Here is a 57,671-nt window from a genome sequence, read left to right on the forward strand (position 1 = left end):
AAGTCGGGTGAAGTTCTCGAAGGGAAATTGGCCGGTCACGTCGAAATGGGCGGCGCCTTCGGCAAAATCCTTGCCAAGTCTTCGTGCCCTGTCGAACGGATCGATTGCTTCCTGCAGCATGATGGAACCTCCTGTCAGGCGACGGCGCGGGCAGGAAAGGCGTCGATATGGCGGCGGTCGACCCAATCGTCGATGTCGAAATCGGCGGCCAAGAAACCGAAATCACGCAGAAAGTTCTTGTAGTGGCCGACCGCTTCCACGAGCTCCGGCTCCAGGCCAAGGCCGAGATGACGGTGGATATCAGGGCCGTTCGCTGCCAGCACCTGTTCCTCAGTGGCCCCGGCCTCGCGCGCGACGAAGCGGCGGGTTTCGTCGGGATGGGCTTCTGCCCAGGCGCTTGCCTTATAGATTGCCTCCAAAAGCCGCTGAACGAGGTCGGGGCGCTCGTCTGCCAGGAGTTCATCGACCGTCAGAACGCGCGGCGATCCGGAATTGATGCGGATCTTCGGGTCGGGGTGGAAGCCGAATTCGACGACCTGAACGGCACCGATCAGATTGGCGACATTGATGCCCGCCGTTCCCTTGACGTAGATCGCATCCACCTCGCCGCGCAGAAGGGCGGCAATTTCTTCGCCATAGGCCTGACGACGCTTCAGACCGAAGAGCGACGGCCCTTCCTGCGTGGCGAGCACGGAATCGGCCAATGCGATGTCGATAATCTCGACATCGCCAAGGGCGAGACCTTCCAGCGACAGGGCCGACTGGAGACCCTTCAGGGCCGTGGCGCGCATGAAGTCGACGATGCCTTCCGGGCGTCGTGCGATGCCGAAACGGCGCCCCTTCAAATCCGCGGTGGATTTGATCCCGGTCCCTGGCAGGGCGATGATTGCCTGAAACTCGTCCGTCCAGGTGATGCCGACGAGCCTCGTCTTGCGGCCTTCCGAGCGGGCGCGGATCGGCGGAACATTGCCGCCGTGGCGGAAGGACCAGTCGAGCGTGTGGTTGAAATGGCTCTGGCGGATGGTGCGGTCGGGCGAGTCGATGATCGACTTCAGTCTCACACCCTCCCTGCCGAAGCCTTCTTCCAGAAAGCCGAGTTGTGCCGCAAGGCCAACGGGGGTCGGCACCGGGCAGCGCGTATACCAGATTTCAGAAATGCCATTGCTGGTCATGATCGTCCCTTTCAGTGGCGCAGCCCGGCCTGTTTCATCAGCGGCAGAACGTTACTGCCGAAGAATTCGAGGTCGTCACGGAAATCAAAGAAGCTCAGTTGAAGCCCGTCGACGCCGGAAGCCTTCAGCTTCACGAACTGCTCGACCACGCTTTCGGGAGAGCCGATGACGCGGATATTGCCGCCGACGAAGCGGTAGGGATCCTGCGGATCGCGGCCTTTCCAGGCCTGGGCGTCCGAATTGAGCGAGGAAAAGCCCTGCGGCGAGCGCTGGTCGGCATGGGCAACGATCCGGTCGGCAAGCTCCCAGGCCTCTTTTTCCGTTGGCCGGCAGATGACCATTGGATTGAGTAAGGTGCGCACGGTGCGCCCGACATCCTTGGCCGCATCCTTGACCCTTTTTGTATGCGCCGGAAGCGACTGTAGGGCGCTGTCGATATCGGCGCCCGTGGGGCTGGTGATGAAGACGATGTCCGAATAGCGGGCCGCAAAGGCGATGCCGGCATCCGAACCCGTTGCATTGACGAGGATGGGCCGGCCGAAATTCGGTTTGGGGGTCACAAAGCCGCCGCCGAGCTTCCAGCTGCTCTGCCCCTCGAAGGAATAGTTCTCCGTGTCGCTCCACAGGCGTTGCACGACTTCGAGGAATTCTGCTGCTAGCTCGTAGCGCCTGTCGTGCTCGATGCGCGGCCAGCCGAACATTTCATGCTCCACCGCACGGTGGCCGGTCACGACGTTGATACCCCAGCGGCCGCCGGTAATGTGGTCGAGCGTGGCGCCGAACTTGGCGAGATGGAGCGGGTGCCATGGACCGTAAAGCACATGCATGGTGGAGATCAGCATGATTTTCCTGGTCAGCCCGGCAAGGGCGGCGGTGGCGACGAAACTGTCGAGCGCCTGGCCGTTGAAGACGCCGCCATAACCGCCCTTCGGCAGCCATTGCGACAGGGCAAAGACGAGATCGAAGCCGAGCTCCTCAGCCCGCAATGTCAGCGCCTTGTTGTAGTCGAAGCGCCAGTCGGTCGATCGTTCGAGGGTCGATTGCGTCCAGCCTCCGGCCTGAATCGGCAGAAAGAGGCCGAGTAGCACCGGCTGCTTAAGCGCCTGCGACAGCGGGCTGTCGGCAAAATCGGTGGGCGCTGCAAACTTCGGCAGGCCCACGATGGAGCCGGGAGGATGTTGAATGGACATGACGGTTCCGTCTTCCTCTTCGGCTCGGCTCAGGCAGTCGCGACATAGGCGTAGGCCAGGCCGCCCGAGACGCCCTCGCCTCCCACCGTGTGATCGACGATGCGCTTGTTGTAGATGGTCAGCTCCGGCTGACTGACGATGTCGATCGCCGGTAGGTCCTCGACGAGGATCTTTTGGATCTCGCGCCATTGCTCGACACGTTTGTTGGGATCGACCTCGATCGCGGCGGCTTCCAGCAGCGCATCAACCTTCGGATTGCTGTATGCCGAACCGTTGGAGAAGGGCACGCCCGGCTTGAAGTTCTTGCTCCAGTAGAGACGCTGGACCCCGACGGTCGGATCGAAGAGATTGCTCATGCCCTCGAAGGCGAAATCGAAATCGCGGTCCGTATAGATGCGTTTGGTATAGGTGGCGAAGTCCTGACTGCGGACGGTCGCGTCGACGCCGACCTTGGCGAGCGCTTGGCGGATATATTCGGAGCCGCGGGGATAGGTGTCGCCGCTTGGCACGTAATCGAGATTGATGCGGATGCGCACACCGTCCTTGCCACGCGGGTAGCCCGCCTCGTCGAGAAGCTTCTCGGCGGCGGCGAGATCAATCGGGTAGGTCTTCAGATTGCCGTCATACCATCTCGACAGATTGGGATTGATCGGTCCTGTAATGGCAGCGCCATAGCCGTAGTTGATGGTGTTGAGGATCACCTTGCGATCGATCACGTGAGCGAAGGCCTGGCGAACGCGGATGTCCTTGAAGAAGGGACGTTCGAGGTTGAACTCGATGCGGCTGATGCCGTTCGCATACTGGTAGCCGCGCGGCTCGAAGGCGATGCCGGGGAGCTCCTTCAGACGTTCAAGGTCGCTCAGGGGAACCGGCGTCGAGGGCGCAAGATCGATTTCGCCGGTCTCGATCGCTATCGAGCGCGCCGCTGCGTCGGGAATGAAGCGGACGATGAGCTGATCGAGATAGGGACGCGGCTGGTCCCAGTAATCGGGGTTGCGCTCATAAACAAGGTGGCTGCCGCGAACCCATTCCTTGAACTTGAAGGGACCGGTGCCGATCGGGGCGAGGTTGGCCGGATTTTCGGCAACCTTCGTCCCCTCATAGATATGGCGCGGCACGATCGGGGTTTCGGAGGAGGCAAGCGCGGTGATAAGGTAAGGCGCCGGCTTCGACAGTTTGAGGATCGCTGTCAACGGATCGGGCGTTTCGACCTCGACGAGGTTGAGGAATGTGTTGCGGCCGCGCGGGTGAACGTCCCTTAACGTCTTGATCGAGAAGGCGACATCTGCCGATGTGAATTCCTGGCCGTCATGCCATTTGACACCGTCGCGCAACCGGAACGTATAGGTCAGTCCATCCGGGCTCACCGACCATTCTTTGGCCAGGAGCGGCTGCGGGTTCAAGTCGAAGTCATAGGTCAGCAGGCCTTCGATGACCTTCGGCGACACATAGACGGAGTTGAAGGCGGTGTTGGCAATTGTCGTCAGCACGGGTGGCTCGGCCGACAAGAGCAGTGTGGCCGTGCCGCCGCGTACCGGGGCCGCAAAGGCCGGAAGGCGGGCCGCCGACGCCACGGTGAGCGCAACGGATGCAAGAAGGAAATTGCGGCGTGTCGGGGCATGAAATAACGGCATGGTTGGTCCCTCAATGATCATGAGCGCCCGTCGCCGGGCGTCCTGGTTCGCCTTTCCATACTTCAGCGCCGCCGTAGGGTTTTTTACCCAAGTTAGGGGCCGCTATGGTATAAAATGCGCCTATGTACGAAATTATCGATAAATAATTCTATAACAGCGCTGAATTTGCGCTCCCTTTGGAATTATCTACCAATATGGATTTGACAAAACCAACAGATTTAGTCAACTACTATCGCAACGCAGCACCATGAATTCTTCCGGCGAGGCGAGGTGGAAATCCATGTCGGCACTCAGGCGGGTCGCCCGCACGATCAGAAAGACCGTCATTCAGGCTGTGCCGACGATGCTCGGCATCGTCATATTGAGTTTCTTCCTGTTAAAACTCGCACCGGGTGACGCAGCCGATGTCATGGCGGCGGAATCCGGTTCGGCCACCGAGGAGACGATGGCGGCCCTGCGCCAGCGCTTCGGCCTCGACAATCCTCTTCTCGTCCAGCTCGTCAATTATCTCGACAACCTCGCCCATTTCAGCCTTGGGTTTTCGCCCCGCTACGGCATGCCGGTCGCCGATCTCATCGGCCAGCGGTTGCCGGGGACATTGGTCCTGATGCTGGCGGCGCTACTGATCGCGATCGCCATCGGCCTGCTGCTTGGTTCATTAATGGCAAGCTTTTCCGGAAGGATCGCCGATCGCGTAATTTCGGTCGTTTCCCTGCTGTTTTACTCGATCCCCGGCTTCTGGATCGGTCTGATGCTGATCCTGTTTTTCTCCGTCAAGCTCGGCTGGCTGCCCAGCGGCGGCGACAGCACGATCGGATCGCGGCTGACCGGATTGCCGGCCTTTCTTGACCGCGTTCGCTACATGGTGCTGCCGGCAACCTCGCTCTCGCTCTTTTACCTTGCAATCTATGCGCGCCTGACGCGTGCGGCGATGCTGGAAGTCAAGTCGCAGGACTTCGTGCGCACCGCCCGCGCCAAGGGCGTGTCGCCCTTCGTTCTGATCACGCGTCACGTGCTGCGCAATGCCCTCATCCCGATCACGACAATGGCTGGCATGCATTTCGGAGGCATGCTCGGCGGGGCGGTCGTGGTTGAAACCGTCTATAGCTGGCCGGGCCTCGGCCGGCTTGCCTTCGAAGCGGTAATGGCCCGAGATTTCTCAGTACTGCTCGGCATTCTGCTCTTATCCTCTTTCCTTGTGATCATCGCGAATGCGGCCGTCGATCTGCTGCAGGCATGGATTGATCCCAGAATCGGAGCCAGCCGATGACCAGTCAAAAGCTTCACACCTTTGGCGGTAACGCAATCGAGCTGGCAGAACGCGACAGCGAGAGCTGGCGGCCGGCGCCCGAAAAACCAATGGAATCTCGCTGGACGCATATTCATGCGCCTGACGTGCGCGCCGCCTCCGGACCGGGTATTGCCTGGCGTGGTCTGCGGCGTGAGCTGAAGGTCTTTCTGTCCAATCCCACGGCCTTGTTCGGCGTTGCCTTCCTCGTCGCAGCCGCTCTCGCCGCCCTTCTTGCTCCGGTCTTTTATCCGGGCGATCCGATGGAGATGGTTACGAGGCCCTTCCTCTGGCCGGGCCAGAACCCGTCCTATCCGCTCGGGACAGATTCGATGGGACGCGACGTGCTTGCAGGCATCCTGCACGGCGCACGTATTTCGTTGACCGTCGGCATTGCCGCGACGGCCCTCGGGCTTTCAGCCGGTATCACCATCGGCGCGATCGCGGGATATTTTGGAGGCATTGTCGACGATCTGCTGGTGAAGTTCATCGAGATCTTCCAGACTATTCCGAGTTTCGTGCTGCTCGTGGTGCTTGTCGCCATCGCCCAACCGACCACCTCGACCGTCACGATCGCGATTGCGATCGTCAGCTGGCCAACGGTTGCCCGCCTGACACGAGCCGAGTTTCGCGCCATTCGGGAGAAGGACTACGTGCTCGCTGCACGCAGCCTAGGCTTCGGCCACGGGCGCATCATCTTGCGCGAAATCCTGCCGAACGCCCTGCCGCCGCTCATCGTCACCTCCTCGGTGATGGTCGCAAGCGCTATCCTGATGGAATCGGCGCTGTCGTTCATGGGGCTCGGCGATCCCAATCGCGTCTCGTGGGGATCGATGATCGGCGCCGGGCGGGACGTGATCCGCACAGCCTGGTATTTGACGGCTCTGCCGGGTCTTGCCATCGTTTTCACCGTGCTGGCGCTCAATCTTCTGGGCGACGGCCTCAACGATGCGCTCAATCCGCGCTTTTCGGAGGAACGCTGATGCGCCATCTTCTCGAAGTCCGCGATCTTTCCGTCCGGTTTGCGACCGCAGAGCCCGTCAAAGGCGTCAGCTTTAACGCCGATCCGGGCGAGATGCTGGCGATCGTCGGCGAATCCGGCTCCGGAAAATCGCTGACGGCGCTTGCCCTGATGGGGCTCCTGCCGCGGCAGGCGCGGGCTGGGGGAGAGATCCTGTTTGACGGGGCCAGCCTGCTGACGCTGTCGGAACGGCAACTGCGCCAGGTTCGCGGTCGGGATATCGCGATGATCTTCCAGGAGCCGATGACCTCGCTCAATCCCGTTCTGTCGATCGGCGCCCAGATCACAGAGGTGCTGCGGATCCATGAGGGTCTAAGCCGGCGGCAGGCGCGTGCCCGGGCGATCGAGCTTCTCGACCTCGTCAGCATTCCCGAGCCTTCGCGACGCATCGACGAATATCCGCATCATCTGTCCGGGGGCATGCGTCAGCGGGTAATGATCGCGATTGCCGTCGCCTGTAGCCCAAAACTTCTGATTGCCGATGAGGCGACGACCGCGCTCGATGTGACGATACAGGCGCAGGTGCTGCAGCTTCTCGACAATCTGCGCGCCAAGCTGAACATGGCGGTCATTCTCATCACCCACGATCTTGGCATCGTGGCGCAATGGGCTGATCGTGTGGTCGTCATGTATGCCGGCCGCAAGATCGAGGAGGGGCTTCCCGGCCCGGTTTTCGACGCGCCCTACCATCCTTACACACGCGGCTTGCTCGCTGCCTCGCCGCGACTTACGGCGGACTATCACTACCGCGACGGTCCGCTTGCCGAAATTCCAGGCTCGATCGTTTCGGCTGCTGGCGAAAGAGGCTGTTCCTTCCGCCCGCGCTGTCCGGTCGCTCGCCCCGCTTGCGCCCAGGCTGTGCCCGCGTTGCTTCCCGTCTCTGCCGGCCGTGAAGTTGCCTGTCTCTATGTTCCAGCCCATGCGGAGGTCGCTTATGTCGCTCCTGTCGGTTGATAGTCTGTCGACCCATTATCCAGGTGCTGCCGGCACGGTGCGCGCCGTCGACGGGGTGTCGCTGGAAATCGGCGAGGGCGAGACGGTTGCCCTCGTTGGCGAATCCGGGTGCGGCAAGTCGACCCTCGGCAAGTCGCTGACGCGGCTTGTCACACCGTCATCCGGGCGTGTCCGTTTTCGCGGTCGCGACGTTACCGCAATGTCGAACAAAGAACTGCAGTCGATCCGCCGCAGCATCCAGATGATCTTTCAGGATCCCTTCGCCTCCCTTAATCCCCGCCAAACGATCCGCACGATATTGACGGCGCCGCTTGCCGTGCACGGCATCGGCGATCGCAGGAAGCGTGATGCGATCGCAGCTGGAATGGTCGAGCATGTCGGCCTGCCGCGCGATTGTCTCGAGCGCTATCCGCACGAATTTTCAGGCGGTCAGCGCCAGCGCATCGGTATTGCCCGGGCGCTGATCCTGCAGCCCGAGCTCGTCATCTGTGACGAACCCGTTTCGGCACTTGATCTGTCGATCCAGGCCCAGATCCTCAACCTACTGGTCGAGATGAAGACGGAGCTGTCGCTCTCCTATCTCTTTATCTCCCATGATCTGTCCGTCGTTCGCTATTTCGCCGACCGGGTGCTCGTCATGTATCTCGGGCGGATTGTCGAAAGTGCTACGACCTCCGACCTCTGGAGCGGTGCCAAACACCCCTATACGCAGGCCCTGCTTGCCGCCGTCCCCGATCCGTCGCGCCGCAAGCAGGCGGCCCCGATCACCGGCGACCTGCCGAGCCCGCATAACCCACCGTCCGGCTGCCGCTTCAACACGCGTTGTCCGTTTGCCACCGATATTTGCCGGGCCGAGGATCCGGCAGTCCGCCAGTTCGGCGCCGGCCATGCCGTCGCCTGTCATCACGCCCAATGAATGGAGAAGTAAATGGTCGATTACCGCTACCTCGGGCGCAGTGCCCTTAAAGTGTCGCCCCTCAGCCTCGGAACCATGATGTTTGGCGGGCCTACCCCCGACGAGGTCGCCTTCCGCATTATCGACAAGGCCCGCGAGCAGGGGATCAACTTCATTGATACGGCCGACGTCTATCACGACGGCAAGTCGGAGGAGGTCGTCGGCCGCGGTATCAAGTCGAGCCGCGATCACTGGGTACTAGCGACCAAGTTCGTCAACTCACACACCAAGGGTCCGAATCTCGGCGGCCATTCGCGCAAATGGGTGATCGAGACGGTCGAAAATTCGCTGCGCCGGCTGAACACCGATTATATCGATATCCTCTATTTCCACCGGGCCGTCTTCGACGCGCCGCTCGAGGAGCCGGTGCGTGCCATTGCCGACCTTATCCGCGCCGGCAAGCTGCGCTATTTCGGAGTCTCGAATTTCCGCGGCTGGCGCATCGCCGAGATCGCCCATCTCGCCGATCAGCTCGGCATCGACCGGCCGGTGGCAAGCCAGCCGCTCTATAATATCGTCAACCGGACCGCCGAAGCAGAACAGCTGCCGGCTGCAAATTATTACGGCCTTGGTGTCGTGTCCTATTCGCCGCTCGCCCGCGGTGTTCTCACCGGCAAATACGAACCCGGCAAGGAACCAGGTGCCGATACGCGTGCAGGCCGTGGCGACAAGCGTATTCTCGAAACCGAGTGGCGTCCGGAATCGATCGCGATCGCCAAGGAGATTGCCGCCCATGCCGCCCGCAAGGGCATTACGCCGACCGAGTTCGCGCTCGCCTGGGTGCTCAACAACAGTCTGATCTCGGCGGCTATCACCGGTCCGCGCACCGAAGAGCACTGGGACAGCTATATCCGCGCCCTCGACGTCAAGCTGGATGCCGAGGACGAGGCCCTGGTCGACAGGCTGGTGACAACCGGCCACCCTTCGACGCCCGGCTTCAACGACCCAAGTCATCCGGTCGAAGGGCGCGTTCCGCGTGTCAGCAAAGGTGGAAGCGACAATGTCGTGTCGCTGACGCGCGCCGTCGCCTGAGATCGCAACAGGAGGGTCCGCTCTCGCGCGGATCCTCCGATTTGAAAAACCTGCCGGTGAAAGCTTGACCATGGCCACCCCGACCTCTTCCACGTTATTATCCACCGGTGGATCCACACCTGATACCGACCTTGCCGCGCTGCTTGCAAAGGTGCCCGCACTCGCCGCCGAGATCGGCAGGGAAGCGGCACGGCGCGATCTCGATCGCGAGCTTCCCTTCGAAGCCTTCCGCCTGTTCAAGGAAGCCGGACTGGGAGCGCTCCGTATTCCCATTCCGCTCGGTGGTCCGGGCGGCACCGTCCTCGACTATATCGAGACGATCATGGCGATCGGGCAGGCCGATTCCAATGTTGCGCATGCGCTTCGCAGCCATTTCAACTTCACCGAGAGCCTCATCCTCAACCCTAATACAGCGCTCGACCGCACGCAGCTAGGCCGCGTGCTTTCCGGCAGGCTGTTTGGTGGCGCACACACGGAACAGGGCACCAAACGCCCGGGCGAGGTGACGACCAGGCTTTCGAAATCCGGCGACAGCTACCGCCTCAACGGTCGCAAATGGTATGCGACAGGGACTGCCTTTGCCGACTTCGCTTCCTTCAGCGCCAAGGACGAAGAAGACCAGCTTGTCAGCGTTCTCTTGCCGCTCGATCGTAAGGGCATCACCGTACTCGACGATTGGGACGGCATGGGCCAGCGGCTGACGGCAAGCGGCGGCGTGCTGCTCGAGGATGTCGAGGTCCTGCCGCATGAGATTTCCACGCGTGGCCTCAATACCCTTGTCGGGCGTCATACGTCGACGCTGCGTCAACTCCATCTCGCCGCCTCCATGGCGGGCGCGGTGCGCGGTGCGGTGGCCGAAGGCACCGACTATGTGCGCAGGCAGGCGCGTTCGGCCGCTCATAGTGCGGCCGAGACAGCCAATGCCGACCCCTTCGTCCAGAAAATTTTAGGTGAGATCGCCAGCGGCTCGTTTGCTGTCGATACGCTGATCCGGGAGGCGGCCCGCGCACTCGACCGTTCCGTCGCGGCGTTCGGTGCGGGCGATCCGGAGCGCCTGGAGCAGGCCCTTATCGAAAGCGCGCTGACGACAGCGCGCACCCAGATCGTCGCCTCACAGATTGCCCTTTCTGCCGCAACCAATGTCTTCGAGCTCGGCGGTGGTTCGGCAACGTCAAGGCATCTCAATCTTGACCGCCACTGGCGCAATATCCGCACCGTACTCAACCACAATCCCCTGTTGCACAAGGCGCGTGTGGTCGGCGATTTCTATATCAACGGGACGACGACGCATTTGGAGGAAGGCAAGGTCTTTTAGAATCAGACGGTCGCGGCGCTTCCAAGTATTATCCGAGATCATCCTGATTTTCGGCCGTGGTGCCGGTGGGTATCTGCGCGCTTTCTTGCTGTCGTTTCCTGGATCTGCGTGACGGGGAGGAAGGTCTCATGCATTACGATCCAAAGCCAGGTCATTCCGTCATCATCGTCGGCGGCGGCTTTGCCGGCGCGCTCACGGCCCTCAAACTGCTCGATCAGACCACGGTGGGGTTGTCCATCACCATCATCGAGCCGCGCGCCGAGCTCGGGCGTGGTGTTGCCTATAGTACCGAAGACCCGGCCCATCTCGTCAACGGACCGGCGGAAATCTTCTCGCTATATCCCGACGACATGGGCCACCTGAGCCGCTGGCTTGCCAAAAACGGCCCCGCCAATGGCTGGCAGCCCCCCGCAGACGTCGCCGCAAGCAGCCCGCCGCGTCATCTTTACGGGACCTATATGCGCGATGAACTGAAGCGCGCGGCGGCAGAAGCGCGATCCGGATCGAGCCTGCGCCACGTCCGCTCGCAGGCAGCACACCTGTCATCGTCGCCGCACCGGGTCCGTGTTGCGACCACCGACGGCACTGTCCTGGAGGCGGACGAGACTGTGCTGGCGCTCGGCGTGTTCCGGCCTGATCTGCGCCCTGACGAGGCAGCTGTGGCCGGACATCCGCGCTTTGCCGAAAATCCCTGGAATGCGGCCGCGCTCGACCGATTGAGCGACAGTTCCGATATCCTCATCATCGGCGCCAGTCTCTCCATGGTCGATGCGATCGCGAGCATGGAGGCAAGGGGCTTTCGCGGACGCTACCGGGTGATCTCGCGGCGCGGCCAGTTCGTCGAGGGTCGCAGGAACGCCGAGCCGGCCCGTGACTTTCTCGCCGAAGGTCCGCTTCCTTCGACGGCGCGCGGCCTGCTCGCGCGCGTCAAGGCGGAACGCCGCAAACTTGCTGCCGCCGGTGAAGACTGGCAGGGGCTTCCACTCGCCATCCGCCCGCACATCTTGCCGCTCTGGCAGAATGCCGACGATCGGGAAAGACTGCGCTTTGCCCGCCACCTGCGGCCTTTTTGGGACGTGACGGCGCATCGATCCGCTCCGGAAAGCCACCGCAGCGTCGAAGAAGCGCGGTCGCAGGGCCGGCTCGCCCATGGGACGGCTCGCCTGCTGGCGCTGAGGCCAGTTAGAAACGGAATCGCGGCAACCCTGAAGACCGCAGCAGGCATTGAGGAGACGGTGTTCGCCGGAGTGATCGATTGCCGGGGACATCAACTGCACGACTGGCGGCAGATCTCCGATCCGTTTGTTCGCGAGCTCCTTTCAAGCGGGGAGGTCCGCCCGCATTCGACCGGCTTCGGCATCGATGCCACCCCCGAGGGCGATCTCATCAATGAGGAAGGGCGCATTCACCGCAACTTGAGCGCCATCGGCCATCCGCTGCGCGGCGTGGCCTGGGAATCGAGCTCGATCACCGAGCAGCGCACGCAGGCGATCGCGCTTGCCGAGCGCATCCTGGCGAAGTTCACCCCGGCCCGCGCCCCCTCTTGAGCGGACATTCCTGCGACAGATCAGAAAGCGATCGGGGGCGCATCGTCAGATGCGCCCCCGATCCGTGAAGGCTGGTCGTGACCCCCGAACCGTCAGCCTTCGCCGTCCTTGACATAGACCTCGGCGAAATTGGCCTGGACGCCTTCGGCGCCGATCGTGTGGTTCTTCACCCGCTTGTTGAAGACCGTGACATTTTCCAGCGCAATCAGGTTCACCACTGGCACTTCGTCAGCAATGATCCTCTGAAAATCGTTGAATTCCTGTCTGCGCTTATCCTCGTCGATTTCGACCGATGCGGCCTCCAGTAGCCGGTCAACCTCAGGATTGGCGTAGTGTGCCGCATTGGAAAAGGGCAGGCCGAGCTTGAAGTTCTTCGACCAGTAGACGCGCTGGACGCCGAGCGTCGGATCGAACTGGTTGCCGAGATATTCGGCCGTTACGTCGAAGACGCGTTCTGTATAGACCTTCTGGATGTAGGTCGAGAAATCATAGGAATCGATCGTCGCGGCAATGCCGATGCGGGTAAGGTTCTGTTTTAAATACTCGATGACCCGCTTGAACCCTTCATTGTAGGAATTGTGGGTGAGCCTGAGCGTAAAGCGGGTACCATCGGCGCCACGCTTGTAGCCGGCGGCGTCGAGAAGCTGTTCGGCTGCCGCAAGATCATAGGCATAAGGCTTGATCGAGGCATCGTGGTAGCGCGACAGGAAGATGCTGATCGGTGTCGGCGAGATATGGCCGTAACCATACCAGACGGTGTTCAAGATGACGTCGAGATCGATCGCATGCGCAATGGCGCGACGCACTTTGACATTATTCAGATACTCGTTGTCGAGATTGAAGATGAGCTGCGTCTGGTCGCCCTTGGTCTCGTAGCCGCGCGAATCGACGCTGATATTCGGCAGCGCCTTGACGCGCTCGAGATCGCTGAGCGGGATCGGGTTGTCGCCACCGATGTCGAATTCGCCGGTCTCGAAGCCGGCTGCCCTGGCAGCGCCATCGGGCACGAAGCGGACGACGACCCGGTCGAGATATGGCTTGCCCGCATCCCAGTAATCGGCATTGCGTTCCAAGATGATATGTGAGCCGCGCACCCATTCCTTGAAGACGAAGGGGCCGGTGCCGATCGGGGCGCTGCCGTTCTTGTTGAGCGGCACGTCTGCAACTGCGACGTTTTCATAGACATGCTTCGGTACGATCGGCGATTCCGCCGCATAAAGCGCGCTGAGCAGATAGGGTGCGGGCTTCGACAGGCGGATGATCGCCGTTAGCGGGTCAGGTGTCTCGACTTTGACGACATTGGCGAAGGTGCCGCGCCCGCGCGGATGGACCTGCTTTAGGAGACCGATCGAATAGGCGACGTCCTCGGCGGTAAAAGGCTTGCCATCATGCCATTTGACGTTGGGACGCAGCTTGAACGTGTAGCTCAGTCCGTCGTTGGAAATTGACCAATCGGTCGCAAGCTGCGGCTTCGGGGTCAGGTCGAAATCATAGGTCAAAAGCCCCTCGGTGATCTTCGGGCTGACCTTCTGGGTGCCGCCGGCGGTATGCGCCAGCGCCAGGATTGTCGGCGGCTCAGGCTCGACGATGAAGTTCAGCGTTCCGCCGGGCTTCGGCTTGTCTTCTGCAGCCCTGAGGCCGAATGAAGGCGCGAGCGTGCCGGCGGTGGACAAAAGCAGCAACTGGTTGAAGGTGCGACGATTGATGCTCATGATGCTCGTCCCTCTCAGGCGTTCTTGAGGAGATAGGTTGAGGAGAGGCTGCCCGAGAGACCGTCGGCAACAACCGTATGGTCCTGGACTTTTCTGTTGAAGATCGTCAGCTGCCGGAATGAGACGAGCGTGATATCGGGCAGGTCGCGGGCGATGATGACCTGCATGCGGTTGAAGAGTTCGACACGTTTGGCGCGGTCGTTCTCGGTCGCCGCCTGTTCGAAGATCGCGTCGATTTCGGGATTGTTGTAGCCCGAGCCGTTCGAGAAGGGGACGCCTTTCTTGAAATTCTTCGACCAGTAGAGGCGCTGCACGCCGATCGTCGGATCGAACGTATTTCCCATGCCGTTGGTCACAAAGGCGAAATCGCGGTCGGTATAGACGCGCTTCAGCCAGGTCGGAACATCCTGTCCGCGCAGTATCACCTTGACGCCGATTTTCGATAGCGCGTCCCGCAGATAGTTACCGATACGGGTGTAGGTGTCGCCATAGGGCATGACATCGTGCGGAACCTCGAAGCGCACACCCTCCGGCCCGCGCGGGAAGCCGGCTTCGTCGAGAAGCTGTTCGGCTTTTGCCGGATCATGGGCATAGGCCGGGACATCAGGATTGTAGAAAGCCTTGAGGAAGGGGCTGATCGGGCTCGGCGCCGGGACCGCGTAGCCGTAAAAGGCGATATCGGCGACGGTCTGCCGGTCGATCGCATGGGCTACGGCCTGGCGGACCTTATCGTGCTTGAAATACTCGTTTTGCAGGTTGAATTCGATGCGGTAGACGGTCGGCGAATAGTCGTTGCCGCGATCGTCGACGGCAAGTGTGGGCGAGGATTTCAGCCGGTCGATTTCGCTCAGCGACACCGGCGTATCGGGGGCAATATCGACTTCGCCGGTTTCGAGCGCTGCAAGTCTGGCGCTGGCATCGGGAATGAACTTGACAACGATGCGGTCGAGATAGGGCTTGCCCTTGTCCCAGTAGTCGGGATTGCGATCCAGGATCACATGGCTGCCGACGGCCCATTCGCGGAAGATGAAGGGACCGGTGCCGATCGGGGCGCGGCCGTTTGCGTGTCCGGCAAGATCGGTGGCGCCCTCGTAGACATGTTTGGGGACGATCGGGGATTCGCTCGCCTGCAACGCGCCGATCAGATAGGGCGCGGGCTTCGATAGCCGGATGATTGCTGTATGGGCGTCCGGCGTTGCAACGTCCTTGACGCTTGCGAAGGTGGCGCGGCCGCGCGGATGCACCTCCTTGAGCGCCAGGACCGAGAAGGCGACATCCTCCGCGGTAAAGGGTTTTCCGTCGTGCCACTTGACGTCCTGCCTGAGCTCGAAGCGGTATTCCAGCCCGTCGTCGCTGACGTGCCAGGCGGTCGCAAGCTGCGGGATCGGCTTGAAGTCCAGCCCGTAGGCAAGCAATCCTTCCGTCACCTTGCCGGAGATGCGAGTGGTCGGGCCTGCGGTATGGGCAAGGGTGACGAGTGTCGGCGGCTCCGGCTGGACAAGCAGATTGAGCGTACCGCCGGCGACAGGTTCGCCCGCCTCGGCAGCACGACCGTTGGGCACGACGGCACTGATGGCGGCAAGCGCGAAGAGCTGATTGAGCTGACGTCTGCTGATATCCATGACAATCCCCTGTGTCGGCCAGCCCACCGGGCCAAGCTTCGGTGAGCGCGCATGATCGGGCCGGGGAGGGGAAATCGAGAAGAATGTTTTTCTTTCGGGCGGAGACAGAAAAGCTTCTCGCAAATCGTCAGTCGTGCGTCTGGCCGCAATAATCTAGTCGTTTGATAGACAATTTCTCGATTTTAGTTTTTGCTTCTCCGCCAGGGGCGGTCACGCGCAAGGAAATGTTTCGGGTCAGGTAATCGGCGCAAAGCGGGTTCTCGTCTTGGCTGGTCCGTTTGTGGTGCAATCAGCTCATGAACACGCTCGCGCCCCACCGCAGGAAGACGATTAACCCGACGCTTGCCCGTCTGCCGCCGCTGACGTCGTTGCGCGCCTTCGTGGCGACGGCGCGTCATCTGAATTTCATCCGTGCCGCCGAAGAGCTGCATGTCACCTCAGCCGCCGTCGGCCAGCAGATCAGGCTCCTGGAAAATTACCTTGGCCAGCCGCTGTTTAACCGTGTGCGCGGCCAACTGCAGCTGACACCAGCAGGCCACGCCCTGATGCCGGGGCTGACCGATGCCTTCGATGCCGTTCTCTCGGCCATGACCCAGTTCGCGACCAGTGACCACGAGCAGCCGATTAGGGTATCCGTCGCCCCATCGTTCGCCAGCAAATGGTTGATCCCGCGGCTCGACGCGCTCCGGAGCGCGGCACCCGGCCTGCAGGTCCTCGTCGAAGCCTCCACCGATCTGACAGACCTCGATACGGGTGAGGCCGATTGCGTGATCCGCTTCGGCAGCGGCGCCTATCCGGGTCTTGCGGTCGATCATCTGTTTTCCGAGGCGGTCGTGCCAGTCTGCAGCCCGCAATTTGCCGAGCGCCATGACCTCTGGGCACGTCCGGAGGCGATCGAAAACGTGCCGCTCCTGCACGAGGAAGGGGCCGAACATGACCATGCCTGCCCGGACTGGCATGCCTGGCTGCGTGCAGAGGGACTTGCCTATCGCCCGTCGCGGGGCGGCTTCCGGCTGAACCAGTCTTCGTTGGTGCTCGACGCGGCCGTTGCCGGCCAAGGGCTCGGTCTCGGCAAGATAAGGCTCGCTGAGGCCGAGATCCGCAGTGGACGCCTCGTCTGCCCCTTTGGCAGCCCGCAGCCGGTCGGATTTTCCTATTTCTTTGCCACATCGCCCCACAAGGCAAGGCTGATGCGGGTCGATCTCTTTCGCAACTGGCTGCTTGCCGAGGCACGCGCGGCGCACAGGATTGAGGGCACTTCATCTCAAAGCCCCCGAACCGATTTCGATATGATCGCCGCTGAATGAGCTCGTGGACAGGCAGGCTGGATGGCTTACTTCAACCGGAACCCTAACTTGCGCGCCACCTCGCCAAGCAGATGGCGGCCCTTGAGCGCCTCGACAGTGCCGACGCGATTGCGCACCTGATCGGTCCAGTCGATCAGAGGTATGTTCTGTTCGGTCTGAAAGCTTCTGAGAACGTGATTGTAACCGGAAAGATCGTCGGCTGGTGCGCCGTCCTGATAGCGCTCGCGGTATAGGACGCTCGTCTGCGGCAGGCGTGGCTTGACGCCGGCGGGCACGGCCGGGTCGGGATAGCCGACCGTCAGACCGAAAACGGGAAAGACCCCATCGGGTAGAGCGAGTTCGCGGGCAACCGCTTCCGGATCGTTGCGGATCGCGCCGATATAGCAGGTGCCCAGTCCGAGCGATTCCAGGGCGACGACGGCGTTCTGGGCGGCGAGTGCCGCATCGATCACGCCAAGCAGAAAGCTTTCCACGTAGTCGAGCCCTTCGGCCGTCGCGCCAGCCTGCGTTGCGATCTTGCGCGGGCGAGCAAGGTCAGCGAGCCAGACGAGCAGGAGCGGGGCCTGCGCAATCTGCCGCTGATTGCCGGCAACCGCATTCAAACGCCTGCGGCGCTCGCCGTCTTCGACGCAAACCACGCTCCAGGCCTGAAGGTTCGAGGAACTTGGCGCTGACTGGGCGGCGGCAACCGCAAGCTCGATCGCCTCTCCCGGTACCGGGTTCGGCAGATAATGGCGCACGCTTCGGTGCGAGAGGATTGTCTCGATAGTTTCGTTCCAAGGCCCTGAAAGCTGGTGGTCATTGCGGTAACGCTCGCCGGCAAGTGCTCTCAACCTGTCACGATCGGCGATTCTCGATGCTGCTGCTGGCATCATCTCTGTTTTCCCTGCAATGTCTTGATCCTTTTGGCTCACTCTGCCGCAGCCGCGTATGGATTGGCCGGGCGGGAAAGACCGAGATGCTCGCGCAGCGTCCGGCCGCGATAGGCTTGCCGGAACAGTCCGCGTTTGCGCAGGATCGGCACGACCTCGTCGACGAAGACCTCGAGCCCATGCGGCAGCACGTCCGGCATCAGGTTGAAGCCATCCGCTGCACCGGCGACAAACCAGCGTTCGATGTCGTTGGCAACGTCCTGCGGCGTCCCGACAATGGTGCGATGGCCGGTGCCCCCGTTTAGGGCGCGGATCAGGCCACGGACGCTCAATCCCTCCCGTTTGGCGAGCGCCAGCGTGGCGCGAAAGAAAGTATGGCCGCCATCGGGCGGCAGCGGAATGTCGTCCGGCAGCGGTGCGTCAAGGTCAAGGCTCTTGGCGTCAAGCTGCAACACACCCGCAAGTCGTGAGAGACTATATTCGAGCGGGATCAGGTCACGCAGCTCTTCCTGCCGGCGCCTGGCCTCGGTCTCGGTACTGCCGATGATCGTCGCAAGGCCGGCAAGTACGAGGATACTGTCGGCCGGCCTGCCGAAGCGGGCGGCACGCCGGCGCAGGTCGCCGGCATAATGGAGCGCCTCCTCGAACGATTGCGAGGCGGAGAAGACGACTTCGGCATGTTCGCCCGCAAGCTCTCTTCCATCGTCCGAGCCGCCGGCCTGGACGAGAACCGGATGGCCTTGCGGCGGGCGTGGAATATTGTGCGGCCCATGCACCTGGAAATGCTTGCCGCGATGAGCGATCGCATGGACACGGGCCGGATCGACGAAACGGCCTGTCGCGGCATCGCCGATGAAGGCATCTTCCTCCCAGCTGTCCCACAGCGCCTTGACGACTGAGGCAAATTCGCCGGCTCGCTCGTAACGGCTGGAATGGGCGACAGGCTTTTCAAGGCCGAAATTGCGGCTCTGCGACAGGTCCGCGCTCGTGACGATGTTCCAGCCCACTCGGCCGCCACTTGCATGGTCAAGTGTGGCAAAGCGGCGGGCAATGTTATAGGGCTCGTTATAGGTCGTCGACGCCGTGGCGATGAGGCCAATATGTTCAGTGTTGGCAGCGATCACAGCAAGGACGATTGTCGGTTCGAGCGACGTCAGCGGCCGGAAATCCACCCGGTCCGAGATCGCCGCCTGATCGGCGAGGAAGACGGCATCGAACGTGCCACGTTCGGCAATCGTGGCGACATTGATATAGTGATTGATATCGAAGGAAGCGCGCGGATCGCTGCCTTCCATCCGCCAAGCCGCAGGCGAGAAGCCTGAATGCAGGATATTGATGTTGAGATGAAGCTCACGCCCGCTCATTGGAATACCCCCGGTTCGGGATAGTCTCCAGTCAGGAACCACGTCCCGACATTGCGTGTCTTGTATTCGGCCGGATTGTGCAGCGTGTGGATGCGGACATTGCGCCAAAACCGGTCGAAACCATAGGCGCGCACCGCTGAACGCGCGCCCATTACCTCGAAGATCTCACTGGTCACGTCCAGCGCCACCTTGCCGGCAAGCACGTTGGCGCAAGCAACGGCAATCGCCGCCTGGCCGCGTTCTTCCGCCGTCAGCGCTTCGCCTTTGGCGTAGGCGGCGTCGATCGCGTGCGCTGCACGGTCGGCAAGCGCGGTCGCAGCCTGCACTCTGGTCCAGAGCTCGCCATATTGCCGCTTGATCCAAGGATCGTCGACGTGCCGTTCGACGCCGGAATAGATCCAGGGCCGTGATTTCGTGACCGTATAGTCGCGGGCTGCGGCAAGCGCACCCTGGGCGCTGCCGACAAAGACGTTGAGGAGCACGCTCTGCTGCTGCTGGGGTGCCAGAAGCGCGATCGGATCGCGCGGCCGCTCCGCCAGGATCTCGTCGTTGTCGATCCTGACGTCCTTGTAGAAAACCCGACCGCTGCCGGTCTGGCGCTGGCCGATGCCGTCCCAATCGTCGGCGATGGTGATCCCCTCGCGATCGGCAGGGATATAGGCAAAGCTGCGCTGGTTGGTCTCCTCGTCCTCCCACGCGACCATCAGATAGTCTGCCACATGCGAGCCCGAGGCGAAGGGCCGAAAGCCGTTGAGGACGACGCCGCCGGCGGTTTTGCGGCCGAACAGGCTCTTTGAGAAACTGTTGGTGGTATTGCCCCAGAACCAGCGGGCATCTGCCGAGCGGCGCAGAATGTCGTGCGAGCGCTGATCACCTGCCGTTGCAGCGTTCATGAGCGGGCTGAAATGGTAGCCGTAGAGGTGGCCGAGCGAACCGTCGACCTTGGCAAGTTCGCGCACGATCTTCAGCGCCGTTGAATAGGGTTGACCTTCGCCACCGAATGCCTTCGGGATCAAGAGATTGACGAGGCCGCTCTCCTTCAAAAGCCTGATCTGTTCGGACGGCCGGCCGCCGAGCTGGTCGCGTTCGACAGCATCGCGAGCAAAGATCTGCGAGAGTTCGGCTGCCCTGGCGAGATAAGGATTATTGCCGTCCGCCTCGAAAAGCGCAGGCGAGTTTGCCGTCGGCTCCGATTGACCCGTCTTCAACGCTCCAGGCGTTATCGTCATGGCACCTTTCCTTCAGTTGTGAAGCCGCGGGAAGCCATGGCGCTCGGCAAGCAGTTCGAGGATGCGATCGGTTTTGTTGACAAAACGCACGCCATTCCAGTGCTCGGCATCGTCAGGTGCGTCCTTGCCGAGCACAAGCACCGGCAATGACTGGTGCTCTTCGCCGACGGCTGTGATCACGCTTGTTCGCGGTCGCGGAAAGGCAACCCTCTCAACCTCGATTTTGCGCGCAAGATTCGGGAAGGAGGCCAGGAGCCCTTCGATGGCATTGCAATAGGGGCAGACGAAGCTGGCGCCCGGTTTCTTGGGATCGGAAAAACCCGGTTGGATAAGGTAAAGCTTGTCGTGGCTCATCTGTTTTTCCTTATTCTGCCGCCGCGGCGTTGCCGGGATCTGTAAAGCGGTTTGCCGGGCGCGTGAGGCCTAGGTTTTCGCGGAGCGTCGCGCCTTCGTATTCCGTTCGGAAGAGGCCACGGCGGCGCAGTTCCGGAACGACGTGCTCGATGAAGTCGGCAAGCCCGCCGGGCATCAAGGGCGCCATGACGTTGAAGCCGTCGGCACCGTAATTTTCGAAACGCTCCTCGAGCACATCGGCGATCTGAGCCGGCGTGCCGACTACCTGCCAATGGCCGCGCGCACCGGCGATACGAAGATAGAGCTGGCGGATCGAGAGGTTCTCGCGTCGCGCAAGTTCGAGGACCAAAGCCTGGCGGCTCTTGCCGGCATTAGTCGCCGGCGGGTTGTCAGGCACCGGCCCGTCGAGTGGGTAGGCTGAAAGGTCGACGCCGGAGAGCTGGGAGATCAGGTTCAAGCCGACCTCGGGCTGGATGAGCGCCTGCAGAGATTCGAATTTTTCCTGTGCTTCGGATTCGGTTTTCCCGACAACCGGGAAGATGCCGGGGAGGATCTTCAGATCGTCATGCGAGCGGCCGAACTTGGCGAGCCGGCCTTTGACGCGTCGGCATAAAAGGCAACCGCCTCCTCAAGGGTGATCTGGGCGGCGAATATGGCGTCTGCAGTGCGCGCCGCAAGCTCCTTTCCGGGCTCGGACGCACCCGCCTGCACCACAACGGGCCGGCCTTGCGGTGAGCGCGGGATGTTAAGAGGACCACGCACCTTGAAGTGCTTGCCGCTGTGATCGAGCCGGTGAAGCTTGCGAGGATCGAAATAGCGCCCCCGACTGCCTGTCACGGATAAAGGTATCGTCCTCAAAGCTGTCCCAGAGGCCGAGCACGACATCTGCGAATTCTTCGGCACGCTCGTAGCGGTCGGCATGTAGGATCTGTTCATCATGGCCGAAATTATAGGCGGCGTCGGGATCGGAAGAGGTAACGAGGTTCCAGCCCGCCCGCCCCCCGCTCAACCGGTCGAGCGAGGCGAACTGCCGGGCAAGGTTAAAAGGATCGGAAAAGCTCGTCGAGGCGGTGGCGATCAGGCCGATATTGCGCGTGACTGACGAAAGTGCGGAAAGCAAAGTGATCGGCTCGAAGGGGTAGATGCCGCTATGGGCCTTGCGGCTTGCCGCTTCCACGTCCTTCAACCGGGCCGCCACGCCATCGGCAAAGAAGATCGCATCGAACTTCGCAGCTTCCGCAAGACGGGCGAGTTCAAGATAGTTTTCGAAATCGACCCCCACCGAAGCCTGGGGATGGCGCCAGGCGGCAACATGGTGGCCGGTGAAGAGCAGGAAGGCGCCGAGCTTGATCTGGTCCTTGCGTCTTGCCATCGGATGTCCTTTCAGCGGTACATGGCCGGTACAGGGAATTCGCCGGTCAATACAAAGGCGCCGACCGTGCGCTTCTTGTATTCGGCGGGATTGTGGAGCGTGTGGGTGCGGACATTGCGCCAGAAGCGGTCGAAGCCGTAGGCCTGCGTGGCGGAACGCGCGCCCATGACCTCGAAGACTTCACTTGAAACTGCAAGGCCAACCCTCGCCGGCATAAAGATTGGCCGTGGCGATATCGATGGCGGCGGCGCCGCGATCTGCGTGGCTTAAGGACGGCCCGTGCGCATAGGCGACGTCGAGGCTTTGGGCAGCCTTATCGGCAAGCTCCGCTGCGGCAAGAGTGCGGATATAAAGCTCGCCATATTGGCGTTTGATCCAGGGATCATCGATATGACGTTCCACACCCGAATAGATCCACGGTCGTGACGAGCTCACCGTATAGTCGCGGCCTTCTTCCAGAATGCCCTGGGCACTGCCAACGAACACGTTGAGAAGGACGCTCTGCTGAAGAAGCGAGATAAGGGAGGCATAAGGCGTCAGAGGCACCGAAGGCGCGCTAATCACCTCGTCGTCGTCGATCTGGAGGTCGCGGAAATGGACCGTCCCGCTGCCGGTCTGCCGCTGCCCAATCCCATCCCAGTCGTCGGCGATCTCGATCCCTTGGCGATCGGCAGGGACTGCCGCAGTCTGGCGTTCACCAGCTGAGTTTTCCCACGATATTTGGATATAATCGGCGATATGCGAGCCCGACGAAAAGGGCCGGCTTCCGTTGATCGTCCAGCCGCCCCTGGTCTTTTCACCCGTCGAGGTCTTCGACATGGCATTGCCGGAATTGCTCCACATCCAATTGCCCGCCGCCGACCCGCTCAGCCACCTGTCCTTTTGAGCGTTCGAACCGCGAAAGACGATGAGGTTGAGCGGCAGGTGGTGATAACCGAAGAGATGCGCAAGCGACCCGTCCGTTTTGGCGAACTCTCGCACGATGCGAAGGATCGTCACCCAGGAAGCTCCCTGTCCTCCGTAGGTTTTGGCGATCTGAGCCGCGGGCAGGCCACTCTCCTTTAAAAGCCTGATCTGTTCGAGCGGCCTTCCTCCCTGCTTGTCCCGTTCGACCGCGTCCTGTTGGAATGCCTTTGCGAGCGCGGCGGCTTTTGCTAAGAGCGGATCACCACCGTCAAATTTGAACGACATATCGCCTCCGCGCAGCATCCGCCAGGGATCCTGGCAACCATCTATGACGCCAAGGGTCGGTCGATGGTCAGGGTAAGTCCAGGCATATGAATTTCAGTCTCCGAAAAGAATTTCTTTCAGGTGATATGGGCGCCGGGGCCGAGATCCTGGTTCAAGTCCGGTCGAGATGCCTGGTCATGCTGCAACGGGGCGCTGATACCGACCGGTCTGGCGGTGTTAGGACAACGCCAAGGATATTGTCGTTACGCTATAAAGGCGCACACTCGCTTCAGGGCCCGCCGATTAGCGACGCCGGGACATGCAGGCGGTTTTCCACGTATGACGATTGCCGCTTCGTTCCGCCAGAACGACGGGGCTGAAGGCGGTAGCGACATGGGTAAGCCTGACCAGGCGCTTTCAGCGGATTGTCGATTGCTGCCAGACTGCGGACGCCATTGAGATGAGCGATCGAGCGGAGGGATCCGACCCCGGTCTTCGATGTTTCCGTGATCGGATGTCGATTGAAAAGAGCTGCCTCAACGCGATGGGGCCGACAGCACCTGGCGAAGCTGGAGATGTCAGCAGGCTGGAACTTTGACGCCGTATGAAAGTTCGGACCGCTGCCATCGTAGGGAGCGGCGGGTGAGCAGCCATCACTGCAGAAGATAAGGACAGGAGGGCGGTTACGACCATGCAGCATCTCGATCATGCAATCCAGATCGCTCTCGAGGCGCATGAGGGTCAGACAGACAAGGTCGGTCGGCCTTACTTTGAGCACTGTCAGAGGGTCGCACTTCTCGTTTCCGGTGACGAGGCGAGAACGATCGCCTATCTCCATGATATCGTAGAGAAGGGGAAGGGATGGACGCTCGACCGGCTGAAGGAAGAAGGGTTTCCGCCGTCGGTCGTCTCTGCCGTGGACGCTTTGACCCGCCGGTCGGCGGAGTCGGATGAAGAGCTTGTCAGGCGCGCGGCGTCCAATGCCATGGCCTTTCTCGTTAAACAAGCCGACCTGGAGGACAATCTGTGGCAGGCTGATCAAACCGGGGGCAACACGGAAAAGTATCGGCGTAGCCTTGACGCGTTGCGCGAGCGCAAGAACGAACGCTGAGTGCTTGGCCCTGCAAAAGCCACTGCCTTGATCGATGTTTTTTTGGATATCCGAGGAAGAGCTACGACCATTGAGGCGCCAACGGTGCGCGATCACAGACGGATTGCCGGTAAGTCCGGCCGCTCTTCGACGCGCGATCAACGCGCATCCATTAAGGAGCGAACGTCGCCGAAGGTTGCTTCGAAGTCTCCGATCATCGCAATGGCGAGGACGACCTCGATGCGCTTGAGGACGCGTCGGCGACAGCGACGGTGGCGACATGCTTCTTATTCTTCCGGGCCTCCGCGACAGGCGTCACCCGAGTATTTCGGTCTTTCCGTGTCCAGTCGGCCTAGCTCAAGCGCCGACTGGAAAAGTTAGGCGCCTAGATGAACGGATAGGGTCTGTAGTCGGTGTCATAGCCGAAATATCTGGGCCCGACGAGCGCGATCCCGGCTGGTGTCTGCCATTGCGGATTGCATGGAAAGGCAAGCGCGACAAGCCGCAGGCCGTAGCGCAGGGAATCCGCGGTGACCGGGGCGCCGGATTCAGCTTCGAGCAACGTGATGAGGTCCGGAGTCGTGCAGATAATGTCGCCGTCCCGCTCGGCCATCAAAAACTCGTTCTGGAAATCCACGCCAAGATAAGCTGCGATTTCGATGAGGGCCGCAGTTTTCCCCATGCCGGCAGGCGCATCGAGAACGACGATTGGTTCTTTGCGCGCCAGAAGGTTATCAAGAATTCGAGGTCGGTGGACCAACTAACTTCACTCGATTTGTGTGCTAGAAATCACTCCATATCGCGGCCTCGCTTCTCGGGATAGCGGGAATAAGCGCGAATTCGATTATGTCTCCCCATGCCCACCGCGTTGCGCGAGAAATAGACGCCGTGCCTTCATCGGCTCTTTGAACAGAAGGTCACGATCAAAGACGTCGCATTTTCTGCCCGAACGCGACGATATCCAGCCGCGGCGCGAAATGCTCGACAGCTGCCAAGCCATATCGCCAGCCGATTTCTCCGCGCCGCAATGGAATTCTGCAAGAGTGACACTGGGTAGGTAGTCTGCTCAGCGAGCGCATTCAATTTTTCTCGAGGTTCAAGCCTTGACTTGTTCACGCTCATTTACCCGTGACCATGCCTTTTCGCTGGTGACGCTGGTGATGCTGGTCCCGGCCGGTCTTGGCATGATTTGCGTAATTTGTGCTCTCCACGGCAGGCGATGATGTTCCGGCAGAATTTGTCCAATGCGGCGGCCAGTCGCACCGTGGCAATTTGAAGGCACCGCTCTAGATCTTCGTCATCGTTGAAGGGAAATTCCATGACCAATCAAAATGCTGAGCTAGAGCATGATCAATACGCGAGCATCGATGAAAGCGAGCTTCACGCAAGTGGTATCGAGGCTCGCCAAGCAGGTGTGTTACTAGAGATCCTCTCGGCAGTTAGGCGCGGCGATTTTTCTGTTCGAATGCGATCGGACTTGACAGGGGTGACCGGAAAGGTCGCCGATGCGCTCAACGACATCATCGCAGCCAATCAGCGAATGGCGCAGCAACTGGAACATGTCGGCCAGGTCGTCGGCCGGGATGGTCAGACAAGCACGCGGGTTCGATTCGGTCTTTCGGATGGATCTTGGTCGGATATGGAGGGATCAATCAATCAGTTGATCGCAGATCTTCTCTGGCCGACGACCGCCGTTACCCGCACGATTACTGCCGTCGCTAAAGGCGATCTTCTGCAAACCGTGCCGCTCGATGTCGACGGCCGGCCGTTGAAAGGGGAATTTCTGCGCTCAGCCGACATCGTCAACACGATGATCAAACAGCTCAGTGTGTTCACCTCCGAAGTCACCCGCGTCGCTCGTGAGGTCGGCACTGATGGAAAGCTCGGCGGACAAGCGCAGGTGCGCGAGGTGACCGGCGTATGGAAGGATTTGACGGAGAGTGTCAATTCCATGGCCTCGAACCTGACCGCCCAGGTCCGGAACATCGCCGACGTCACGATTGCCGTGGCGAATGGGGACCTTTCCAAAAAGATCACGGTCGACGTTCGCGGCGAAATCCTGCAGCTCAAGGAGGCCATTAACACGATGGTGGACCAGCTCCGCTCTTTCGCGTCCGAAGTCACCCGCGTCGCCCGCGAGGTCGGAACGGAAGGTAAACTCGGCGGTCAAGCGCTGGTACCGGGCGTCGCTGGCACCTGGAAGGATTTGACCGACTCGGTCAACGCGATGTGCGGAAACTTGACGGCCCAGGTGCGAAACATCGCCCAGGTCACGACCGCTGTGGCGCGCGGTGACCTTTCTCGCAAGATTACCGTGAACGTCTCGGGCGAAATACTGGAATTGAAGGAGACCATCAATACGATGGTCGACCAATTGAACGGCTTTGCCGGGGAAGTGACACGCGTCGCCCGTGAAGTCGGAACGGAAGGTAGGCTCGGCGGCCAGGCCCAGGTTCCGGGTGTGGCGGGCACATGGAAGGATCTGACCGATAACGTCAATTCGATGGCATCGAACCTGACCGCACAGGTTCGCAATATTGCCGAGGTGTCGACTGCGATCGCCAATGGCGACTTGTCGAAGAAGATCACTGTGACCGTTTCGGGCGAGATCCTTGAGCTCAAGGAAACAATCAACACGATGGTCGACCAGCTGAACGCCTTTGCGTCGGAAGTGACGCGCGTCGCCCGCGAGGTTGGTACGGAAGGCCGGCTCGGCGGGCAAGCCAACGTCACAGGCGTTGCAGGCACCTGGAAGGATCTGACCGAAAACGTCAACTCGATGGCGGGTAATCTCACCTCGCAGGTGCGCAATATTGCCGAGGTTTCGACCGCAATCGCCAACGGCGACCTATCCAAGAAGATCACCGTCGACGTGAAGGGCGAAATCCTTGAGCTCAAGGAGACGATCAATACGATGGTCGACCAGCTGAACGCCTTTGCCTCCGAGGTCACGCGTGTCGCGCGAGAGGTCGGAACGGAGGGACAGCTCGGCGGACAGGCAAATGTTCGCGGCGTCGCCGGCACGTGGAAAGATCTGACGGATTCGGTCAACTCGATGGCATCCAACCTCACTGCGCAGGTCCGCAATATCGCCGAGGTCGCCACAGCGGTTGCCCAGGGAGACTTGTCGAAGAAGATCACTGTGACGGTTTCGGGAGAGATTCTCGGTCTGAAGGAGACCATCAACACGATGGTTGATCAGTTGAACGGCTTTGCCGGTGAAGTAACGCGCGTCGCACGCGAGGTCGGCACCGAAGGTCGGCTTGGCGGCCAGGCGAACGTCCTAGGTGTGGCAGGAACCTGGAAGGATCTGACCGACAGCGTGAATTTCATGGCCGGTAATTTGACCGCGCAGGTGCGCAACATCGCTGAAGTTTCGACGGCGATCGCGAATGGCGACCTGTCGAAGAAAATCACCGTGACCGTGTCCGGCGAAATCCTGGAACTTAAGGAAACCTTGAATACGATGGTAGACCAGCTCAATCGGTTTGCCTCGGAAGTGACACGCGTGGCGCGCGAGGTTGGCACGGAAGGCAAGCTCGGCGGCCAGGCTCAGGTGCCAGGTGTTGCCGGCACCTGGAAGGACTTGACCGAGAACGTCAATTCGATGGCCTCGAACCTGACCGGCCAGGTGCGCAACATTGCCGAAGTGACGACGGCGGTGGCGCGAGGTGACCTGTCGCGCAAAATCACCGTCGACGTGAAAGGCGAAATCCTCGAGCTCAAGAATACCATCAACACGATGGTCGACCAATTGAATGCCTTTGCCGGTGAAGTGACGCGCGTTGCCCGCGAAGTCGGAACCGAGGGCAAACTCGGGGGCCAGGCGCAGGTGCCCGGTGTGGCCGGGACTTGGAAGGACCTGACCGACAGCGTCAACTCCATGGCCGGCAACCTCACCGCGCAGGTGCGCAATATCGCCGAGGTCGCAACGGCCATCGCCAATGGCGACCTGTCGCGCAAGATCACCGTGGACGTCCGTGGAGAAATCCTGCTTTTGAAGGACACACTCAACACGATGGTCGACCAGCTCCGGTCCTTCGCAGGCGAAGTGACACGCGTGGCGCGCGAAGTCGGCACCGACGGCCGGCTCGGAGGACAGGCCGTCGTTCCAGGCGTGGCCGGCACATGGAAGGACCTTACTGACAACGTCAACCTGCTTGCTGCCAATTTAACGACCCAGGTGCGCAATATCGCGGAAGTAACGACTGCCGTTGCGCGAGGCGATCTGTCGCGCAAGATCACGGTCGACGTCAAAGGAGAGATCCTCGAGCTCAAGAACACCATTAACACCATGGTGGATCAGTTAAACGCCTTCGCCGGTGAAGTGACCCGTGTGGCGCGTGAAGTCGGTACCGAAGGCAAACTTGGTGGCCAGGCGCAGGTGCCTGGCGTCGCCGGCACTTGGAAGGACCTGACAGATACCGTCAACGTCATGGCCGCAAACCTTACAGAACAGGTGCGCGGCATCGTCAAGGTGGTGACGGCCGTTGCGAATGGCGATCTTAAGCAGAATCTCACCGTCGCCTCAAAGGGCGAAGTAGCCGCGCTTGCCGAAACCATCAACAACATGACCAATACGCTCGCCACCTTCGCCGACCAGGTGACGACCGTGGCGCGCGAGGTGGGTGTTGAGGGTCGCCTGGGCGGCCAGGCGAACGTGCCGGGCACCGCCGGCACCTGGAAAGACCTCACGGGCAACGTCAATCTTCTGGCTGCAAATCTCACCACGCAGGTTCGCGCGATCGCCGAGGTCGCCACCGCGGTCACCAAGGGCGACCTGACCCGCTCGATCCAGGTCGAGGCACGCGGTGAGGTGGCGGAGCTGAAGGACAACATTAATACGATGATCGACAACCTGCGCCTGACAACGGAGCGCAACACGGAGCAGGACTGGCTGAAGACCAATCTTGCTCGTTTCACCAACATGCTGCAGGGCCAGCGCGACCTCACGCGGGTCGGAAAAATGCTGCTTTCAGAACTTGCTCCGTTGGTCGGCGCCCATCAAGGCGTCATCTACCAGGTCGACGACATTGACGCGACCCGGCCGATGCTCTCGTTGCTGTCGGTCTACGCCCAAGGCATCGAGGCCGCCCATCCGGACCGCCTCGAATTTGGTCAGGGGCTGGTCGGGCAATGCGCAAGCGACGCTCGCCGAATCCTGATCACGAACCTTCCCGACAACGTCGTTCCGATCAATTCGGGCGTGTTTTCGACCCTGCCGCGGAGCGCCATCGTCCTTCCCGTCCACTTCGAGGGGCAGGTCAAGGCGGTCATCGAACTTGCGTCGGCAGGCAGTTTCACCGAGCTGCAGGTATCGTTCCTCGACCAGTTGACGACCTCCATCGGCATCGTCCTCAATTCAATCGAGGCGACGATGCAGACCGAAGGGCTCCTCAAGCAATCGCAGCAACTCGCCGCCGAACTGCAGGCCCAGCAGCGTGAACTTCAGCAGACGAACGAACAGCTCGAGCAGAAAGCCCAGCAGCTCGAAGAACGCAATGTCGAGGTCGAAGCGAAGAACCAGGAAATCGAGCGGGCCCGCCGGGCCCTCGAGGAGAAAGCAGCCGAGCTTGCACTGACTTCAAAATACAAGTCCGAATTCCTCGCCAACATGTCACACGAGCTTCGCACACCGCTCAACTCGATCCTGATCCTCGGGCAACAGCTGGGCGACAATCCAGAGGGGAATCTGTCGAGCAAACAGGTGGAGTTCGCAAAGACCATCCATGGGGCGGGCACCGATCTGCTCAATCTCATCAGCGATATCCTCGACCTGTCGAAGATCGAATCCGGCACGGTCTCGGTCGATGCGGAGGAAATCTTCATTCAAAACCTGCTCGAGGTGATGGGGCGGCCATTCCGTCACGAGGCGGACAACCGCGGCCTGACATTTGGGGTAGAGGTCGGAGACGACGTCGCCAAGAGCATCATCACCGATTCCAAAAGACTTCAGCAGATACTGAAGAACCTGTTATCGAACGCGTTCAAGTTTACTGCCGAGGGAGGGGTAACACTGCGCGTGAATGTTGTGAAAGACGGATGGTCTGCCGATCATCCGTCGTTGAAGCACGCGCCCTCGGTTATCGCCTTTGAGGTCGCAGACACAGGCATCGGTATCCCGCCCGAAAAGCAGCGCATCATTTTTGAGGCCTTCCAGCAAGCCGATGCTTCGACGAGCCGCAAGTATGGCGGCACGGGACTTGGTCTTGCCATCAGTCGAGAGCTTGCGAACCTCCTCGGAGGCGAGATCCAACTGCGCAGCGCACCAGGCGTGGGAAGTACGTTCGTCCTCTACCTTCCTTTGACCTATGTCGGCAGCGGGATCGCCCGGACAGAACTTTCGACCTCGAACAATGTCGTGCAGCTTGCAGAAGCCGCTGCCACTCGGCGCGCCGAAAAATCGGGCGAGCACGTCGACGACGACCGGGCCCAGATTACGTCGAACGACATCGTTCTTCTGATTGTGGAGGACGATCCTCATTATGCGCGGGTTCTGGTGGACCTGGCTCACGACAGCGGCTTTAAGGTCCTGGTCGCATCGCGTGGCGCCGACGCCCTTGCTCTGGCGCAGCAATACAAACCGGCCGCCGTCTCGCTCGACATCTTCCTTCCCGACATGCTGGGATGGTCGGTATTGAGTCAACTCAAACAAAATCCGCACACAAGGCACATTCCCGTGCAGATCATCAGTCTCGACGAAGACCGACAGCATGGGCTGACGCAAGGTGCGTTCGCGTTCATGAATAAACCGACGACGCCCGAAGGACTGACCAAGGCTTTATCGCGGCTGAAATCCTACACACAGGAGCGGCGCAAGCGTCTTCTTTTGGTTGAAGATGATGAAGCCGAGCGGATAAGCGTCACTGCGCTTCTCGGCAATGACGACATCGACATTGCAAGCGTTGGCTCTGGGTCTGAGGCGCTCGCGGCGCTGAGGACGGAACCTGTCGACTGCGTCGTACTCGATCTTTCGCTGCCCGACATGTCGGGGTTCGAAGTGCTGGAACAGATGCGTGACGACGGCGAGATCGGTGAGGTTCCGGTTGTGGTCTTCACAGGACGCGAGCTTTCTCCCGAAGAGGACGCTCGGCTGCACGGCATGGCTCGAAGCGTCGTGGTCAAAGGTGTCGAGTCGCCCGAGCGTTTGCTGGACGAGACGGCGCTTTTTCTGCACCGCGTCGTCGCCGACATGCCGGCCGCCAAGCAGGCAATGCTGGAAGAATTGCATAGCTCCGACGAGAACCTCGTCGGTGAAACGGTTCTGCTTGTTGACGACGATGCACGCAACATCTTCGCACTCAGCAGCGTGCTGGAACGTCGCGGCATGAAGATACTCACTGCGACCACAGGCACTGAGGCGATCGAAGTGATCCACAACAAACCATCTGTGGCGATTGTGCTGATGGACATCATGATGCCGGGCATGGATGGTTATGAGACCATGAAGATCATCCGCGCGGATCCCAGGTTTCAACGATTGCCGATTCTGGCGCTAACCGCCAAGGCGATGAAGGGCGACCGGGAAAAATGTCTGGAGGCCGGTGCATCGGACTATCTCGCCAAGCCGGTCAATACGGAGCAGCTTCTCTCGGCGCTCCGCATGTGGCTGCATCGCTGAGGATCTGGCCATGAATCCAGTCAATATCCTTCTGGTCGATGACCAACCGGCAAAACTCTTGAGTTACGAGGTCGTCCTCCAAGAACTCGGTGAGAACCTCATCAAGGCGCAATCCGGCCGCGAGGCGCTTGAGCATCTACTGCGCAACGAAATCGCGGTCATCCTTGTCGATGTCTGCATGCCCGAACAGGACGGTTTCGAGCTGGTAAGCATGATCAGAGGGCATCCGCGCTATCAGAATACCGCCATCATTTTCGTCTCTGCCGTGATGATGGCGGAGCCCGATCGACTGCGGGGATATGAGGCCGGCGCCGTCGATTACGTCTCGGTTCCTATCGTTCCAGAGGTTCTGCGCGCCAAAGTCAGAGTCTTCGCTGATCTGTACCGCAAAACGCGGGAGCTCGAACATCTGAATGCTGACCTCGAGGCACGGGTGCACCAGCGCACGGCCGAGCTCGAGGCATCGTCAGCGCAATTGCGTCAGCTGAACGACGAGCTTGAGCAACGGATCGAGCAAAAGACACAGGAACGCGAAGAAGCACTTGCGCAGCTGTTTGAAGCCCAGAAGCTCGACACGATCGGGCAACTGACTGGTGGGGTGGCGCATGATTTCAACAATCTGCTGATGGCGATCCTCGGCAGCCTGAATCTGCTGAAAAAGCGAATCCCTAACGACGAACAGAGCGAACGTCTCATCGCCAACGCTCTCCAGGCCGCCGAGCGTGGCACGGCTTTGACGCAGCGCCTCCTGTCGTTCGCGCGCCGGCAGGATCTGAAGCCGCAGGCAGTGGACTTTGCCGGCCTCTTCGATGATGTCGAAGACCTTTTGAGCAAGGCGGTGGGACCTCGCATTGCGATTGAAAAGAGAATCCCGTCTTCATTGCCGTTGATCCTGATCGACCGCCACCAACTCGAGCTCGCTTTGCTCAATCTGTTCGTCAATGCTCGAGATGCGATGGAGGACGGCGGCAGCGTAACTGTGGAGGCTGCAGTTGCTGAAGCCGACCTCCCTTCGTCGCTAAAGGGTGGCACTTATTTGCGGATCTCTGTATCCGACACTGGCGAAGGCATGGATGAGGCGACACTTTCCCGGGCTGCGGAACCATTTTTCACAACCAAAGGGATTGGTAAGGGGACTGGCCTCGGCCTGTCCATGGTTCATGGATTGGCAGCCCAGTCTGGGGGGCTGCTCCAGCTATTCAGCCATAAGGGATCAGGAACAACTGTTTCCATTTGGTTGCCTGTAACCGACCCGGTTGAGGAGAGGTCGCCGGCAGCGCTCGAAAATGCTGCCCAGCCAAGCTCATCAATCTCCGCCCAGCTTACGGTTCTCGTGGTCGATGACGACGCCCTGGTCAGGTTAGGAACGATCGCGATGCTGGAGGACTTGGGACATCGCACGATCGAGGCTGCCTCGGCTTCTCAGGCAATGCTTTTGTTGGCAGGTGATAATCATTGCGATCTCGTGCTGACCGACCACGTAATGCCGGGAATGACGGGCGCCGCCTTGGCTCGTCATATTCATACCTCCCATCCCGCTATTCCCGTTATTCTTGCGTCCGGTTATGCTGATCTCCAGGAAGATCTGGCCCATTACGGCATATCGCGGATGACGAAACCGTTCACTCAAGAACAATTACGAACCGCGCTCGACCGTGCACTTCGGGAAAAGGCGGCCATCGCTTGAATGGCCCGGTGCGAGCAGTTTCAGGAGCGCCTCTGGTGGCAAAGGATGACTGAAGGCAACGTCGAGCGCATTCGTAGCAACGGATGATCCGCCGCCGTTGGTTCTGTGATGGTGACGTCACCCAATCGTTAACCGGCGACATCAACGGACGCTGGAAGGCATCCTTGCCGCCGACATCAGCGGTTGGGCAACCTGATCCAACAGATGGCCCGCGTTCTGCTCCTCGCCCAGTGACAATGTTAGCAATCGAGCGACCGCCGGCTGTGCAAGCTGCAGGGCAAGATTGCGAGCGGTGGTATAGGCGGCGATTTCGTAATGCTCGACGCGCAACGCTGCCCCGATAAGAGCTAGGTCCGCAGCAGCGTCTTCTTTCTTCCTGCCTTCAGCCATAACCTCTTCGCCTTCCTCGACCAGGCCCGCCATTCCCTTGCAGGGTTTTGCCCTCGCCGCGGACCCGAGTATTCGCAGACACTCGTTCAGCCGTTCGACCTGGACTTCGGTCTCGGCAAGATGCTTCTGCAGCAATGTGTGGAGTTGCTGGGCGCGAGCTGCCTTCTGCATTTTTGGTAGCGCCTTCAGCAGTTGCTTTTCTGCGTGCAGCAGGTCGCGAAGCTCGTCCACGAGAACCGCCTGGATCGCTTCAGAACGTTCCGGCGGTGCGCTTCTCGCTTCTATGGCCGGTGCAGCGTCCCCGACGGCCTTGAAACCTTGAAATGCTGGAGCCTCCACGAATTTCCAGGGTTCTCCTTCGTTCCACGGTCCACGAGTATCGACCTCGCCGAGATCGCCTTCGCCGGTCGAGTCGTTGAAGAACTGGTCGACCAACCCTGGTGTAGGAGCAATCCTTCCAACACTGAGGGGAGGTTTGCCCAAGCTTTCGAGGGCAAGCTGGAAGGCTCGCATATGGGTGATCTCCCTTGTCATGAGAAATTGCAGGGCATCCTTCGTACCAGGATCACGACAGAAATCGATGAGCCGTTCATAAACAATCTTCGCGCGGGCTTCAGCAGCGATGTTGCTTCGCAGGTCTACGTCTAATTCGCCGGTAATCTTGAGATAGTCCGCCGTCCAGGGGTTTCCCATCGAATTGAAAAGGTTCACGCCGCCGCCGCCAGCAATGGCGATCAGAGGATCGGCTTCGGCCTCCTCGCGAACGGACTTCAACGGTTTGAGATGCATTCTGGCGAGCGTGCCAACGATTTCGAGATGACTGAGCTCCTCCGTGCCGATATCCATCAGAAGGTCTTTGCGACCGGCATCCTCGCAGTTGAGACCCTGGATCGAGTATTGCATCGCCGCCGCGAGCTCCCCGTTGGCGCCACCGAACTGCTCAAGGAGCATATTTCCGAATCGGGGATCAGGCTCATCTACGCGAACGGTGTACATGAGCTTCTTGACGTGATGGTACATGTGGCGTCCTCCGTTGAACTCGGGCCTAACGACCCTTCGGGTTGAATGTTCCGGTTCGGATGCGGAGAATGTCATTGGTCATTGGTCATTGCGCAGCGGCGAGTGGCGCCGGCTGATCGTGGCTGCTCCCCGATCGCGTCGAGCGCCGTTTTGATCGACAGGGGAGCCGGGACCGGCGGCAGGCTTGTAATTCCTCCGACTAGTCCTATCTATACGATATCCCTCACATAATCGACATCGCCACTGCAGACCCTTGAGGGTGCAGACGACTAAGCGCTTATTCGCTCAACTGCTTTTGCGCTTGCGTGGCGGAAAAAGGATTCCAATTGACCAAATCAAACAGCGCCGCAGGCTCGTCAAAGCTGGCGCCGCTCGATCAGCGCGAAGGCACCGAACGGGCTTCCAAGATTAAGAAGCCGTACCCGTGCCTGCTGAGGCGCGCTGAACTGAAGGCGATCATTGCCGAGCAGCTTGGCTGATCTCCGTCAACGACGAAGATCTGAACAACAGGGCTTCACCATCGTCAGAGACAACAATGTCGGAGGCCGTGCCGGCCCCTTTTAAAGCAAGACAGCAGAAAGACAGGAGAAGCGACCATGGCTATTGCGCAAGGCGACCTGTTTGGGACCGGCGCGCCGGCTCTGCCTGAGGGGTTTCGCTACGAGCCCGACATCATTCCAGGGGCCGACCAGTCGGACCTCCTTCGCGAGATACAGCAATTGCCGCTGAAGCCGTTCGACTTTCACGGCTTCGAGGGCAAGCGTCGGGTGATTTCCTACGGCTGGAAATATGATTTCGGCACTGAGCGGGTGAGCCGTACTGACGACATCCCACCGTTCCTTCTGCGAGTGCGCGGCCTTGCGGCAGCATTCGCCGGTATCGAGCCGGATCAACTGCAACAGGCACTCGTCACCGAATATTCGCCGGGCGCGCCCATTGGCTGGCACAAAGACAAGAAGGTGTTCGGCAGGGTGGTCGGGATCTCGTTGCTGTCGCCTTGCACCTTTAGGCTGCGACGCCGCATCGGCAGCAAGTGGGAGCGTGCCTCGATAATCGCCGAACCCGGCTCGGCCTACATCCTCTCCGGTCCGTCGCGCTGCGAATGGGAGCATTCCATTCCGCCGGTCGATAAGCTTCGCTATTCGATTACGTTCCGAGAAATCGGCTGACGGCGACACAGATTGAATGCATGCGGACGCACTCAAGCGGGGGTCGGCGATCGCGGAAAACTTGACTCTCGTATGACATGGCAACCGCAGCTTTCATATGCCGGTAACGCGGTAAGGACTGGTCCCAAGGCGCGTAATAAGGTGTCGATAAGAAGAAACGAGGATGCGGCAAGCTGACTGGCCGATGGCTGTTCAGACGTTGGATATAGCTTTCTGCCATTGCCGAAGCGATTTACCATCAGGGGCCTCTTGTCGACCGGTCCGTCGCGGCGCGAAGACAAGCGCGCAATCGGCGTCGAGCACCCACCGCCGCTGAACGTTAATGGGTCGTTTGCCACGTCCTCCGTAGACAAGATCTTCACTCGACCATTCGACGTTCCACTGGCAACCGGCGGGAGGTGCAAAGAGCGGGTCCGCTAGACTGGAGACCTCAAGGTTGTGGCCGAAATTGACGATGAGCAAACGTTCGTCTGCCGCCTTCGTTGCGAAGTAACGCAGAAGGAAGGCCGAGCGGCCGAGCACGCTTCCATCGATCGATGCGCTCAGATCATTTGCCTCTTGCGCGAACGCTTTGCTCTCGCGTCGCAGGCGCAAGAGATCGCGGTGCAGGGAAACGATATGGCTGTTGGCGTCGAAAGCACTCCAGTCCAGCTTTGACCGTTCGAATGTAGAACGGTCACCTGGCTTTGGCATGACGAAACTAAAAACGTCGTCTTCGAGGTTCGGAAACTGCCTGAGGAAGTCAAGGCGCCCGTTTCGGACGATCGCTTCGAACTCACCAGTTTGATCAGCGAAATAAAAGAAGGGGCTCGAGGCGCCAAATTCCTGCCCCTGGAACAGCATCGGCGTTTGCGGTCCAAGCAGGAGGAGTGCTGTCATTGCCCGCATACGCGAAGGCGACGCGAGCCTTTCGATCCGCTCGCCGGTGCCAGAATTGGCAATCTGATCGTGGTTTTGCAGGAAATGAACGAAATTTGTCGTCTTCAAGTCGAGGCCCGGCCGTCCACGGCTCGCGTTTTGCCAGTCATACCTTTGCCCCTGAAAAAGGTAGCCATATTTTGCTGCCGAAACAAACTCTTGCGCCATTCCGTGGTGATCGTGGTAATAGGCGTCATTCCTTCCCGTCAGGGCAACGGCGGCTGAATGGTGGAAATCGTCGTTCCATACTGAATCGAGACCGAACCCGCCGTGATCTGCCGGTTTGACCAGGCGTGTGTCCTGAGGTTCATTCTCGCCGACGAGGTATACGGACTTGCCCTTGGCTGCTGCCCGAGCCTCGCGTGCTATGACCGCGAGGATGTGCTCGTCGCTGCTGTCGAAGAGCGCCTGCGTGGCATCGATCCTCAACCCGTCGAAGTGAAACTCGTCGATCCAGTAGGCTGCGTTCCCGGCAATGAAGGTGCGCACACCTTGGGAGTTTTTGCCATCGTAGTTGATCGACCTGCCCCACTCATTGGCGTAACGATCGGTAAAATAGTCGGGTGTGAAGGCCGCATATCGCTCGCCTGCGCCGAAATGATTGTAGACGACGTCGAGGATCACGCCCAGCCCAACAGTGTGGGCCTCGTCTACGAAGGACCTCAGATCATCAGGCGTGCCGTAAAGGTGACTCGGCGCGTAAGGCAGTACCCCGTCGTAGCCCCAGCCAAAGGCCCCGCAAAATTCGTTGACCGGCATCATCTCCAAGCAGGTGATCCCGATGTCCTTCAGCAGTCGAAGTTTCTTGGCCCCAGCAGAATAGGTTCCCTCCGTCGTGAAGGTGCCGATATGGATTTCGTAGAGAACCTGCCTGTCTGCCTCGACGCCTCCCCAGTCGTGATCGCGCCAGTCGTAGTGGAATGGGTCGACCACCGTCGAAAAGCCGGAAGGGCCCTCCGGCTGAAAGCGCGATGCCGGGTCAGCATAGAGCTCTCTTCCGTCGCCCAGCCGATAGCGATAGCGCAGTCCCGGCCCCGCATCTGCTAGGTCAAACCGGAAATAACCGTCCTCTTCAGTCTGCATCGGGTGTTCGGCGCCATCGTCGAGCACGAGGTAAACGCGTTCGTGCGATGGTGCCCAGATACGGAACGAGATCATGCCGCAGACGCGTTCGGCTCCGACCGCGTAGCGCCGCGTGCCAGATATTGTTTTGGAAGCGGTCGCGCCTTTGCCAGTCATCGTCATTGGATCTCCGCACACGGAACGACCAAGCGTGCGTGGCTCGAGCCCAACGTCGGCCTCAGGTTTTCGTTCCGAAATCGCGCGCGTGCGTCGGCTGAAACCGAGGTTTTGTGCAGTCTGTCGATTGCGATGGTGAAGCCGCCAATGGGCATTAATGACAGCATGTCAAAGCTTCGCGCCGCATAGAATTCCTATTTCGCGGTCCAACGGCAGCAATCACTCGTCGTTTTTGGCTACCCGGCTCCGGTTACCATTCCGTCGAAACTGCAAGGGGTGCTAGGAATTCAATGTTTCGAGCTGCTCCTTGGCCGAGAGGCGACGCTGTGGTGATATTCGAATGCAACCAGGGAATCAGTGCCTCCAAGCAAGCGCGGCTGCTTATAGGTAAAGAACCCGGCGCAGGCCGCCCCAGATTACTATTTGGCAAGTATCGATAGCAGTCGGTCGACTAGCTGGTGCAGCGGCAATCTTTTTGCGCCTTCGACCACCAAGGCAGCAGCTTCGGCGGTGGCCGGGAGGTGATCTTCCAGCGTCGGATCGGGAGGTGTCCGATGCCTTCTTCTCTTCGTGATGGGAACCGACCTCGACGGTCGAGGTTTCTGCTCCAAGGAGGAAGCTTCACATGCCAACGCGTAACATTCTCTCTGAAGTTGGCCCTCGTCTCGAAGCTCTTGTTATCGATCTTATGGAGCAGGGGGCCGACCAACATGCCATTCTTTACGTCATTGAGAAGGAGTTAGTAAGGCTCCGAGAACGTTCCCTTTGGAGGTCTAAAAGCGGGAAGATCGAAGAACCGTCGAACTGGCCGTCTGCCGGATAGTGCAGGAGAATGCGTTGGGCGTAACGGATGGGAGGAGTTCTGCCCCTAGGTATCTAACGGTCCGCTTCGTGGGATTGGCAGTTCATCGAGCAAGTTGTGAGTTCATGCAGCAAGGCTATGACAACGACCCTACCTGCGATTAGCGGAGTGGCTAGTTCTTATCAAGTCAGCACATCCTCGTCCGTCCTATAGTGCAGATCGCTGCCGGAGCATTCTGGCAGAGCAAGCTTGCAGAAAATGCCGGGATCATGCCAGCAACCGCGCCGGTATACCGAGCGCTGGCCCGGCGTCGGCGAGCCGCTGGTCGAGCGTGTGCACCGTCGCGCCCTGCTCTGATGCGATGGCAAGATGCAGCGCATCGCCGGCGCGCAGCCCAAGCGCATGCTGATCGGCAAACCTCGCTGCCGCCCGAAACTGTGCGCCCGTCACGCTGAGCACAGTGAAGCTCTCGGCAATGATCTTGTTGAACATGGCAAGCGCCGCCGCGCGCTGCTCAAGCGTGATCTGCCCGGTCCGCAGCTTGATCGCCATGGCCGACGACATCTCGGTGACGGTCCAGTCGCTGATCAGGAGCTGTGCCGGGTCCTGATCCGCCAGCCATGCCTGAACGTGTGGTGTCGTTGCTTCGTTTGAGAGCGCCGCAACGATCAGCGACGTGTCGAGATAGAGCATCAGTAACGATCGCCATCCCTCATCGACCGCACGAGATCGGCAGCGCTCTGGGACGGAGGCGGCATTGTCGCCGTCAGCGATTGAAGCAGCGCTGCATCGATCTTTTTGCGTGGCTTGGGGACTGCGGTGAGCCGCGCCACTAGCTTGCCACGACGGGTGATGTCGATCGAGTCACCGGCTTCGACCCGATCGACCAGCTCGCTCAGATGGGCTTTGGCATCCGCCAGATTGATCGCATCCATGTTAAGCTCCTGACCATGTAGATGGTCATATAGCGTATCGAGCTTAAGAATTCCAGCACGTCGCCCGATGCGGACTCAGCAGCTTTTTAACATGATCTCGCAACGCGCCGTATCAAAGGCAGCGCCTAGGGCTGGAGGTACTTCATACCCAGGAGATGTTCGACGCTTTTGTTCAGGCGGCCAAAATTACCGTGGTTCGATCACCGATGCGATCCCCCGGCGGTGGAAGCCTTTGCCGTTTACGGCAAGGGAAAGGGGCCATCCCGCCCAACTTAGCTTCGCCAACTGTGTGTCCTATGCTTGCGCTAAGCATGTCAAGATGCCGATCCTGTTTAGGGACGGCAAGGCGAGCGGAGTTGCCAGGCTCGGAAGACGCAACCGCGCATAAGACGCCTCCAGCAGCCAAGGCCGTGATAGGGCGAGATGTCAATTCCAGTCCGTCCAGCTCTAACCAAGGCCGCAAGCGCTGAACGAAGGGCACCGGCAGGAGGCGATCGGAACGTGTCACCCGTTCCGCGCTTGCGCGCAGCGGGCTTTGGCAGATGCTGCACGCTCCCTTCGGAGGGGCACGGACAATGCCTTCTTTGGTTGTTCGCTGGAAGACACTCAGACCTTCGCGGTTCTGCCCGATTCCCGCAGCGACAGAAACTTCTGCGTCAGCAGCGCGACATGAGAGGCGAGCCAGCTTGCCATCGCCTCTTCCTCGGCAAGATTCGTCTTTAATCCGGCAACGGCTGCCATGAAACCTCCAGCCTCTGCCACAGTCAATAGCGACTTATAGGCCGCGATTTCGTAGTTCTCGAACGCGAAGTTGGCGAAAGAGTTCTTCAGGATCTCGTCACCCGCCACGGTATGGCCTAGTGCAGCAATAGAACCGGTAATCGATAGAGCCACGTCCTTCAGAGTCGAGTGGTCCTCGTCGAGACCTGCCAAGATCTCCTCGACGCGGCGGATCTGGCCTTCCGTCTCGGTGATGTGATGACGGAGCTTCTCAGCTACTTCCGGATAGTTTTCAATCCGGCTGAGCTGCGGCTTCATGATGGAAAGCGCCTGGTTTTCCATGGCGTGGGCGTTCCGTAGGCCGACGATGAATACGTCGCGGGTTTCATTATCTGCCATCGTTTTTCCTTTCGATACTTGGTTTGTCCGCACCTAACCTGAGGATCGCGCTCTTGTTCCTATGCACGAAACAGGAAAGCCGTTTTGTCTGCTGCTCTCGACTCAGCCCGGGGTCCTTCTTCACGCAGCCGCCAAGCGCCACCTGATGTATGGTCCTGTTTGCGGCGGCAAGCCGATGCGTTGGCCGCGGTTCGCACTGCCTCCGGCAGGAACTGCTAGATCATGATCTCGCCGCCGGTAACGGGGATCACCGCACCCGTCATGTAGCTGCCAAGGTCACTGGCAAGAAGCACGTAGGCGCCGGCAAGCTCTGCCGGCTGACCGGCACGCCCGATCAGCGTTTGCTCGCCAAATTTGGAAGTCTTTTCAGCCGGCATGGTGGAGGGGATCAGCGGCGTCCAGATAGGACCCGGCGCAACGGCGTTGACCCGTATTCCCTTGCCGGCGACCATTTCCGCGAGACCGGCAGTGAAGTTCAGCACTGCTCCTTTGGTCGACGCGTAGGCGAGAAGCTGCGGTGAAGGCTGGCGCGACTGGATCGAGGTTGTGTTGATGATGGCGCTGCCAGGCCGCATATGAGCGATAGCTGCCTTCGATAGGAAGAACGGCGCATAAATGTTGGTGCGAAATGTCTCGTCCCACTCTTGGCTTGAGATGTCGCCGATATCCTGGTAGGTGCGCTGGAAGGCCGCATTGTTGACGAGGACGTCGATCTGCCCGAACGTGGCAATCGCCTGGTCGACCAGGCCTCGGCAATGGTCCTCCGACTTGATGTCGCCGGCAGCAATCACTGCCTTCCTTCCCGCGTCCTCGACCCATTTGGCCGTATCGCGGGCGTCTTCATCTTCATCGAGATAAGAGATCAAGATGTCGGCACCTTCGCGCGCAAAGGCGATCGCCACCGCTTTGCCGATGCCCGAATCGGCGCCGGTGATCAGCGCGACCTTGCCTTCGAGTCTGCCGTTGCCCTTGTAGGAGCGTTCGCCGTGATCGGGAACAGGCTGCATCTTCTGCGTGCTGCCAGGGGGCTCTTGCCGTTGTTCTGGATAGGGGGGCTTCGGACGTAGGGTGTCTTCTGACATGTCGATCTCCTTGGTGAGTTTGCGGGAGGCAAAACAAGCAGGCATCGTCATTGTTCCTCGTGATCAATACCGCGCGCAGCTTTATTCGAAGGCCGAATTGAAGCTGCTGTCATTTGGAATGCCTGATTGATCGATCGATCGGCTATAAGCTGCTGCCCGACGGGTGCCTGGTGCCTAGGAGGCAACATCCGAAATCGCCACTGAACCAAGCGCCAGGCAAGGGGATGCCGCCGTCACCGATTGTTCGGGCGCATTGTCGTCGGGATTGCAATCTCCGCGAAATTGTCCGCCAGCTCGTGGAGACGTGCCGTCACATTCGGGCCGCGCATAGGCCGGCCATGACCCGCGATTATCGTCTCCGGTTCGAGGGCGGCGAGTTCGACGACCGAGTCCATTGCCTCCTGCCAGTCGGAGGTCATGTAACGTGGTGGCCCGTGCATTTCAGGGCGCTGAGTCAGCACCTCATAGACCGATTCCTGACCTGTTGTGATGATCGCATCGCCAGCAATCAGACATCTGTCGGAGGCGCGCCAGAATGAAACATGTCCGGGCGTGTGCCCAGGCGTGTGCAACCATGTCCAGCCCGGCATGAACGGCGTGCTTCCATCCGCCGGCAGCGCCCTTAACCATTGCCCGATGTCGACGGGCGATCGCGGATAAAGCGGTGACAGCAGCGCCATTGCGCCTCCGCCAACCAGAGGATCGGCCGGTGGATAGGAGTTTTCGCCGCGCAGGTAAGGAAATTCAAGTGGATGAGCATAGACCGGCACGTCCCAGTGCCGGGCTAGCGCTTCCAGCGCGCCGGCGTGATCAAAATGACCATGGGTCATGAGAATCGCCGAAGGTGGCCTTGCATGACCGAACCGATGCTCGGCTGCCTCGATGATTGCCTTTCCCGAGGTCGCCAGGCCGGTGTCGATCAGGACCCAGGCCTTATCCATCGCTGGTTCGCCATAGAAGATCACGTTGACGATCGACATGCGCCGATAGGCAAGATCCGGCAGGATGGCCAAGACGCCTGACCCGGTCTCGGTTGCTGGGGCAAGATCGCTGTCTTCGAGCGGAAGCTGGATGGTCAAGGTTATCTCCTTCAATGTCGTCGCTTGAGCCGCTGGAAATTGGATGTCGACGAGCCGAGAACCGTGCCGGATATCGATGGGATTGACGCCCTTCGGGGCCCCGGCCTCGCCGGCCCCGACAAGTGCGAAGCCGGGCGGCATTAGCAGGTATGGGCAGGATTCTGAGCAATGTGGAAGCGGGAAAAACTTTCATCGTTTTCTCAATGGAACCGATGTCTAACCTGCTTTCTGGGCAGAAGTTCCCTCTCTTGCCGCTGCCAGGTGAGCGACCCTCGGATGTGGCTGCAAGACTGCCGGTAACGCCTGAGATTGCTGACGCGCAGTGGAGAAGCGCGATGAAGCCGGAACAAAGCCATCCAGTTCAAGGTGGCCGTCCTGGGGAGACTTCGGGACTGCGATGGCGGGCCGTTTATCGAATTGGGAAGCAGCAGCAGGCGCGACCGATCGTGCAGATATCATGGACGCAATTGCCTCGTCGGTTCCCAAGCCAGACCCGTCAATCGATCTGTACGCTTACGGACCGCTCATCGATGGCCGGGAACCATATGTCGCTGCTACTGGTTCGGTAGTGTTAGAGAGGAGACGATGATGGATGCAATGAATTGGATGACGGTCCTTTCGGCCGTCGCACTGGCAAGTTGGATGGTTGCGGGTGCGATGGCGATTTTCGACATCCATCAACAGCTGAGACACCCGACCGGTTCGCATGTTGCGGAATTGCTGATGGGGGGTCTATGCTCGTCGGAACATTCGTCACCATTATCATCCTTGTATCGGCATTTTAGAGATCCTGAGCTCTCGTAAAAGCCCGAATCTGTTTGAAGAGAGTACTTGGCTTCTTTTTCGTGAGGAAGACAACGTGACGTCGACGGAAGATCTGCACTCCGATACGGGGGTGAAGGATGGTGGGACCGCACGGTTTCATTTGAAGGAAGGGCAGGACAAGCCCACCGCGCGATCCCGGGAGGTTTGACTTAGAAAACTATCCTTTGTTCCCGCTGATGCGACTCCGGAACAAAAAAGCCCGCCGGGGCGGGCAAGTTTTTGAGCACATCCATAGGATCGCGCTGACCGATTTGCAGGTCCAGGAGTGAGAGACCTGCCGCGCGACCCGGCTTCCAACTTAAGGCCAGTCGTTTTGTTCCAACTGCTGGCGCGCCACAGTGGCACGTGCGGAGAAGGCTTAAACTACCCTGGCTTGTTGATGTGCCGATATCCTTTTCATCGTCTGCAGACTTGTCAGGTCGCACGCGGCTCAGTGTCTATATGTGCTCATTCCCCACAGCAGAGGCGAGCTGACGCATGATTTCCTCTCGCTCACGCTCCCGTCGGTTTGGTAGGGAGCCGCAGCTAATGGAGTAGTCCGTCGAGGTCGAACTCCTCCCATCCTTGAAGTCCAGTCTGGGCATCCCTGGTGTCATGATCCGTTTCTCTCGGACGCTTGGAGGATTTCTTCGACGACCGCGCCACCTTGTCCTGATATGCGGCCTTCCTGCGCTTCTCCGCCCTAGCCTCCGCGTCCTCCACACGCCATTCGCCGACGGCGCCACGGTCGAGAAGGTCCTCCACGACCTTCGGATCGAAAATGTGGAAGGTGATCCGGCGGGCTCGCCCGGCCAGTCTGACGGTTCTCATTCCTGCGCTCGGCAGGCGCCCGTCCGCGAGCCAGCGATGCCGCTCGCTTGTCTTCATCCCAAGGATATCCTCGATCTCGCGCGGGATGACGGGCAGGGCCTCGGCCTCCTCCAGCGCCTTAGCCACCACCGCCACCGCCGCGTTAAACGCCGTCTTGCCGCCAGCCGGCATCGCAAGAGTTATTTCGCCGCCCTCCAGCGAGACCGACTTCTTCGAGACCAACGGAAGCCGGGCCTGGATTTCCTGAAGGATGCCCTTCGCCCGCACGGACGATCCCATCGTCATGGAGGACGACAAGGTCCATGTACGGACAAGTTCGATATCGTGCTGCTCGCGTCTCGGCATGGGTCCTAGATAGTGTCGAAATTTTCTCGTTGGTAGGTGGCACCCACAGGCCCGCCAATCAGGCGGGTTCCTGGTTCGGTATCGTGCTGATCTTATTTGTCAGCGCCAGCATGATCTCATCCGACACTGCTGGCTGTTTCTGGCGATCTCCTTGATGACATGTCGTCTCCTTCAAGTACGTGTCGATGGAGCTGACCATCGCTTGCCGTGGGGCTTCTTCAAACATCCTGTCATACTGTTTCTGCCAAACCACATTCAAAAGCCGGCAGTCCCGCCGTTCCCTCTGCGTTGCGTCAGAACGTTCGGATTTTATTAAATATGTTGGAAAATACTCCGTTTCGAGGGCGATCTAAATCTCGACAAACGAGTTCATCTCGTAACCACGAGCGGAGAGTGCCATGTATCAGCGTACGGTTCTCATCGTCGAAGACGAGTTCCTCATTAGGATTGTGCTTGCCGACACACTTGCAAACGAAGGCTTTGACGTCGTCGAGGCTGCAAACGTGCTTGAAGCCGTGGCGGTACTCGGACAGCGCAAGATCGACGCCGTCATCACGGACATCGACATGCCCGGAGGGCTGAGTGGCCTTGACTTGGCGAAGATGATTTCCACCACCCATAGAGACGTGCCGGTCATCATCGCATCGGGTGGACATCGTCTGCAGGCCGACGAACTGCCTGGAGACGCGGTCTTTGTGCCAAAGCCGTACGGGTTGGAAGCCATCGCCGCCATGGTCGGCGAGATGACCGAGCGTGGCACCAGCCGGATCGCCGGCTAGGCGAAATCGCCAATGCGGGCGGCGCAATCGACCATGATGACAATCACTGCGGCATCTGAGTGGAGTGCCATTTGAGTGGAGTGCCTTGCGACGTAGTTTGTGGAACTTCTTGATCGGCGTCCCTTTCCATCGATCGAAATCGCAAGGAGGAATGCAAATGGCAAGCACGTCCCGAGGTAGAGCACAGGATCGAGCTAAGGTCGCCGCCGGACAGGATCGCGACGTCCGCTGCGAAGCGAAGAAGCAAGGGGTGCCGAAGGAAACAGTCAAAAAAGCGGTGAAGACCGCGGGGAATTCCCGCAAGAAGGTCGAAGCGGAAATCAGCCGAGACTAGCCATACTCGCGACATACACCGCCAACGGCTTCAACTGTCGGCTCGAAATGCTCCTCCGATTGCTTGAGGAGGCCGATCCGGAGGCTGGCCCGGCGCCTCGTCTCCTCCGCACTATCTTTCGATCGTGCCGTTGCGCCGGATCTTTCTCTGCAGGAGGAGGATGCCGTAAAGCAGCGCCTCGGCGGTCGGCGGGCAGCCGGGCACGTAGATGTCGACAGGCACGACGCGGTCGCAGCCGCGCACTACCGAATATGAATAGTGGTAATAGCCGCCGCCATTGGCGCAGGAGCCCATGGAGATCACGTAGCGCGGCTCGGGCATCTGGCCGTAGACCTTGCGCAGCGCCGGCGCCATCTTGTTGCAGAGCGTGCCGGCGACGATCATCAGATCAGATTGCCTGGGGCTGCCGCGCGGTGCCACGCCGAAACGCTCGACGTCGTAGCGAGGCATGGACATCTGCATCATCTCGATGGCGCAGCAGGCGAGCCCGAAGGTCATCCACATCAGCGAGCCGGTACGCGCCCAGGTGATGAGTTCGTCTGTGCTTGAGACGAGAAAACCTTTGTCGGCGAGTTCGGCATTGATCATCCCCATCGTCGGATCATCCCGGCGGCTCTCGCCGGGGAATTGGTATTGCGCAGGCGCTGGTCGGGATTGCTTTCCTTCATCTGGCATGGCGGCCTCCTTGATCAGGGGACCAGACAAGTCAAGCCGGCACCGGTTCCCAAGCCTTAGGGGGAAAATCGGCATGCCTGCGGGGAACACGGGCGACTTGTCTCTGGTTGGATCGAACCAGCCCAGAGGTTCCAATGCGTTTCGTTCCCTCATTAGTTCACGGTCTTGCCGATTATGTTTGTGGAGCATTCTTGTTGGCGGGGCCCATCCTGCTCCAGGAGCCGGAGCCAGCGCGACACGCGATAATGATGATAGGTTCCCTTGTTCTTCTCAATTCTGTCTTGACCGATTACGAGGCGGGTATTCATCGGTTGCTGCCGCTTCGCATCCATCTTTGCTTCGACACCATCCTAGGTGCAGCCGTCCTCGCTTTGTCCCTTATCCTCACGCTGTCTCCTGTGATGGCTGTCATGGCCTGGCTCTCTGGCCTCCTTACCGTGGCGCTGGCGACGACCACGAAGTTTCCACGCCGACGCCTCGAACAGCGTAGGCTGGTAGGGCCAGGCGCGCCGCGCCAATGAAACCTACGACGGAGATCACCGGATCAGTCTTCGCCGACGCGCTCGAGGCCCGGTGCATGGCCCATGGCGCGTTGTCGCGGTGACAACTGGTGATCGCGAGATCCAGTACTGGCAAATGCCCATGTCTTGTGGATTCTGCTTTGGGGAGAATGGGCGGGGTGGACGCCCCGCCCGGTGGAAACGCTTACTTGATGATCTGGACGACCTTCCGCGACGACGGTTCGACAATCACCCGCTCGTCGTTCACGATTGCGTAGGCGTAGGTCGGGTCCTCCGGAACCGGCGTCACGACGACCGTATCGGGAAGCGGTTGACCGACGACGATCCGTTCCTTCACAACAACCCGCGTCGATGGAGCCGGAGCTTCCCTCACGTAGGTCACTGTCTTCTGTGGCGGCGGATCGATGGCAGTGCCAACGATTGCCCCGGCGACCCCGCCTACGGCAGCGCCAACAGGACCGCCAACGATGGCACCAGTAACTGCACCGCCAGCCGCACCATTTACCGTGGACGACTGAGCAAAGGCTGTCCCCGACATCAAAGCTGCGACAAGGGCAGCACCCGTCATCATCTTACGAAGCATCTGATCCTCCTTCAGAATCGAGCGGTCATGCAACCGCAGCCAGACAACGGCCCAGTTCGAACCTCGTTCCAAGGTCGGACCTTGGTTTTGCCGGCGCGCCAAGCGTCCGTCACTCGGGCCGATCGCTGTCGCGCAATGACTGCCAGCCTTGACCGTTGTTTGACCTTACGGTTGTTGTGTCGGCAGCCGGTTTAAGGCGGCAAGCCAGGAGACGTTGTTTTGCAAGCGTGACATCAGGCTGACAAGGGAAAGTCGTGCGGCCGCGCCGCGGTCGAATAAAACGACTGGCGCGCGCAGGATGAGAGACCGTCACTATCGCAGAGGTCGCTGCCCGCCCTCTACTGTACGTCGCCGACCTGGTACCGACGATCGTTCTATTTAGAGGCGAGGGCCTGGATCCGTGTCAGATGCATGTGCAGATCAGGCAAGATCTTGGCCGCCGTCTTCTTGAGCTGGCCGTCCGGACCTTGCTTCACGAACTCGTCAAAAAGTGCAACCGCCTGCTGATGGGCCGTCACCTGCGTCGAAAGGTAGGCCTGGTCGAGATTTTCGGGATCGGAGGTTTGAAGGGCTTCGACCTTCTGACGCTGTTCGGAATCAAGTTCGGCGGGTATCGGAATTCCGTCCTGCTTTGCGGCCTCGGCAAGCAGCGGACCGGCTCTCTCGTGGTCCCTCAGCATGTCCCGCGCGAACTCTTTGGCATCCGCCGCTTTACCTTTGGAGAGCTCGATATTGGCCACCTCGATTTCAAACAGGTTCGACAGAGCCGCCTTCGTGGCGAAGTCATTGGCATGCCGGGTCGCCTCGTCATCGGCAGCAATGCCAGGTACGCAGGTCATCAGGAACAGGGCTGAAGCTAGGAAGATCTTCATCGTACTCTCAATCGTTGCAAACGAGCGCCTAACCTTCTCCCAGGCCTGAAGTTCCCTGCCCGAGCGCGGCACCACCCGATGCGCGGTCGTCGAGAACTTCGGCCCATGGGATCGGAGCACCGCGATATTCATCCGTGCGCAGCTGCCCAGGACGGAAGATGACGTTGCGGGAACTATTGCGCCGAATTGAGATTTAAGAGCGCGCATCACGACAAGCCGCACAACCTGGGGAATCTCACATGACTGAATACGATTTCGGCCCCCGAATTTCCGCATGTGCCACGCAATTCCGTTTGTGGGCGCCTCTTCAAAACCAGATCGCTTTGTCATTCGAGGAAGGCGAAACGACAGATATGGTGCGATCCGACGACGGCTGGCACCGATGTGAAGTCGGTAGCCCGCGACCAGGGACCGCCTATTCCTTCATCCTAGAGAACGGTCTTTCCGTGCCCGATCCTGCCTCCCGATACCAGCCGCGCGATGTTCATGGACCAAGTGAGGTCGTCGATCCGGATGCCTACCGGTGGAGAACAACTGACTGGGGCGGCCGTAGCTTCGATGATCTTGTTCTTTACGAGCTGCATGTCGGAGCCTTTACGCAGGAGGGGACATTCGCTGCGGCAATCGACCGTCTCGACCATTTGAAGTCGGTTGGAGTGACCGGAATCCAGATGATGCCGGTGGCTGATTTTCCTGGTCGGCGCGGCTGGGGCTATGACGGCGTCCTTCCCTATGCACCCGACAGCAGCTACGGCCGGCCTGAAGATTTAAAGCGGCTCGTCGACGAAGCTCATGCGCGTGGTATCTGTGTTTTCCTGGATGTGGTCTATAACCATTTCGGTCCCGACGGAAATTATCTCCCTCTTTACGCTCCGCTTTTCACCGACCGTCACAAGACGCCATGGGGAAATGCGATCAACTATGATGGGAACGGGTCCCGGCCGATCCGGGAATTCATTATCCAAAACGCCATCTATTGGATCACCGACTTCAGGTTTGACGGTCTGCGCCTGGATGCTGTGCATGCGATCAAGGATCGCTCAGAGGAGCACCTCCTCCACGAGCTGGCGCGGCGGGTAAGGGAGGCAGCCGGCAAACGACATGTCCACCTCATCGTCGAGAATGAAGACAATGATGGTAGCCTTCTCGAGCGTGATGAGGACGGGCACCCCCGGTTCTTCTCTGCGCAGTGGAACGACGATATTCACCACGTCATGCACGTTGCAGCGACCGGCGAAACCTTCGGCTACTATGCCGACTATGGTGACGATATCGCCAAGCTCGGGCGGGCGTTGGCCGAAGGTTTCGTGTTCCAGGGAGAACACATGCCCTACCGCGGTCAAAAGCGAGGAACGAGGAGCAGTCACCTGCCTCCATCGGCATTCGTCTCCTTCATCCAGAACCATGACCAGATTGGCAATCGAGCTCTCGGCGACCGCATGACCGTAAGCCGACAGGGTGCGGTGCTTCGAGCCCTTGCCGGCGTATACCTGCTGAGCCCGCAAGTGCCGATGATCTTCATGGGAGAAGAATGGGGCGCCGAGGAGCCTTTCCCCTATTTTTGCGATTTCGATGAAGAGCTGAACGAGAAAGTCAGGGTGGGCCGGCGTCAGGAACTCTCACGTCTTCCCGGATTTGATGCCGACGATCTGCCGGATCCGACGACAGAGGCTACCTTCCTGTCTGCAAAGCTCGATTGGACGAACCTTGAATCCGATAACTCTACGCAATGGCTCGATTTCTATCGAGAGCTTATTGTTCTACGGCGCCAACGGATCGCGCCCATCTTGATGGACATAGTCCGCGGAGGTGGGCGCCATCGTTTATCGGCCGGTGGCGGCCTGATCGTTGAATGGGCACTCTCAGGTGGTAGCAGGCTGCGGCTTATGGCAAATCTCAGCAGTCGGCCTGTCGAATTTGATGAAGAGGTCGCCGACGAAACGCGGTTTCTTCTGATTGGCGCCTTTACGGCGGGGAGCATGGCGCCTTGGTCGGTGCTGTGGTCGATGGTCTAATTCTTTAGATTCAAGCCCATGCGGGCATATTATCTAAGTGGTACAGGCAGCACTTACGGCGGGGGCGGTATGAGCCGACCGCAATTCGCAGCATAATTCGGCTGCATAGAAGATATTACATGACCGGTTCTAGACTCTTATGCTGCCAGAAGTCGTTGCGAGCGGCTCGCGACATGCTTTGCCGCGATGGCCCAGTCGGCGGGCTTCAAAAAAACTTTGTCGTTGCGGTAGGATGGCGGCAGAAGCCTATCATCATATCCGGTGATGAAGGCGAAAGGGATCTGCCGCATCTTCAAGACGGCCGCGACCGCATAGACCATTTCACCTGACAGATTGAGATCAAGCAATGCGCCATCGAGGTCGTGTTCGTGTTCGGCGATATCGAGCGCGGCGGAAACGGAGGAAACGGGCAGAACTTTCGCTCCGAGCGAATTCAGCCGCTGCCTCGCATCCGCCATCGTGTAGTAATCATCTTCCACGAGCAGGAATCGAAAGCCTTCCAGGCCCGAGTGGCGCGAGAACTTCTCGTGCGCAGCGGTGCGGCAAAGCGCTTCCAGACGCTCCGGGCATACTAGCCCTCGCCGATACATCCGCATGATGTAGCGGGCAAGCGCGGCCTTATTCGCCGACCCGGGCGAGAACCAAAGTTCCGAGCTGATTTTGGTGAAGATATGCCGCATGACTTGCAGGTCATGGGGAGAATAAATGCCATGGCTCAGATCATGTGGCATCGCAACCCTCGTCTCGTTTTGGAACGCAAGGGCATCTTTCCATCTTGACAACTGCGAATCAAGATCGATTCGGCAAGAGCGTAGGTTTGGACTCTTAGCGTACCAAGCGTGTTCTTCCTGAGGGGCGTCCGCGTCGTGCCGTCGTGAGGATTACCCCACATGCTCAACCGATAACGTCCCTGCTTGGAGCGGTTTGATCAACGCTTTTGCTGATACGGTCGGATCGAGCCAGTCTGCCCATAGATTTCGCTCGAGGATGACGATCTGGCGATCGTGGTATGGCAAGATGTCAGGCCCCGGCTCCATAGTCAGCATTGTGAAGGCTTGACCCACATCCGGCGTTTGGCGCCAGATGCCCGCGATACAGAAGATCGGCTCGTCCTTTTTGGTGAAAAGCCATTTGTCCTTTCGCTTCTTTTTCGGGTCCTTCGCGTCGGTGAATTCGTAAAATCCGTCGGCGACGATCAGGCACCGGTTGGACGTGAACTCCCGCCCCTCGGAGCGGAAATTATAGACCGGCCTTTTGTTCGGCCCGGGCCAACTCCATCGCCGCTGCACGAGCTCTGCCTCATCGCCTTCCTCGATCATGCGGACGATCGGACCAACATCCGTGATCTTGATATCCTCGCGGGCCTCCAGGTTCGGTATGCCTTCAGCGAACCGGATCTTGATCTTCAGATCGGCGAAGTCTCTTGCGATCGATGCAGCATCCACCATCAATCGGTAATCATTGCACATTGTTCTTCCGTTTCTCGATCGCTCACGGCCAAGCCGCCAAAGGTGCAATATAGTATCGGTTCACGCGCGCTCCAGCAGAACCATGGATCTCGGGCATCCGCAGCCGACGGCCGGACAGCATACGTGAGCGTTGATCTTGTCCAATGCGTTTGTTCCTGATATGTTCTCAATCATGAATGCGACGATCTTTCACTCTGACGCCCCTATCGATTACCGTCGGATCATCGTCAGGCGCCATGCCGGCGAAGTGGAGATGGTGGAGCTGCCTTGGGGGCTTCGTGCCCGAGATGGCGCTCCGCGCGCCGTCAATCTCGTCCGATCGGAAGGCCGAAGATTTCCAACCCACCGCTGTCTGGTGCCGGCTTCCGAGTTTCGCTACAAGAACTTCAGCTTTTCGCTCGCCAATGGGGACTGGTTTTATTTCGCGGGGATCTGGCGGCCGGCGGCCGAGGATTGGCCCGAGGCCTATACCATCTTAACCATCGAAGCGAATGCGGATATTGCACCCTACCGCGATCGGCAGATGGCGGTACTCACACGGGATCAAAGGATGGACTGGCTCGATGGGACGGTGCCGGAGGACGAGATCCTGCGGCCGTTGCCCGCAGGGACGTTCCGTATCAAAAGGACCTCGGGCGCTTCTGATCAGCCGGCGCTGGCGCTCTAAAACGCGAGCCTCAATTGCGGCTCCGTCGCAGCGGTCTGCCGCTCCAGCGAGGAAAGGGTGACACCGAGCAGGCGGACGCCCTTGAGGGTCGGAAAGATCGGCGACAGCAGGAGGTCAACAACCTCTTCTAGGTCGGCGATCGCCGGCAAAGGTGCCGGAACAGTCTTGCTGCGGGTGATTTGATTGAAGTCGGCATATTTGACCTTGAGTGTCACCGTCTTGGCGCCGATCCCGTTTGCCTCGCAGTAAGCCCATACTTTTTCCATCAGCGGCTGCAGCCTCTCGCGCGCCGGCTCATAGGCATGGAGGTCCTGCGAGAACGTATCTTCGGCGCCGACTGATTTGCGTACCCGGTTCGGCTTGACCTCGCGTTCGTCAATGCCGCGGGCTATCCCATAAAAATAAGGACCGGACTTGCCGAAATTCTCCACAAGGAATTCGAGCGTCTTTTCCTTGAGATCAGCGCCGGTGTCGATCCCGAGCCGGTGCATCTTTTCGGCCGTCGCCGGGCCGACGCCATGAAACTTCTTGACGGGGAGCGCTTCGACGAAGACCGGCCCATTCTTCGGTGTGATGACAGCTTGGCCGTTCGGCTTGTTGAGGTCGCTTGCCATTTTGGCGAGGAACTTGTTGTAGGAAATGCCGGCCGACGCGTTGAGCCCGGTCACCTGTTTTATCTTGGCCCGAATTTCGGAAGCGATCTCGGTGGCGATCTCCATGCCTTTCAGATTTTCGGTGACATCGAGATAGGCTTCGTCAAGCGAGAGCGGCTCCATGACCGGCGTATATTCGGCGAAAATCTCGCGGATCTGTTGCGACACAGCCCTGTAGACGTCGAAGCGCGGCGGCACGAAAATCAGGTCCGGACACTTTCGTTTGGCTGTCACCGAAGGCATGGCCGAGTGAACACCGAAAGCGCGGGCCTCATAACTTGCTGCCGCCACCACGCCGCGCGCTGCCGATCCGCCGACGGCGATCGGCTTGCAACGCAGCTCCGGATTATCGCGCTGCTCGACCGACGCATAAAATGCATCCATGTCGACATGGACGATCTTTCGGATGGGGAAGGAGCTTAAGTCTTTCATTCTAGCTTCATGGAGCCAATGGTCGGCGAAAAGCCGCGTCGAAACAAAGGCAGAACATAACACCGTTTGATGCGATATCAACGTTTGATGGGCGTCGTCTGAGGAGCAAATGCGAGCCTGCGAGGTGTCATTGCGCTCTAGAACATCATCCGGGGAATGCTGCTGACGAGGATACCGATGATGTGGGGCGAGCGTCCGGTACCGTACGGCATCTCTTTGCCAGCAAGCTCGTTACCTCCTCTTAAGGAGATGGCCCATGACATATAACATTAAGCGGAAAAGAGTCGTCGGCACCGCCAACGAAAAGATCGAACGGTTCGAAAAAACGAACGAAGCGGCACGCGAGGCCCTCGAACTGGAGCGGCGGTTGCGCGAAGCCAAAACCGCAAGGCTGCGCCTTGCTCGCTTGCAAGCTGAGGAACAAGGCAGGCAACACCAGGTGCGATCGGCTCCGGTAGTCGGCCGCAAGCCTAGGATAATCTGAACACCTAGATGTCATTGGTGCTGTTGCACGCAGCCCGATCGCGGCGGCGAGGCGCCGCGGCTTCGGCTTCCGTCGTCCTGTGACAATACTGCGGGTCGCCAGCATCAGGAGGCGCGCATGGTTACGCAGCGGGCGCTCAGTCCCAAAGAAAATCAGGCCCCGTTGTCTGATAGGTCAGCCGCAAGGTTCCGTCTGGCTGAACGACGTACCGCTCGAAGACACGGTATCCGAATTGCCCGAGAAAGGTGTTTTTGACGATCGTCCCAGGCTTGTAGCGGGAATGGACGACTTTGCCACCGTAAGTCAGGCTGCCGGGCAAAGGAGTGGGACCCGATCGCGTTATGGCGGCCTCTTGTGTGCTGCACCCGATGACCAATGTGGCGGCAATGACGATCATCGCACTTGTTGTTGAATGCTTCATCGGCGAGGTCCTCAATTTATAAGAGACTGGGTTGCCGATCAGGAAAGTACTGAGCCGTGCTCAAAGCCCGCAGATCTCAACCGTGAGTTCTCAGGAACTTCGTCTGATGATGAAAGTTCCCCGACGGTACACGCAGTTTAAGGGCCGTCATCTATCTCCATTCGTGGAACGATCGGCTTTCTCTTGAGTTCGGCCTGCACGGAAAAACCCTCCAAAGCGGCTGACGGGACATCTTCACCACCTTCGGCTCCGACTCTCGGAGAGTGCAACATCAAACCCGAAACGACTGCACCGACTGGAGGTCAAGAATGAAGGAAGCGCCCCGGTCGCTCCGGCGCCTTGCAAGGCAGAAGGGGCTAGAATTGGTTCGTCCATCCCCGGAGGGCCGCCTGGTTCGTGTCTCGGATCGTAACCTCGTCAGAACGCTCGCTGCGCTTGGTGAAGATGTTGCTAGCATATCATCAGATGGTGAGGTTCGTTGTCATGCACCAGCGAGCCTCATAGATCGTCCGGCTTGGGGCCTCAGTCTGCAGCTGTACGAATTGCGGTCCGACCGCAACTGGGGAATGGGTGACTTCAAGGACCTATGGGCGATCTGCCCGATGGCCGGCGCTCTTGGCGCCGAATTCATCGGCTTGAACCCGCTGCATGCCGGTTTCCTCTACGAGGCGAACCGGTGCAGTCCATACGAACCTTCCAACCGCAAATTTTTAAACCCTCTCTACATCGCCGTCGACGAGGTGGAGGGTTTTGCCACCTCGCCTGACGTCGAGGCGGAGCTTTCGAAGTTAAGAGAGCTTCCGCTCGTCGACTACGAGGCTGTCGCGGCAATCAAGGTCCGCGTTCTTCGCACAATCTGGAAATCGGTCCAACAGGCAGAGAATCCGGAATTCGAGGAGTTCATCGGCAATGGGGGGCGTGATCTGCGTCTTCATGCTCTATTCGAGACCCTTTCCTATGCCCAGACGACTAAGGGTATAGGTGCCGGTTGGTTGAGCTGGCCACCAGAATTCCAATCGCCGAAAAGTGCGGGTGCACGCCAATTCGCTCGATCACATGAGGATGAGATTAAATTCCATCAATGGCTGCAATGGATTGCCCATATCCAGCTTTCAGAGGCAAAGGAGTGCTGCCGCAGGGCCGGGATGCGCGTGGGGCTCTATCTCGATCTCGCCGTCGGGGAAGCGCTCGACGGGTCCGCCACCTGGAGCGACAGAACCTTGTACGTTCGCGGTGCTGCCATCGGAAATCCACCCGAACCCTTCGCGACCAAAGGCCAGGACTGGAGGCTTGCGGCACTGCGGCCGGACACGATCACCAGCGGTGATCCGTCGCCTTTCGCCCGGTTGATGACAGCCTCCATGCAATATGCCGGCGCAGTAAGGATCGATCATGCCGCCGCTTTCGCCAGATTGTTTCTTGTACCGACCGATGCCACGCCGGCAGACGGGGCGTACGTCCGTTATCCGATCGACGACATGCTGGAGGAGCTGGCGTACATGTCCGTCAGACATCAATCTATCGTCATTGGCGAAGACCTTGGCGATGTCGCGGCCGGACTGCGCGAAGATCTGGCGGCTGTCGGTGTGCTGTCTTATCGCATCCTGTCCTATGAACAGTCGAAGGAAGGCTTCGTGCAACCCCAAGACTATCCGGAACTCGCGCTCGCCTGTGTTTCCACCCACGACCATCAAACCTTTTCCGGATGGTGGAAAGCCTCTGATATCAATCTTCGTCTGGAACATGGGCTCGTTTCGAAGGGCATGACCTTGCAGCATCGGAAGATACGCAAGAGCGAACGCAAAAGCCTTCTTGCAGCTCTTGCCGCCGCCGGAATGATCGGGCCGGACGAGCAGTCAGGTGCGGAAGACCCGGAACAGCTTGTCGTCGCAGTTCACGAATACGTTGCTTCAACCCCGTGCATGCTCGTCAGCGTTCGGCTTGCAGACCTGACGAACGAAGAGGCGCCGACCAACATCCCCGGTACTGACAAAACCTATCCGAACTGGAGGCCCAAGCTGTCAGTCGATTTGGCGGCGCTCGAACATCTTCCAATGGTGCGGCGCATCGCAAATGTCATGAATCGTTACCGCGGTACTCTGGCCGCTCATGGCAAAGTCGACCCATCAGATCGCGCCGGTGGGCTCTGATGTAGCAAAGCTGGGCGCGATCAGGTACTACAAGTGCCTTCCGACGAACGCTCCCTCCTCGAAGGAGAAGGGAACAGTATATCGGCTGACAATCTGTTCTCCTCCGTTTTTTCAGCCAAAATTGGTGAGGGAGCGAGGGACTTTAGTCCGATTGCCGGTCGCGGTCCTTCCGATATTCTCTGTGTTGCTGACAACTCCAGTGTCGACACGAAGAGGGGTGTGTTTCCTTGCTGGAAACCACCGTTTTCGTCTGCCCTGCTGGCCTTCGGATTGCGCCCGCCCTTTCATCTGGGATTGGAGCTGAAGGACCTTTCGTTCGCGGTAATGTGTTGCGACCCTTACGACTTGACGCCGATATCTACTGTGAACCGATCG

44 protein-coding genes and 2 pseudogenes are annotated in these 57,671 nt (G+C 59.7%); 19 read left to right on the forward strand and 27 right to left on the reverse strand.

What is annotated here, in order from left to right:
* Positions 1-134 precede the first annotated feature (134 nt).
* From FHX15_RS29445 to FHX15_RS29455, 3 genes are read right to left on the reverse strand one after another with little or no spacing between them, the layout of a single operon-like run.
* Complete coding sequence (locus tag FHX15_RS29445) at positions 135-1,172, reverse strand: ABC transporter substrate-binding protein (protein ID WP_184401869.1); 1,038 nt, start codon at positions 1,170-1,172, stop codon at positions 135-137.
* Between the two features lie 11 nt (positions 1,173-1,183).
* Entirely contained in the window at positions 1,184-2,362 is a 1,179-nt protein-coding gene (locus FHX15_RS29450) for an LLM class flavin-dependent oxidoreductase (protein WP_184401870.1), read from the reverse strand.
* A 29-nt stretch (positions 2,363-2,391) separates the two neighbouring features.
* Positions 2,392-3,996 (reverse strand): ABC transporter substrate-binding protein, encoded by a 1,605-nt coding sequence (locus tag FHX15_RS29455; protein ID WP_184401871.1) that lies wholly within the window; start codon positions 3,994-3,996, stop codon positions 2,392-2,394.
* Between the two features lie 280 nt (positions 3,997-4,276).
* Between FHX15_RS29455 and FHX15_RS29460 the strand changes: the two genes are divergently transcribed.
* The 7 genes from FHX15_RS29460 (at position 4,277) to FHX15_RS29490 (ending at position 12,108) form a co-directional block, all read left to right on the forward strand.
* On the forward strand, positions 4,277-5,266 hold the full coding sequence (locus FHX15_RS29460) for an ABC transporter permease (protein ID WP_184401872.1): 990 nt from the start codon (positions 4,277-4,279) through the stop codon (positions 5,264-5,266).
* Positions 5,263-6,267 (forward strand): ABC transporter permease, encoded by a 1,005-nt coding sequence (locus FHX15_RS29465; protein ID WP_184401873.1) that lies wholly within the window; start codon positions 5,263-5,265, stop codon positions 6,265-6,267. Before FHX15_RS29460 ends, FHX15_RS29465 begins: the two co-directional genes overlap by 4 nt.
* Complete coding sequence (locus tag FHX15_RS29470; protein WP_184401874.1) at positions 6,267-7,259, forward strand: ABC transporter ATP-binding protein; 993 nt, start codon at positions 6,267-6,269, stop codon at positions 7,257-7,259. The genes FHX15_RS29465 and FHX15_RS29470 overlap by 1 nt, the downstream gene beginning before the upstream one ends.
* The gene (locus tag FHX15_RS29475; protein WP_184401875.1) at positions 7,240-8,175 is read left to right on the forward strand and encodes an ABC transporter ATP-binding protein; all 936 of its coding nucleotides are present in this window, start codon (positions 7,240-7,242) and stop codon (positions 8,173-8,175) included. The genes FHX15_RS29470 and FHX15_RS29475 overlap by 20 nt, the downstream gene beginning before the upstream one ends.
* A 12-nt stretch (positions 8,176-8,187) precedes the next feature.
* Positions 8,188-9,246, forward strand: a complete 1,059-nt coding sequence (locus tag FHX15_RS29480) for an aldo/keto reductase (protein WP_184401876.1) — start codon at positions 8,188-8,190, stop codon at positions 9,244-9,246.
* 70 nt (positions 9,247-9,316) lie between these two features.
* Complete coding sequence (locus FHX15_RS29485) at positions 9,317-10,561, forward strand: acyl-CoA dehydrogenase family protein (protein WP_184401877.1); 1,245 nt, start codon at positions 9,317-9,319, stop codon at positions 10,559-10,561.
* A 128-nt stretch (positions 10,562-10,689) separates the two neighbouring features.
* A complete protein-coding gene (locus tag FHX15_RS29490; RefSeq protein WP_184401878.1) occupies positions 10,690-12,108 on the forward strand; it encodes an FAD/NAD(P)-binding protein in 1,419 nt (472 codons plus the stop codon).
* 92 nt (positions 12,109-12,200) lie between these two features.
* Here FHX15_RS29490 and FHX15_RS29495 read toward each other — a convergent pair whose 3' ends face one another.
* Both FHX15_RS29495 and FHX15_RS29500 read right to left on the reverse strand, forming a co-directional pair.
* Positions 12,201-13,820 (reverse strand): ABC transporter substrate-binding protein, encoded by a 1,620-nt coding sequence (locus tag FHX15_RS29495; RefSeq protein WP_184401879.1) that lies wholly within the window; start codon positions 13,818-13,820, stop codon positions 12,201-12,203.
* Between the two features lie 14 nt (positions 13,821-13,834).
* Positions 13,835-15,442 (reverse strand): ABC transporter substrate-binding protein, encoded by a 1,608-nt coding sequence (locus tag FHX15_RS29500; RefSeq protein WP_184401880.1) that lies wholly within the window; start codon positions 15,440-15,442, stop codon positions 13,835-13,837.
* Positions 15,443-15,738: 296 nt separating this feature from the next.
* Here FHX15_RS29500 and gcvA point away from each other — a divergent pair, with 296 nt between their 5' ends.
* Complete coding sequence (gene gcvA, locus FHX15_RS29505) at positions 15,739-16,749, forward strand: transcriptional regulator GcvA (RefSeq protein ID WP_184401881.1); 1,011 nt, start codon at positions 15,739-15,741, stop codon at positions 16,747-16,749.
* Between the two features lie 26 nt (positions 16,750-16,775).
* On the opposite strand, the gene FHX15_RS29510 is transcribed toward gcvA, so the two are convergent.
* From FHX15_RS29510 to FHX15_RS29535, 6 genes and pseudogenes are all read right to left on the reverse strand, one after another.
* Entirely contained in the window at positions 16,776-17,621 is an 846-nt protein-coding gene (locus FHX15_RS29510) for an NADPH-dependent oxidoreductase (RefSeq protein ID WP_409527052.1), read from the reverse strand.
* A 38-nt stretch (positions 17,622-17,659) separates the two neighbouring features.
* Positions 17,660-18,985, reverse strand: coding sequence for an LLM class flavin-dependent oxidoreductase (locus tag FHX15_RS29515; RefSeq protein ID WP_184401883.1), 1,326 nt, complete (start codon positions 18,983-18,985; stop codon positions 17,660-17,662).
* On the reverse strand, positions 18,982-20,214 hold the full coding sequence (locus FHX15_RS29520; protein WP_184401884.1) for an acyl-CoA dehydrogenase family protein: 1,233 nt from the start codon (positions 20,212-20,214) through the stop codon (positions 18,982-18,984). Before FHX15_RS29520 ends, FHX15_RS29515 begins: the two co-directional genes overlap by 4 nt.
* A gap of 12 nt (positions 20,215-20,226) precedes the next feature.
* Positions 20,227-20,568: a DUF3088 domain-containing protein gene (locus tag FHX15_RS29525; RefSeq protein WP_184401885.1), complete on the reverse strand. Its 342-nt coding sequence runs from the start codon at positions 20,566-20,568 to the stop codon at positions 20,227-20,229.
* 10 nt (positions 20,569-20,578) lie between these two features.
* A pseudogene (locus FHX15_RS29530) lies at positions 20,579-21,940 on the reverse strand (LLM class flavin-dependent oxidoreductase).
* Positions 21,941-21,951: 11 nt separating this feature from the next.
* Positions 21,952-23,131 (reverse strand): annotated as a pseudogene (locus tag FHX15_RS29535) (acyl-CoA dehydrogenase family protein).
* 670 nt (positions 23,132-23,801) lie between these two features.
* Here FHX15_RS29535 and FHX15_RS29540 point away from each other — a divergent pair.
* Positions 23,802-24,221: an HD domain-containing protein gene (locus FHX15_RS29540; RefSeq protein ID WP_184401886.1), complete on the forward strand. Its 420-nt coding sequence runs from the start codon at positions 23,802-23,804 to the stop codon at positions 24,219-24,221.
* Positions 24,222-24,585: 364 nt separating this feature from the next.
* Here FHX15_RS29540 and FHX15_RS29545 read toward each other — a convergent pair whose 3' ends face one another.
* On the reverse strand, positions 24,586-24,960 hold the full coding sequence (locus FHX15_RS29545) for a DUF917 family protein (RefSeq protein ID WP_246779143.1): 375 nt from the start codon (positions 24,958-24,960) through the stop codon (positions 24,586-24,588).
* Positions 24,961-25,518: 558 nt separating this feature from the next.
* Here FHX15_RS29545 and FHX15_RS29550 point away from each other — a divergent pair.
* Both FHX15_RS29550 and FHX15_RS29555 read left to right on the forward strand, forming a co-directional pair.
* Positions 25,519-31,821, forward strand: a complete 6,303-nt coding sequence (locus tag FHX15_RS29550; protein WP_409527050.1) for a HAMP domain-containing protein — start codon at positions 25,519-25,521, stop codon at positions 31,819-31,821.
* Positions 31,822-31,831: 10 nt separating this feature from the next.
* Positions 31,832-33,508 (forward strand): response regulator, encoded by a 1,677-nt coding sequence (locus tag FHX15_RS29555; protein WP_184401887.1) that lies wholly within the window; start codon positions 31,832-31,834, stop codon positions 33,506-33,508.
* A 141-nt stretch (positions 33,509-33,649) separates the two neighbouring features.
* Here the strand turns inward: FHX15_RS29555 and FHX15_RS29560 are convergent, their stop codons facing one another.
* Complete coding sequence (locus FHX15_RS29560) at positions 33,650-34,918, reverse strand: DUF892 family protein (RefSeq protein ID WP_184401888.1); 1,269 nt, start codon at positions 34,916-34,918, stop codon at positions 33,650-33,652.
* Positions 34,919-35,244: 326 nt separating this feature from the next.
* Here FHX15_RS29560 and FHX15_RS29565 point away from each other — a divergent pair, with 326 nt between their 5' ends.
* Entirely contained in the window at positions 35,245-35,397 is a 153-nt protein-coding gene (locus tag FHX15_RS29565) for a hypothetical protein (protein WP_184401889.1), read from the forward strand.
* Positions 35,398-35,514: 117 nt separating this feature from the next.
* Positions 35,515-36,087: an alpha-ketoglutarate-dependent dioxygenase AlkB gene (locus FHX15_RS29570; RefSeq protein ID WP_184401890.1), complete on the forward strand. Its 573-nt coding sequence runs from the start codon at positions 35,515-35,517 to the stop codon at positions 36,085-36,087.
* A gap of 192 nt (positions 36,088-36,279) precedes the next feature.
* Here the strand turns inward: FHX15_RS29570 and treZ (FHX15_RS29575) are convergent, their stop codons facing one another.
* The 5 genes from treZ (FHX15_RS29575) to FHX15_RS29595 all read right to left on the reverse strand — a co-directional run bounded on the left by treZ (FHX15_RS29575) (position 36,280) and on the right by FHX15_RS29595 (position 42,182).
* Complete coding sequence (treZ, locus tag FHX15_RS29575) at positions 36,280-38,250, reverse strand: malto-oligosyltrehalose trehalohydrolase (RefSeq protein ID WP_246779144.1); 1,971 nt, start codon at positions 38,248-38,250, stop codon at positions 36,280-36,282.
* A 1,063-nt stretch (positions 38,251-39,313) separates the two neighbouring features.
* Positions 39,314-39,739 (reverse strand): type II toxin-antitoxin system VapC family toxin, encoded by a 426-nt coding sequence (locus FHX15_RS29580; RefSeq protein WP_184401891.1) that lies wholly within the window; start codon positions 39,737-39,739, stop codon positions 39,314-39,316.
* On the reverse strand, positions 39,739-39,981 hold the full coding sequence (locus FHX15_RS29585; RefSeq protein ID WP_184401892.1) for a type II toxin-antitoxin system Phd/YefM family antitoxin: 243 nt from the start codon (positions 39,979-39,981) through the stop codon (positions 39,739-39,741). The genes FHX15_RS29580 and FHX15_RS29585 overlap by 1 nt, the downstream gene beginning before the upstream one ends.
* A gap of 606 nt (positions 39,982-40,587) precedes the next feature.
* Positions 40,588-41,100 (reverse strand): ferritin-like domain-containing protein, encoded by a 513-nt coding sequence (locus FHX15_RS29590; protein WP_184401893.1) that lies wholly within the window; start codon positions 41,098-41,100, stop codon positions 40,588-40,590.
* A 215-nt stretch (positions 41,101-41,315) separates the two neighbouring features.
* Positions 41,316-42,182, reverse strand: a complete 867-nt coding sequence (locus FHX15_RS29595) for an SDR family oxidoreductase (protein ID WP_184401894.1) — start codon at positions 42,180-42,182, stop codon at positions 41,316-41,318.
* On the opposite strand from FHX15_RS29595, the gene FHX15_RS31520 reads away from it, so the two are divergent.
* Positions 42,181-42,312 carry a hypothetical protein gene (locus FHX15_RS31520; protein ID WP_281413836.1) on the forward strand — a complete coding sequence of 44 codons (132 nt, stop codon included), beginning with the start codon at positions 42,181-42,183 and terminating at the stop codon, positions 42,310-42,312. The genes FHX15_RS29595 and FHX15_RS31520 overlap by 2 nt on opposite strands.
* 103 nt (positions 42,313-42,415) lie before the next feature.
* Here the strand turns inward: FHX15_RS31520 and FHX15_RS29600 are convergent, their stop codons facing one another.
* Both FHX15_RS29600 and FHX15_RS29605 read right to left on the reverse strand, forming a co-directional pair.
* Positions 42,416-43,261: an MBL fold metallo-hydrolase gene (locus FHX15_RS29600; protein ID WP_184401895.1), complete on the reverse strand. Its 846-nt coding sequence runs from the start codon at positions 43,259-43,261 to the stop codon at positions 42,416-42,418.
* Positions 43,262-44,611: 1,350 nt separating this feature from the next.
* A complete protein-coding gene (locus FHX15_RS29605) occupies positions 44,612-45,241 on the reverse strand; it encodes a hypothetical protein (RefSeq protein WP_184401896.1) in 630 nt (209 codons plus the stop codon).
* Between the two features lie 398 nt (positions 45,242-45,639).
* Here FHX15_RS29605 and FHX15_RS29610 point away from each other — a divergent pair, with 398 nt between their 5' ends.
* Together FHX15_RS29610 and FHX15_RS29615 are read left to right on the forward strand one after the other, a co-directional pair.
* Complete coding sequence (locus FHX15_RS29610) at positions 45,640-46,020, forward strand: response regulator (protein ID WP_184401897.1); 381 nt, start codon at positions 45,640-45,642, stop codon at positions 46,018-46,020.
* Between the two features lie 151 nt (positions 46,021-46,171).
* Positions 46,172-46,354 carry a DUF3606 domain-containing protein gene (locus FHX15_RS29615; protein ID WP_409527051.1) on the forward strand — a complete coding sequence of 61 codons (183 nt, stop codon included), beginning with the start codon at positions 46,172-46,174 and terminating at the stop codon, positions 46,352-46,354.
* 111 nt (positions 46,355-46,465) lie between these two features.
* Here the strand turns inward: FHX15_RS29615 and FHX15_RS29620 are convergent, their stop codons facing one another.
* The 3 genes from FHX15_RS29620 to FHX15_RS29630 form a co-directional block, all read right to left on the reverse strand.
* Positions 46,466-47,029 (reverse strand): NADH-quinone oxidoreductase subunit B family protein, encoded by a 564-nt coding sequence (locus tag FHX15_RS29620; RefSeq protein ID WP_281413837.1) that lies wholly within the window; start codon positions 47,027-47,029, stop codon positions 46,466-46,468.
* Positions 47,030-47,734: 705 nt separating this feature from the next.
* Positions 47,735-48,133, reverse strand: coding sequence for a DUF1236 domain-containing protein (locus tag FHX15_RS29625; protein ID WP_184401899.1), 399 nt, complete (start codon positions 48,131-48,133; stop codon positions 47,735-47,737).
* Between the two features lie 374 nt (positions 48,134-48,507).
* A complete protein-coding gene (locus FHX15_RS29630; RefSeq protein ID WP_184401900.1) occupies positions 48,508-49,005 on the reverse strand; it encodes a DUF4142 domain-containing protein in 498 nt (165 codons plus the stop codon).
* A gap of 239 nt (positions 49,006-49,244) precedes the next feature.
* Here FHX15_RS29630 and treZ (FHX15_RS29635) point away from each other — a divergent pair, with 239 nt between their 5' ends.
* Positions 49,245-51,020, forward strand: a complete 1,776-nt coding sequence (gene treZ / locus FHX15_RS29635) for a malto-oligosyltrehalose trehalohydrolase (RefSeq protein WP_184401901.1) — start codon at positions 49,245-49,247, stop codon at positions 51,018-51,020.
* 137 nt (positions 51,021-51,157) lie between these two features.
* Here treZ (FHX15_RS29635) and FHX15_RS29640 read toward each other — a convergent pair whose 3' ends face one another.
* Positions 51,158-51,751, reverse strand: a complete 594-nt coding sequence (locus FHX15_RS29640; protein ID WP_184401902.1) for a hypothetical protein — start codon at positions 51,749-51,751, stop codon at positions 51,158-51,160.
* 150 nt (positions 51,752-51,901) lie between these two features.
* The gene (locus FHX15_RS29645; RefSeq protein WP_184401903.1) at positions 51,902-52,489 is read right to left on the reverse strand and encodes an SOS response-associated peptidase family protein; all 588 of its coding nucleotides are present in this window, start codon (positions 52,487-52,489) and stop codon (positions 51,902-51,904) included.
* A 169-nt stretch (positions 52,490-52,658) separates the two neighbouring features.
* Between FHX15_RS29645 and FHX15_RS29650 the strand changes: the two genes are divergently transcribed.
* Positions 52,659-53,156, forward strand: coding sequence for an SOS response-associated peptidase family protein (locus tag FHX15_RS29650; protein ID WP_184401921.1), 498 nt, complete (start codon positions 52,659-52,661; stop codon positions 53,154-53,156).
* Here FHX15_RS29650 and dinB read toward each other — a convergent pair.
* Complete coding sequence (dinB, locus tag FHX15_RS29655) at positions 53,153-54,241, reverse strand: DNA polymerase IV (protein ID WP_184401904.1); 1,089 nt, start codon at positions 54,239-54,241, stop codon at positions 53,153-53,155. The genes FHX15_RS29650 and dinB overlap by 4 nt on opposite strands.
* Positions 54,242-54,861: 620 nt before the next feature.
* A complete protein-coding gene (locus tag FHX15_RS29660) occupies positions 54,862-55,146 on the reverse strand; it encodes a hypothetical protein (protein ID WP_246779145.1) in 285 nt (94 codons plus the stop codon).
* 308 nt (positions 55,147-55,454) lie between these two features.
* Here FHX15_RS29660 and malQ point away from each other — a divergent pair, with 308 nt between their 5' ends.
* On the forward strand, positions 55,455-57,296 hold the full coding sequence (gene malQ, locus FHX15_RS29665) for a 4-alpha-glucanotransferase (protein WP_184401905.1): 1,842 nt from the start codon (positions 55,455-55,457) through the stop codon (positions 57,294-57,296).
* Positions 57,297-57,671 lie beyond the last annotated feature (375 nt).

It is taken from the genome of Rhizobium sp. BK650 (genome assembly GCF_014195325.1).
In the GTDB taxonomy this organism is placed as follows: domain Bacteria; phylum Pseudomonadota; class Alphaproteobacteria; order Rhizobiales; family Rhizobiaceae; genus Rhizobium.

What these genes read in the sequence shown, in the direction of transcription:
- FHX15_RS29450 (WP_184401870.1), bottom strand. Translation starts at nt 2,362, where the DNA reads ATGTCCATTCAACATCCTCCCGGCTCCATCGTGGGCCTGCCGAAGTTT.
- FHX15_RS29480 (WP_184401876.1), top strand. Translation starts at nt 8,188, where the DNA reads ATGGTCGATTACCGCTACCTCGGGCGCAGTGCCCTTAAAGTGTCGCCC.
- FHX15_RS29585 (WP_184401892.1), bottom strand. Translation starts at nt 39,981, where the DNA reads ATGGATGCGATCAATCTGGCGGATGCCAAAGCCCATCTGAGCGAGCTG.
- FHX15_RS29495 (WP_184401879.1), bottom strand. Translation starts at nt 13,820, where the DNA reads ATGAGCATCAATCGTCGCACCTTCAACCAGTTGCTGCTTTTGTCCACC.
- FHX15_RS29485 (WP_184401877.1), top strand. Translation starts at nt 9,317, where the DNA reads ATGGCCACCCCGACCTCTTCCACGTTATTATCCACCGGTGGATCCACA.
- FHX15_RS29460 (WP_184401872.1), top strand. Translation starts at nt 4,277, where the DNA reads ATGTCGGCACTCAGGCGGGTCGCCCGCACGATCAGAAAGACCGTCATT.
- FHX15_RS29595 (WP_184401894.1), bottom strand. Translation starts at nt 42,182, where the DNA reads ATGTCAGAAGACACCCTACGTCCGAAGCCCCCCTATCCAGAACAACGG.
- FHX15_RS29470 (WP_184401874.1), top strand. Translation starts at nt 6,267, where the DNA reads ATGCGCCATCTTCTCGAAGTCCGCGATCTTTCCGTCCGGTTTGCGACC.
- FHX15_RS29590 (WP_184401893.1), bottom strand. Translation starts at nt 41,100, where the DNA reads ATGGCAGATAATGAAACCCGCGACGTATTCATCGTCGGCCTACGGAAC.
- FHX15_RS29625 (WP_184401899.1), bottom strand. Translation starts at nt 48,133, where the DNA reads ATGCTTCGTAAGATGATGACGGGTGCTGCCCTTGTCGCAGCTTTGATG.
- FHX15_RS29630 (WP_184401900.1), bottom strand. Translation starts at nt 49,005, where the DNA reads ATGAAGATCTTCCTAGCTTCAGCCCTGTTCCTGATGACCTGCGTACCT.
- dinB (WP_184401904.1), bottom strand. Translation starts at nt 54,241, where the DNA reads ATGAAAGACTTAAGCTCCTTCCCCATCCGAAAGATCGTCCATGTCGAC.
- treZ (WP_246779144.1), bottom strand. Translation starts at nt 38,250, where the DNA reads ATGACGATGACTGGCAAAGGCGCGACCGCTTCCAAAACAATATCTGGC.
- FHX15_RS29525 (WP_184401885.1), bottom strand. Translation starts at nt 20,568, where the DNA reads ATGAGCCACGACAAGCTTTACCTTATCCAACCGGGTTTTTCCGATCCC.
- malQ (WP_184401905.1), top strand. Translation starts at nt 55,455, where the DNA reads ATGAAGGAAGCGCCCCGGTCGCTCCGGCGCCTTGCAAGGCAGAAGGGG.
- FHX15_RS29610 (WP_184401897.1), top strand. Translation starts at nt 45,640, where the DNA reads ATGTATCAGCGTACGGTTCTCATCGTCGAAGACGAGTTCCTCATTAGG.
- FHX15_RS29520 (WP_184401884.1), bottom strand. Translation starts at nt 20,214, where the DNA reads ATGACGATAACGCCTGGAGCGTTGAAGACGGGTCAATCGGAGCCGACG.
- FHX15_RS29620 (WP_281413837.1), bottom strand. Translation starts at nt 47,029, where the DNA reads ATGCCAGATGAAGGAAAGCAATCCCGACCAGCGCCTGCGCAATACCAA.
- FHX15_RS29475 (WP_184401875.1), top strand. Translation starts at nt 7,240, where the DNA reads ATGTCGCTCCTGTCGGTTGATAGTCTGTCGACCCATTATCCAGGTGCT.
- FHX15_RS29615 (WP_409527051.1), top strand. Translation starts at nt 46,172, where the DNA reads ATGCAAATGGCAAGCACGTCCCGAGGTAGAGCACAGGATCGAGCTAAG.
- gcvA (WP_184401881.1), top strand. Translation starts at nt 15,739, where the DNA reads ATGAACACGCTCGCGCCCCACCGCAGGAAGACGATTAACCCGACGCTT.
- FHX15_RS29455 (WP_184401871.1), bottom strand. Translation starts at nt 3,996, where the DNA reads ATGCCGTTATTTCATGCCCCGACACGCCGCAATTTCCTTCTTGCATCC.
- FHX15_RS29490 (WP_184401878.1), top strand. Translation starts at nt 10,690, where the DNA reads ATGCATTACGATCCAAAGCCAGGTCATTCCGTCATCATCGTCGGCGGC.
- FHX15_RS29510 (WP_409527052.1), bottom strand. Translation starts at nt 17,621, where the DNA reads ATGCCAGCAGCAGCATCGAGAATCGCCGATCGTGACAGGTTGAGAGCA.
- treZ (WP_184401901.1), top strand. Translation starts at nt 49,245, where the DNA reads ATGACTGAATACGATTTCGGCCCCCGAATTTCCGCATGTGCCACGCAA.
- FHX15_RS29555 (WP_184401887.1), top strand. Translation starts at nt 31,832, where the DNA reads ATGAATCCAGTCAATATCCTTCTGGTCGATGACCAACCGGCAAAACTC.
- FHX15_RS29550 (WP_409527050.1), top strand. Translation starts at nt 25,519, where the DNA reads ATGACCAATCAAAATGCTGAGCTAGAGCATGATCAATACGCGAGCATC.
- FHX15_RS29660 (WP_246779145.1), bottom strand. Translation starts at nt 55,146, where the DNA reads ATGAAGCATTCAACAACAAGTGCGATGATCGTCATTGCCGCCACATTG.
- FHX15_RS29445 (WP_184401869.1), bottom strand. Translation starts at nt 1,172, where the DNA reads ATGACCAGCAATGGCATTTCTGAAATCTGGTATACGCGCTGCCCGGTG.
- FHX15_RS29465 (WP_184401873.1), top strand. Translation starts at nt 5,263, where the DNA reads ATGACCAGTCAAAAGCTTCACACCTTTGGCGGTAACGCAATCGAGCTG.
- FHX15_RS29570 (WP_184401890.1), top strand. Translation starts at nt 35,515, where the DNA reads ATGGCTATTGCGCAAGGCGACCTGTTTGGGACCGGCGCGCCGGCTCTG.
- FHX15_RS29515 (WP_184401883.1), bottom strand. Translation starts at nt 18,985, where the DNA reads ATGAGCGGGCGTGAGCTTCATCTCAACATCAATATCCTGCATTCAGGC.
- FHX15_RS29500 (WP_184401880.1), bottom strand. Translation starts at nt 15,442, where the DNA reads ATGGATATCAGCAGACGTCAGCTCAATCAGCTCTTCGCGCTTGCCGCC.
- FHX15_RS29645 (WP_184401903.1), bottom strand. Translation starts at nt 52,489, where the DNA reads ATGTGCAATGATTACCGATTGATGGTGGATGCTGCATCGATCGCAAGA.
- FHX15_RS29560 (WP_184401888.1), bottom strand. Translation starts at nt 34,918, where the DNA reads ATGTACCATCACGTCAAGAAGCTCATGTACACCGTTCGCGTAGATGAG.
- FHX15_RS29580 (WP_184401891.1), bottom strand. Translation starts at nt 39,739, where the DNA reads ATGCTCTATCTCGACACGTCGCTGATCGTTGCGGCGCTCTCAAACGAA.
- FHX15_RS29640 (WP_184401902.1), bottom strand. Translation starts at nt 51,751, where the DNA reads ATGCCACATGATCTGAGCCATGGCATTTATTCTCCCCATGACCTGCAA.
- FHX15_RS29605 (WP_184401896.1), bottom strand. Translation starts at nt 45,241, where the DNA reads ATGCCGAGACGCGAGCAGCACGATATCGAACTTGTCCGTACATGGACC.
- FHX15_RS31520 (WP_281413836.1), top strand. Translation starts at nt 42,181, where the DNA reads ATGTCGATCTCCTTGGTGAGTTTGCGGGAGGCAAAACAAGCAGGCATC.
- FHX15_RS29540 (WP_184401886.1), top strand. Translation starts at nt 23,802, where the DNA reads ATGCAGCATCTCGATCATGCAATCCAGATCGCTCTCGAGGCGCATGAG.